This is a genomic window from Kribbella sp. NPDC023972 (assembly GCF_040639075.1).
GTDB lineage: Bacteria > Actinomycetota > Actinomycetes > Propionibacteriales > Kribbellaceae > Kribbella.
In genome coordinates, this window is the sequence record NZ_JBEZZH010000010.1 from 112,441 (window position 1) to 167,867 (window position 55,427).

59 protein-coding genes and 1 pseudogene (1 of these 60 running past the window's edge) are annotated in these 55,427 nt (G+C 66.5%); 21 read left to right on the plus strand and 39 right to left on the minus strand.

All coding sequences use genetic code 11. The annotated features are described in order from the left end of the window. Nucleotides 1–894 precede the first annotated feature (894 nt). Entirely contained in the window at nt 895–1,224 is a 330-nt protein-coding gene (locus AB0F43_RS31450; RefSeq protein WP_360485422.1) for a hypothetical protein, read from the plus strand. Here AB0F43_RS31450 and AB0F43_RS31455 read toward each other — a convergent pair. From AB0F43_RS31455 to AB0F43_RS31485, 7 genes are all read right to left on the minus strand, one after another. Beyond that, nucleotides 1,141–2,262, minus strand: coding sequence for a DUF4326 domain-containing protein (locus tag AB0F43_RS31455; protein WP_360485030.1), 1,122 nt, complete (start codon nt 2,260–2,262; stop codon nt 1,141–1,143). The genes AB0F43_RS31450 and AB0F43_RS31455 overlap by 84 nt on opposite strands. A gap of 31 nt (nt 2,263–2,293) precedes the next feature. Continuing rightward, nucleotides 2,294–3,040, minus strand: coding sequence for a Pycsar system effector family protein (locus AB0F43_RS31460; protein WP_360485033.1), 747 nt, complete (start codon nt 3,038–3,040; stop codon nt 2,294–2,296). 57 nt (nt 3,041–3,097) lie between these two features. Next, nucleotides 3,098–3,370 (minus strand): hypothetical protein, encoded by a 273-nt coding sequence (locus AB0F43_RS31465; RefSeq protein ID WP_360485036.1) that lies wholly within the window; start codon nt 3,368–3,370, stop codon nt 3,098–3,100. A gap of 183 nt (nt 3,371–3,553) precedes the next feature. After that, nucleotides 3,554–3,850 (minus strand): hypothetical protein, encoded by a 297-nt coding sequence (locus AB0F43_RS31470; protein ID WP_360485039.1) that lies wholly within the window; start codon nt 3,848–3,850, stop codon nt 3,554–3,556. A 2-nt stretch (nt 3,851–3,852) separates the two neighbouring features. Beyond that, a complete protein-coding gene (locus tag AB0F43_RS31475; protein WP_360485042.1) occupies nt 3,853–4,089 on the minus strand; it encodes a hypothetical protein in 237 nt (78 codons plus the stop codon). A gap of 245 nt (nt 4,090–4,334) precedes the next feature. Then, on the minus strand, nt 4,335–4,487 hold the full coding sequence (locus AB0F43_RS31480) for a hypothetical protein (RefSeq protein ID WP_360485045.1): 153 nt from the start codon (nt 4,485–4,487) through the stop codon (nt 4,335–4,337). A 38-nt stretch (nt 4,488–4,525) separates the two neighbouring features. Beyond that, the gene (locus AB0F43_RS31485) at nt 4,526–4,774 is read right to left on the minus strand and encodes a hypothetical protein (RefSeq protein ID WP_360485048.1); all 249 of its coding nucleotides are present in this window, start codon (nt 4,772–4,774) and stop codon (nt 4,526–4,528) included. 266 nt (nt 4,775–5,040) lie between these two features. Between AB0F43_RS31485 and AB0F43_RS31490 the strand changes: the two genes are divergently transcribed. The 7 genes from AB0F43_RS31490 to AB0F43_RS31520 all read left to right on the plus strand — a co-directional run bounded on the left by AB0F43_RS31490 (nt 5,041) and on the right by AB0F43_RS31520 (nt 9,756). Next, the gene (locus AB0F43_RS31490) at nt 5,041–5,586 is read left to right on the plus strand and encodes a hypothetical protein (RefSeq protein ID WP_360485051.1); all 546 of its coding nucleotides are present in this window, start codon (nt 5,041–5,043) and stop codon (nt 5,584–5,586) included. Further along, entirely contained in the window at nt 5,583–6,008 is a 426-nt protein-coding gene (locus tag AB0F43_RS31495) for a hypothetical protein (protein ID WP_360485053.1), read from the plus strand. Before AB0F43_RS31490 ends, AB0F43_RS31495 begins: the two co-directional genes overlap by 4 nt. Nucleotide 6,009: 1 nt before the next feature. Next, complete coding sequence (locus AB0F43_RS31500) at nt 6,010–6,915, plus strand: RAMP superfamily CRISPR-associated protein (protein WP_360485056.1); 906 nt, start codon at nt 6,010–6,012, stop codon at nt 6,913–6,915. Then, complete coding sequence (locus tag AB0F43_RS31505) at nt 6,912–7,664, plus strand: hypothetical protein (protein WP_360485058.1); 753 nt, start codon at nt 6,912–6,914, stop codon at nt 7,662–7,664. Before AB0F43_RS31500 ends, AB0F43_RS31505 begins: the two co-directional genes overlap by 4 nt. 1 nt (nt 7,665) lies before the next feature. Next, entirely contained in the window at nt 7,666–8,502 is an 837-nt protein-coding gene (locus tag AB0F43_RS31510) for a phosphoadenosine phosphosulfate reductase family protein (RefSeq protein WP_360485061.1), read from the plus strand. A gap of 186 nt (nt 8,503–8,688) precedes the next feature. After that, the gene (locus AB0F43_RS31515) at nt 8,689–9,582 is read left to right on the plus strand and encodes a hypothetical protein (RefSeq protein ID WP_360485064.1); all 894 of its coding nucleotides are present in this window, start codon (nt 8,689–8,691) and stop codon (nt 9,580–9,582) included. 18 nt (nt 9,583–9,600) lie between these two features. Further along, on the plus strand, nt 9,601–9,756 hold the full coding sequence (locus AB0F43_RS31520; protein ID WP_360485067.1) for a hypothetical protein: 156 nt from the start codon (nt 9,601–9,603) through the stop codon (nt 9,754–9,756). Nucleotides 9,757–9,922: 166 nt separating this feature from the next. Here AB0F43_RS31520 and AB0F43_RS31525 read toward each other — a convergent pair whose 3' ends face one another. Next, complete coding sequence (locus tag AB0F43_RS31525) at nt 9,923–10,816, minus strand: abortive infection family protein (protein ID WP_360485070.1); 894 nt, start codon at nt 10,814–10,816, stop codon at nt 9,923–9,925. Nucleotides 10,817–11,062: 246 nt separating this feature from the next. Then, the gene (locus tag AB0F43_RS31530; RefSeq protein ID WP_360485073.1) at nt 11,063–11,428 is read right to left on the minus strand and encodes a hypothetical protein; all 366 of its coding nucleotides are present in this window, start codon (nt 11,426–11,428) and stop codon (nt 11,063–11,065) included. A gap of 247 nt (nt 11,429–11,675) precedes the next feature. On the opposite strand from AB0F43_RS31530, the gene AB0F43_RS31535 reads away from it, so the two are divergent. The 3 genes from AB0F43_RS31535 (at nt 11,676) to AB0F43_RS31545 (ending at nt 13,095) form a co-directional block, all read left to right on the plus strand. Next, nucleotides 11,676–12,014, plus strand: a complete 339-nt coding sequence (locus tag AB0F43_RS31535) for a GntR family transcriptional regulator (protein ID WP_360485076.1) — start codon at nt 11,676–11,678, stop codon at nt 12,012–12,014. Nucleotides 12,015–12,242: 228 nt separating this feature from the next. Next, nucleotides 12,243–12,578: a divalent cation tolerance protein CutA gene (cutA, locus tag AB0F43_RS31540; RefSeq protein WP_360485079.1), complete on the plus strand. Its 336-nt coding sequence runs from the start codon at nt 12,243–12,245 to the stop codon at nt 12,576–12,578. 166 nt (nt 12,579–12,744) lie between these two features. Further along, nucleotides 12,745–13,095, plus strand: a complete 351-nt coding sequence (locus AB0F43_RS31545) for a hypothetical protein (protein WP_360485082.1) — start codon at nt 12,745–12,747, stop codon at nt 13,093–13,095. 1,013 nt (nt 13,096–14,108) lie between these two features. On the opposite strand, the gene AB0F43_RS31550 is transcribed toward AB0F43_RS31545, so the two are convergent. From AB0F43_RS31550 to AB0F43_RS31585, 8 genes are all read right to left on the minus strand, one after another. Continuing rightward, nucleotides 14,109–15,002 (minus strand): nucleotidyl transferase AbiEii/AbiGii toxin family protein, encoded by an 894-nt coding sequence (locus AB0F43_RS31550; RefSeq protein ID WP_360485085.1) that lies wholly within the window; start codon nt 15,000–15,002, stop codon nt 14,109–14,111. Continuing rightward, nucleotides 14,999–15,583 (minus strand): type IV toxin-antitoxin system AbiEi family antitoxin domain-containing protein, encoded by a 585-nt coding sequence (locus AB0F43_RS31555; RefSeq protein ID WP_360485088.1) that lies wholly within the window; start codon nt 15,581–15,583, stop codon nt 14,999–15,001. Before AB0F43_RS31555 ends, AB0F43_RS31550 begins: the two co-directional genes overlap by 4 nt. 53 nt (nt 15,584–15,636) lie before the next feature. Next, complete coding sequence (locus AB0F43_RS31560; RefSeq protein ID WP_360485091.1) at nt 15,637–16,227, minus strand: hypothetical protein; 591 nt, start codon at nt 16,225–16,227, stop codon at nt 15,637–15,639. 259 nt (nt 16,228–16,486) lie between these two features. Continuing rightward, a complete protein-coding gene (locus AB0F43_RS31565; protein ID WP_360485094.1) occupies nt 16,487–16,810 on the minus strand; it encodes a hypothetical protein in 324 nt (107 codons plus the stop codon). Nucleotides 16,811–16,853: 43 nt separating this feature from the next. Continuing rightward, a complete protein-coding gene (locus tag AB0F43_RS31570) occupies nt 16,854–17,702 on the minus strand; it encodes an alpha/beta fold hydrolase (protein WP_360485097.1) in 849 nt (282 codons plus the stop codon). Nucleotides 17,703–17,945: 243 nt separating this feature from the next. Then, nucleotides 17,946–18,191, minus strand: coding sequence for a hypothetical protein (locus tag AB0F43_RS31575; protein WP_360485100.1), 246 nt, complete (start codon nt 18,189–18,191; stop codon nt 17,946–17,948). 145 nt (nt 18,192–18,336) lie between these two features. Next, nucleotides 18,337–18,588, minus strand: coding sequence for a hypothetical protein (locus tag AB0F43_RS31580; protein WP_360485103.1), 252 nt, complete (start codon nt 18,586–18,588; stop codon nt 18,337–18,339). 76 nt (nt 18,589–18,664) lie between these two features. Further along, nucleotides 18,665–19,537, minus strand: coding sequence for an endonuclease domain-containing protein (locus tag AB0F43_RS31585; RefSeq protein ID WP_360485106.1), 873 nt, complete (start codon nt 19,535–19,537; stop codon nt 18,665–18,667). On the opposite strand from AB0F43_RS31585, the gene AB0F43_RS31590 reads away from it, so the two are divergent. Beyond that, nucleotides 19,448–21,172, plus strand: coding sequence for a hypothetical protein (locus AB0F43_RS31590; RefSeq protein WP_360485425.1), 1,725 nt, complete (start codon nt 19,448–19,450; stop codon nt 21,170–21,172). The two genes, AB0F43_RS31585 and AB0F43_RS31590, sit on opposite strands and share 90 nt — an antisense overlap. Nucleotides 21,173–21,204: 32 nt before the next feature. On the opposite strand, the gene AB0F43_RS31595 is transcribed toward AB0F43_RS31590, so the two are convergent. After that, nucleotides 21,205–22,002: a hypothetical protein gene (locus tag AB0F43_RS31595; protein WP_360485109.1), complete on the minus strand. Its 798-nt coding sequence runs from the start codon at nt 22,000–22,002 to the stop codon at nt 21,205–21,207. 333 nt (nt 22,003–22,335) lie between these two features. Here AB0F43_RS31595 and AB0F43_RS31600 point away from each other — a divergent pair. Together AB0F43_RS31600 and AB0F43_RS31605 are read left to right on the plus strand one after the other, a co-directional pair. Next, nucleotides 22,336–22,968 (plus strand): annotated as a pseudogene (locus tag AB0F43_RS31600) (serine/threonine-protein kinase); the annotation flags it as partial. Nucleotides 22,969–23,551: 583 nt separating this feature from the next. Continuing rightward, a complete protein-coding gene (locus AB0F43_RS31605; RefSeq protein ID WP_360485428.1) occupies nt 23,552–23,782 on the plus strand; it encodes a hypothetical protein in 231 nt (76 codons plus the stop codon). 546 nt (nt 23,783–24,328) lie between these two features. Here AB0F43_RS31605 and AB0F43_RS31610 read toward each other — a convergent pair. From AB0F43_RS31610 to dnaB, 4 genes are all read right to left on the minus strand, one after another. Then, nucleotides 24,329–24,868, minus strand: a complete 540-nt coding sequence (locus AB0F43_RS31610; RefSeq protein ID WP_360485112.1) for a hypothetical protein — start codon at nt 24,866–24,868, stop codon at nt 24,329–24,331. Next, on the minus strand, nt 24,865–26,334 hold the full coding sequence (locus tag AB0F43_RS31615; protein WP_360485115.1) for a UvrD-helicase domain-containing protein: 1,470 nt from the start codon (nt 26,332–26,334) through the stop codon (nt 24,865–24,867). The genes AB0F43_RS31610 and AB0F43_RS31615 overlap by 4 nt, the downstream gene beginning before the upstream one ends. 471 nt (nt 26,335–26,805) lie before the next feature. Continuing rightward, nucleotides 26,806–28,437, minus strand: coding sequence for a hypothetical protein (locus AB0F43_RS31620; protein WP_360485118.1), 1,632 nt, complete (start codon nt 28,435–28,437; stop codon nt 26,806–26,808). Beyond that, complete coding sequence (gene dnaB, locus AB0F43_RS31625; protein ID WP_360485121.1) at nt 28,434–31,298, minus strand: replicative DNA helicase; 2,865 nt, start codon at nt 31,296–31,298, stop codon at nt 28,434–28,436. Before dnaB ends, AB0F43_RS31620 begins: the two co-directional genes overlap by 4 nt. Nucleotides 31,299–31,741: 443 nt before the next feature. Between dnaB and AB0F43_RS31630 the strand changes: the two genes are divergently transcribed. After that, complete coding sequence (locus AB0F43_RS31630) at nt 31,742–32,101, plus strand: hypothetical protein (protein WP_360485124.1); 360 nt, start codon at nt 31,742–31,744, stop codon at nt 32,099–32,101. A 186-nt stretch (nt 32,102–32,287) separates the two neighbouring features. Here the strand turns inward: AB0F43_RS31630 and AB0F43_RS31635 are convergent, their stop codons facing one another. The 17 genes from AB0F43_RS31635 to AB0F43_RS31715 form a co-directional block, all read right to left on the minus strand. Further along, nucleotides 32,288–32,686 carry a hypothetical protein gene (locus AB0F43_RS31635; protein WP_360485127.1) on the minus strand — a complete coding sequence of 133 codons (399 nt, stop codon included), beginning with the start codon at nt 32,684–32,686 and terminating at the stop codon, nt 32,288–32,290. Nucleotides 32,687–32,773: 87 nt separating this feature from the next. Continuing rightward, complete coding sequence (locus tag AB0F43_RS31640; protein WP_360485130.1) at nt 32,774–33,688, minus strand: hypothetical protein; 915 nt, start codon at nt 33,686–33,688, stop codon at nt 32,774–32,776. After that, nucleotides 33,685–34,416 (minus strand): hypothetical protein, encoded by a 732-nt coding sequence (locus AB0F43_RS31645; RefSeq protein ID WP_360485133.1) that lies wholly within the window; start codon nt 34,414–34,416, stop codon nt 33,685–33,687. Before AB0F43_RS31645 ends, AB0F43_RS31640 begins: the two co-directional genes overlap by 4 nt. 38 nt (nt 34,417–34,454) lie before the next feature. Beyond that, complete coding sequence (locus tag AB0F43_RS31650; protein WP_360485136.1) at nt 34,455–37,688, minus strand: LysM peptidoglycan-binding domain-containing protein; 3,234 nt, start codon at nt 37,686–37,688, stop codon at nt 34,455–34,457. Nucleotides 37,689–37,728: 40 nt separating this feature from the next. After that, nucleotides 37,729–38,151 (minus strand): pilus assembly protein TadG-related protein, encoded by a 423-nt coding sequence (locus tag AB0F43_RS31655; protein WP_360485138.1) that lies wholly within the window; start codon nt 38,149–38,151, stop codon nt 37,729–37,731. Further along, nucleotides 38,148–38,591: a pilus assembly protein gene (locus AB0F43_RS31660; protein WP_360485141.1), complete on the minus strand. Its 444-nt coding sequence runs from the start codon at nt 38,589–38,591 to the stop codon at nt 38,148–38,150. The genes AB0F43_RS31655 and AB0F43_RS31660 overlap by 4 nt, the downstream gene beginning before the upstream one ends. Further along, complete coding sequence (locus AB0F43_RS31665; protein WP_360485144.1) at nt 38,591–38,989, minus strand: TadE family protein; 399 nt, start codon at nt 38,987–38,989, stop codon at nt 38,591–38,593. Before AB0F43_RS31665 ends, AB0F43_RS31660 begins: the two co-directional genes overlap by 1 nt. A 16-nt stretch (nt 38,990–39,005) precedes the next feature. After that, nucleotides 39,006–39,200 (minus strand): hypothetical protein, encoded by a 195-nt coding sequence (locus AB0F43_RS31670; RefSeq protein ID WP_360485146.1) that lies wholly within the window; start codon nt 39,198–39,200, stop codon nt 39,006–39,008. A 77-nt stretch (nt 39,201–39,277) separates the two neighbouring features. After that, nucleotides 39,278–40,183, minus strand: a complete 906-nt coding sequence (locus AB0F43_RS31675; RefSeq protein WP_360485149.1) for a type II secretion system F family protein — start codon at nt 40,181–40,183, stop codon at nt 39,278–39,280. After that, complete coding sequence (locus tag AB0F43_RS31680) at nt 40,180–41,064, minus strand: type II secretion system F family protein (protein WP_360485152.1); 885 nt, start codon at nt 41,062–41,064, stop codon at nt 40,180–40,182. Before AB0F43_RS31680 ends, AB0F43_RS31675 begins: the two co-directional genes overlap by 4 nt. Further along, on the minus strand, nt 41,061–42,509 hold the full coding sequence (locus AB0F43_RS31685) for an ATPase, T2SS/T4P/T4SS family (protein WP_360485155.1): 1,449 nt from the start codon (nt 42,507–42,509) through the stop codon (nt 41,061–41,063). Before AB0F43_RS31685 ends, AB0F43_RS31680 begins: the two co-directional genes overlap by 4 nt. Further along, complete coding sequence (locus AB0F43_RS31690; protein ID WP_360485158.1) at nt 42,506–43,291, minus strand: hypothetical protein; 786 nt, start codon at nt 43,289–43,291, stop codon at nt 42,506–42,508. The genes AB0F43_RS31685 and AB0F43_RS31690 overlap by 4 nt, the downstream gene beginning before the upstream one ends. Nucleotides 43,292–43,294: 3 nt before the next feature. Further along, a complete protein-coding gene (locus tag AB0F43_RS31695; protein ID WP_360485161.1) occupies nt 43,295–43,843 on the minus strand; it encodes an SAF domain-containing protein in 549 nt (182 codons plus the stop codon). 364 nt (nt 43,844–44,207) lie between these two features. Continuing rightward, the gene (locus AB0F43_RS31700; RefSeq protein WP_360485164.1) at nt 44,208–44,570 is read right to left on the minus strand and encodes a hypothetical protein; all 363 of its coding nucleotides are present in this window, start codon (nt 44,568–44,570) and stop codon (nt 44,208–44,210) included. 227 nt (nt 44,571–44,797) lie between these two features. After that, entirely contained in the window at nt 44,798–45,379 is a 582-nt protein-coding gene (locus AB0F43_RS31705) for a hypothetical protein (protein ID WP_360485167.1), read from the minus strand. Then, nucleotides 45,376–46,062 carry a ParA family protein gene (locus AB0F43_RS31710; protein WP_360485170.1) on the minus strand — a complete coding sequence of 229 codons (687 nt, stop codon included), beginning with the start codon at nt 46,060–46,062 and terminating at the stop codon, nt 45,376–45,378. Before AB0F43_RS31710 ends, AB0F43_RS31705 begins: the two co-directional genes overlap by 4 nt. A gap of 1,639 nt (nt 46,063–47,701) precedes the next feature. Further along, nucleotides 47,702–48,457: a hypothetical protein gene (locus AB0F43_RS31715; RefSeq protein WP_360485173.1), complete on the minus strand. Its 756-nt coding sequence runs from the start codon at nt 48,455–48,457 to the stop codon at nt 47,702–47,704. A 236-nt stretch (nt 48,458–48,693) separates the two neighbouring features. Between AB0F43_RS31715 and AB0F43_RS31720 the strand changes: the two genes are divergently transcribed. The 6 genes from AB0F43_RS31720 to AB0F43_RS31745 all read left to right on the plus strand — a co-directional run. Continuing rightward, the gene (locus AB0F43_RS31720) at nt 48,694–48,987 is read left to right on the plus strand and encodes a hypothetical protein (RefSeq protein ID WP_360485176.1); all 294 of its coding nucleotides are present in this window, start codon (nt 48,694–48,696) and stop codon (nt 48,985–48,987) included. 68 nt (nt 48,988–49,055) lie between these two features. After that, nucleotides 49,056–49,991, plus strand: coding sequence for a conjugal transfer protein (locus tag AB0F43_RS31725; RefSeq protein ID WP_360485179.1), 936 nt, complete (start codon nt 49,056–49,058; stop codon nt 49,989–49,991). A gap of 26 nt (nt 49,992–50,017) precedes the next feature. Beyond that, the gene (locus tag AB0F43_RS31730) at nt 50,018–50,344 is read left to right on the plus strand and encodes a hypothetical protein (RefSeq protein ID WP_360485182.1); all 327 of its coding nucleotides are present in this window, start codon (nt 50,018–50,020) and stop codon (nt 50,342–50,344) included. Between the two features lie 15 nt (nt 50,345–50,359). After that, nucleotides 50,360–50,920: a hypothetical protein gene (locus tag AB0F43_RS31735; protein WP_360485185.1), complete on the plus strand. Its 561-nt coding sequence runs from the start codon at nt 50,360–50,362 to the stop codon at nt 50,918–50,920. Further along, the gene (locus tag AB0F43_RS31740; protein ID WP_360485188.1) at nt 50,917–53,490 is read left to right on the plus strand and encodes an ATP-binding protein; all 2,574 of its coding nucleotides are present in this window, start codon (nt 50,917–50,919) and stop codon (nt 53,488–53,490) included. Before AB0F43_RS31735 ends, AB0F43_RS31740 begins: the two co-directional genes overlap by 4 nt. Continuing rightward, nucleotides 53,487–55,427, plus strand: partial view of a hypothetical protein gene (locus AB0F43_RS31745; protein WP_360485190.1) — the 5' portion only. The gene runs 171 nt beyond the window's last position; only the first 1,941 of its 2,112 coding nucleotides appear in the window; it begins with the start codon at nt 53,487–53,489; its stop codon lies beyond the right edge, outside the window. The genes AB0F43_RS31740 and AB0F43_RS31745 overlap by 4 nt, the downstream gene beginning before the upstream one ends.

The following is a 55,427-nucleotide window of genomic DNA, read 5'->3' on the forward strand; positions in this document are numbered from 1 at the left end:
AGACGCAGCGCGCCTGGCAGGCGTCTCCGCCTCGACGCTCAGCCGGATGGAGACCAAACCTGGCCGGGTGTGGGACGTGCGCGATCTGCGCCGCCTCGCGGAGGTGTTCGGGATCCCTGAGCACCTGTTCGGACTGTCGAGCCCGATCTCCGGCGTGAGCACCGCTAGCCTGAGTGCTGGTGTCGATGAGGATGGTGATCCATTGCGCCGACGCGAGCTGCTCGCGACGACCGCCGCGGTCGTGACCGGGGCGGCAGTACTGCCTCTGGGGCAGACGGCCGCCGCGCGCGGCATGGCTGACACCATCGAGGACGTGCTGTTCGGGCGAATCAAGGCCGTGCCCATTCCTGATCACCAACTGGCGGCGCAGATCGCTGCGGCGCGGGCCGACTTCCGCGCCACTCGCTACAGCCAACTGGCCCGCCGCCTGCCCAGGCTGCTCGCACAAGCAGTCGCCGGCCGCGATGCCGCCTCGACCAGCGATATGGGACAGTCGTCCACTCGGTCGGCGCAGGCCTACAGCCTGGCTACCGAACTGCTGGTCAAACTGCATGACGACGGGATGGCCTGGGCCACCGCGGACCGCGCAATTCAAGCCGCCCGGGCCGGCGACGACCCACTGACGTTGGCCGAGGCCCGACGCTTGGCGGCCACCGTAATGCGGCGAACCCACCACCGCGACGGCGCACAGCGGCTCATGCTCGACGCGGCAAGCCAACTACAGTCCGATACCGGCCTGACCGACACGGCACCGCCGCCACGTACGGCCAGTTACTTGCCGCCGCCTCCTATACAGCCGCGCTGCGCGACGACCGCGACAGCGCCTGGACGCTGCTCGGTGAGGCCGAGGCTGCCGCACGCCGGACGCGCCTCACCAAGAACGACCGCTTCAACATGCTTGAACTCGGCGTCTACAAAATCAGCGTCTCGCGGGTTCTCGGCGACTTCGGCACAGCCGTCGACTACGCCCGCCTGGTCGACCCCGCCGGCATCACCGCCCCAGAGCGCCGTGCCCGCTACTGGGAAGACACCGCCCTCGCCCTCCACGGCCGCGGCAACAGGCAAGCCGCATTCCAGGCCCTCGTCACCGCCGAACGAGACACCCCACAAGAAGTCCGGTTCCGTCCCTGGGCACAGCAACTAACCCGGGACCTGCTCTCCGGCGACCGCAGCAACAGCTTGCCCGGCGTACGGGACTTCGCCAACCGCATCGGCACGCTCTGAACATCGAGGCCACCTCGCTCGCATCTGGTGGTTTCGTGCTGCCGATCCTGACTCAGGCTCGCAACTGCTTTGCATCGAGCCGACCCCGATACCACATCCCGGCCAACATCGCTGCTGCCGCACCGAGGATCGCCGACCCCACCCCACCGGCCAACCGGACACCACCCGCTCCGACCCACGACGCGACCAGCGCCGCCGCGGCGAGACAGCACACACCGCGGCCGCTACCAGGAATCTGCGGCCAGGACCCGCCAGCGTCTGAATCCGCGAGCCCGGAGATCGCTGCACCAGCAAGCAATTCTCGTCCGAGTCGTCGGCATTTACCTGAAAACCAGCCTGCTCCAGCGCAGTCCGATACCGCGCAAGTACTGAAGCGTCGAACTCGCCACAGTACGCAACCGCGAACGGCTCCGCACCGTCCTCACTCGCGGACGCACCCTCAACAGCAAAGCCGTCAAGGTACCGCTCGCCGACATCGCGAAACCCAGCCCGGCGCAGCACTTGCCGGATCGCCTCCGCGTCACGATCCCGAGACGACCACAACGGCCGACCATCCATGCCGTACCCGAACTGCGGTTCTCCCATGACCGCCAACCGTACCCTCGCAGGATCCAGCGGATGCGGATGTCGACAGCGGTCGTGTCGGTGCACGTGTGACGTCGTCACCAACGACGGCCCAGCGGGATCCCGCCACCCTTCACCGATAGTGCAGAGAAGTTCGTCGACCGGCCACGGGCAGGCCAGGACGCGGCCAGTGAGCTGGCCGATCTGGTCGTTCACCAGGGGCTCGGAGACCCGCAGTCTGCTGGAGATGCGGTAGGTGTCCGGGCCTTCCCCGTCGAGCCATGCTTGGTGGCGCCGGACGGCGATCGCGCGGGCCTCGCCGTGGGTGGCGGCGTCGCCGGACGCGAGGATGCTTTCGATCGTGAAGGGGTTGCCCCAGCGGCTGGTGCGGCTGACAAGCACCGCGCCGGACGGTAGCCGCCGGCCGGCAGTGCGGCGGGCCTGGATCCCTGCCGTGGTCTGCACACGAGTCACCTTTCACTCGAGACGGTGGCAAGGCCCCGGTTCACACGCCGACCGCAGCGGCCAGGACGGTCAGCACCAGGCCGGCGGCGCCGGACGCCATGGCCCAGCGCAGGACGACGTACTTGGTGTGGACAATCTTGGCCAGGTCGACGGCCTCCGCGCTGGCTGCGACCAGCTCGTCGACCTCATGGAGCTTGGTCGACAGGTCCGTTGCTGTCAGGTGGCGGACCGAGCCGAAGTTCATGGACACCGCGGGGCGCGGTGCCGGCGTGCCGGGCCGCGGCATCCGTGGCAGGACAACCCAGATCGCTGCGAGTACGCCGGCCAGCAGGACCACCGTTGCCGACCAGCGCAGCACTGCATCGCTCGCGGCCGCTCCGCTGCCGCTGATCCACGCGAGCAGCGCCGCCTCGATGGTCACGACGAATCCTGCCTTGGCATCGGCCTTCGTGATCTCTGTGCTGCTCGATCCCGCGAGCCGCCACGCACGCGAGGTAGCCACCGCGTGCTGCTGAGCCCACTGGGCTCGCTCCTGATAGGTCGCCACTGCGGCGGAGCGAGCGGCCGCACAGGCCCGGTCGTCGCAAGCCTTCTTCTCCACGCGGTCGTCGAAGCTGCGGACCGCCTCGAAAGCCTCAGCATGGGTGCTGAAGTGCTGCACTTTCCAGGGGGTGTCGTACGGGTAGGTCTGCCAGTATTCGCCGTCGTTGAGGAGGGTAGCGATCGCGGCCGCGGTGAACGCATCCGGTTCGGTCGGCAGAAGGTCCGGCTGGGGTGAGATGGTCAATGCGGTCCTCTCAGTCGGTAGTGGACTCATGCCCGTTCACAGGCAGAGCGGCGTGGTTCATGTCAGGCGCCGGAGTGCGAGGTTGTAGAGACGGTCGTACTCGGCTTTGCCGATCCGGGTGACCAGGTCGTGAAGCGGCCCGCAGACGGCCAGGGCATGTCTGCCGGCAGCGATCGAATCCAGTGCGACCAGCTCGGGTGCGTCGACGTAGACGCAAGGGCCGTTCTGGATCGCAAAGGGAACGCCTCGGCGGTAGCAGAGCCAGGCGTAGGCGATCGCTGCGCTCCGGTCCAGGTCGGTCATCTCGTCCCAGCTGGGCAGGGCGGTCATGGTGCGGGTCTGGGGCGTTGTGAGCGCATGCGGAAGCTCCTCAGGGCGGGTGGTCGATCTCGGACCGGCGACATTCGCGAACAGCACGACCGGTCCAGCCGGCATGGGGTGCCGGTGCGCGTCGGGTGGGCAGCCGGGTGGTGGTCGCGGTTGCGGTCGCGCCCATCACCCGGCTGCGCTCGGTCAGGGCGCGGTCAGTTCCTTGCGCCGGAAGCACAGCGAGCAGGTGGGGTCGGGGTTGCACCGGGTGGAGTTGCAGCGAAGGCAAAGTGGTGCTTCGAGCGCCAGGGCCAGCCACTCGGCCTCCCACCGTGCCCGCACGTGATCCGCGAGGCCGTTCTCCGCGTTGGTCAGCGCCTGAGCATGGGCGAGGAGATCGACGCGGCCCGGATGGTCTGCCAGTGTCTGCCAGTCCCACAGGGCCGGGAGGGTGTCGGGGTCATGCTCGACGGCGAGGATGACGTACGTCGTGAGGCTCACCGTCAGCTCCTCTCGATGGTGCGGACGGTGAACGACAGGCCGACCCACCGTCCCGTCACGGTCTCACCGATGTGCACGACCTCGCCCGGCTTCGGCATCGGGATCGTGCCCTCGGGGGCGTGGACCGGGCTCAGGAGTCCGAGTTCGCGGCCTGTCACGGGATCGCGATAGACGCGGGTGTCGCTCGCGTCCTGACCGACTTCGGATACGGCAGTGGTGCTCTGAACTGCAATAGACATAGGGGAAACTCCCTCGTGGTGGGGTGGCTAGCCCCGGTGGTTGGTACTCCCTAAAGCTATCGCTGAGCACCGACGAAAACCCTGCTTCGCAGGTCGCCTGTTCACCTCCGAAGCACCCCGCATGGGGTCTTCGGAGGTGAACATTTGTCCCGTGTGGGTCGGGGCGGATGGGGTCGCGGGCAACAGATGGGCATATCGCCTGCCGTAGGTGGTTTCGTGCCGGCGTGGCGACCTAGTCGTTGCGGTCATGGCGTATCGGCCTTCGCGCCGACGATCACCCAGGCGACGACCGCTGTCATCTGGATCGGCAGGACGATCTGGAGCCAGCGCGGCAGATCGCCGTACTCCTGTGGTGCCCCGAGCAGGATCCAGATCGCGGTCAGGCCGGCGGTGATCATTGCTTGGATGATCGCGACGGTTCGCCAGGCCTGCTCGGTCAGGGTGAATCGTCCAGCACAGCGCTGACGAAACCGTCGCAGCCTGCTGGTGGGTGCTGGCGGGGTGGCAGTGTCTGGGGTCGATGTCTCCATACCTGGAGAAGGCCGGATTCCGAGGCGATCTGTGACAACAGATTTTCCGACCGCCTGCGGGCATCGTTTGGGGCCATGCGGCCGAGGCCGGCCAGCGTGAACCCCAAAGTGACCATGTCTGCCTCCTGAAGTTGCTCCAGGGTCTTGATCTCCACCTGCACAGCTTCGCGACCCTTGCCCGCCTGTGCCATCCCGGATCTGCAGACCCGCTGCGGGCGCTAGGCGGCGTGTGTGGAGAAAGTTCGCGATCAGGTGTCACAGACCGGCGAGTTTTCCGGCCTTCTCCATTCAGAAGGACTCTGGAGGAGGGACGAGCACGATGGTGGATGTTCTGACAGCGGGCTGGATGGGCGCCCGAGGGCCCCTTCCCCCCGATCTATCCGAGACCGGGCCGTGTGCCCGCTGCGGGGAGCCAGGACGATTGACCCGCAAGACGGCGGTGGTCTCGAAGAACTTCACCGCGTTCGACCGCTGGTCGCAGGCGACCGGCCGCGGTCTGTGTCCGGCCTGCACCTGGGGCTACCGCACTGAGGGCTTGCGGCAACATCCACACCTGATCGCGCACGCGCCGGCGAAGCTGCGCTGCCTCACGGTCCTGGAACTCGGTCAGGTTCTGACCCGGCCGCTCGATCGGCAATCGGCGCTCATAGTGCCGCTGCGCCGCGGCCGCAAGCATCTCGTCCCCGACGCGTCGTGGGGCCAGGTGACGGTCGACGGGGCATCGCTGCCGTGGACGCGTGCCGACGTCGGGCGGCTGGAGGTCATGCGCGAGCTGCGGAGCCTCGGGTTCGGCTCGCGAAGCTTCGCCGAGCCCGCACCCCCGATCGCTGTGCTGCGCCGACTTCCCAGTAAGGCGTGGCCCGATGTGATTATCAAGTGGGCCGAGCTGCAGCCGTGGCGGGAGCGCGATCTGTGGCTGAAGCTGGGTCTTGCGGCCACTGACGACACCGTGGCAGCCGCGGCATGAAGACTGCTCAGAAGTCGCCGACCGACCAGTGGCTGGCCGCCGCCGATCTGCCTGCTCTCGATGGCCCCAGCGATATCGCCGATCGGCTGTTGCTGCTCGTCCACTACGGCATCGACTGGCAGCAGGGCTGGCTGTCGGGCGCCCGGTACCGCACGACGTACTGGGACCCGATCCTGCCCGACCGCGTCATCTGCGCGACGTTTTGCGCCGACTCGCTGCGGCGCTGGTACGCCGAGGTCGCCGCCGAGCTGGTCTCGGCGCCAAGAAACGCCGATGAACGCGCGGAGCTGGAGCGGCTCATCCGCACCACCGACCGCGACCACGACGTGCTGCAGCTGCTGCGGACCGACACCCCGGGCTTCATCCTGCGTACCCGCATCACCGCCGACGCGGTCCGCGCCGCCCGGTCAAAGGAGGCCTGAGATGGCAACGACCCTGATGTGGACGGGCAGCGTGTCGGCGGTGTCCTCGATCTCGCACGGAGGCGAGACCCGAGGAACGACGACCATGTTGCGCCGCGAGCAGATCATTCAGCCCGACGGGCAGCCGAAACTGGTGCCGATCATCTCCGGCAACGCGTTCCGAGGCCGGCTTCGTCGCCTCGGCGAGGAGCTCATCCGTGACGCGCTGGGCTACGCCGGCGAGATCTCCCTGCCCGCCTTCCATGCACTGCGCTCCGGTGGCGCGCTCGCCAGCACCGGCCGCGAGCCGCTGTCCGGGCAGCGCCTGGCCGACCTGCGCCGGCTCGTGCCGCAGATCGGCGTCTTCGGGTGCGCCGGCGGCGGCCGCATCATCGACGGCTGCCTCCAGGTCGGCAAGGTCGTCCCGATCCTGCAGGAAACCGCGCACATCGTCCCGGCCAATCTCCTTCCCGCCGACCGCGCGACGATTCCTGCCTTCAACTCGACCCAGATCGAGACCGCGGTCCGGCTCGACGACGCCGAGCGGCACGGAGCGATCGATGTCGTCGCCGAGACCATCCCGGTCGGGCGTTCCGGACTACCGGAGCTCGGCGATCTGTCCGCGCCGGGGCACAGCACGACGATCCTCATGCAGTACCGCAACGAGACCTTCCCTGCAGGCACCAGGTTCGCGACCTGGTTGCGCCTCGAGCGGGCGACACCGGTCGAGGTGTCGTTCTTCGCTGAGATCCTGCAGCGCTTCCAGGCCGACGGCAGGCTCGGCGGCCGAGCAGCCACCGGGCACGGCCAGGTCGCCATGGATCTGACCCGGGCGGTGATCTGCGGCGCCGACGAACAGACCGACTGGCGCGACCACATCAACCAGAGCCGGCACGACGCTCTGCTCGCCCTCAAGGACCTCACATGATCAGCGACGTCACCGCCCTCGGCACACCAGCTGTCCCGTTGCGGATCCGTGCCCACCTCGCGTCCTCGAGCGCGTCGGCCGCACCCTGGGGAATCGCGCTCGACGGGCTCCTGGCCAGCGAGCTCTGGCACGACCGCAAGGCCCTGCTCGTCACACAGAACCTGCCGATCCCCTACCCGTCCGACACCGAGACCCCCGAGGACCTCGCGCTCCCCCTGGCCCGCTGCCCGGGCGCCGGCGGCGACAGCTGGCACTGGGCCTCGACCTGCGCCTTCCCCGAGGGCGACAGTGAGGTGGACGTCCACTACTGGACCAGCCGCCTTGACCACCGGGCCGCGGAACAGACCGTCGCAGCTCTGCCCAAGACAGTGTCGGACCGGCAAGGCCGCTACCAAGCTCGCCGCATGCCGGTGATCACCTCGCCCGCACCGTGCCTGGTGTGGTGGGCCGTTGGCGATCCGGACCGCATCCGCGCCGTCCTGTCACCGATCGTGGCCATCGGCAAGAAGCGCAGCCAGGGTGAGGGCCACGTCCTGCGTTGGGAGATCGACGAACTCACCGGGGTCGATCCCTGGGCGGCTGCGCATCTGCACCCCAACGGCACCCTGGGGCGGCCCACCCCACCCACCTGCCTCGAGGGCCACACAATCGCCGGTGACGGCGGCCCCGGCACCGCGGGTCTTCGACCGCCCTACATGCATCCCGCCCGCCAGCACGACCTGCGGCTGCCTGCCCTCCTGGAGAACTGACGTGACCGCGACCATGCCTGGCCTCGATCCGCACCTGTTGCGGGCCCGCCTTCGCCCGCCTGCAGGCTCGGACACGTTGCCGGCGCGCATCCGCGACCACCTGGACCGCCACGACGGGTACGTCGCGTTCAGCGGCGGCAAGGACTCTCTTGTTGTGCTCCACCTGGCCTTGCAGGTCGAGCCAAACATCGCGGTCGTCTTCTTCGACAGTGGCCTGGAATTCCCCGAGACTCACCACTACCTCGAGCAGCTGCGCGACCAGTTCAATCTGCAGCTGCACGTCGTGCCGGCCAGACCGAGCCTGCTCGACATCCTCCAGGCCTCGGGCGGCTGGGACCACCGCGCACCCGACCAGGCGGTGCCGAACCTCCACCACAGCTTGATCCTTGCCCCCGCTGCCGAAGCACACGCCGAGCTCGGACCCGGTGAGCTATGGGGCGTCCGGGCCGAGGAGTCCCGCGGCCGGGCCGCGATGTATGCCACCGCGCTGCGTCGCGAGATCGGAGCGCAGGGCTTCCCGGCCGGCCCGCCGCACAATCAGCTGCGCGCCCGGTTCGGCGGCATCGTGCGCCGCAACGACGGCACGACCGCGTTCGGGCCAATCTGGAACTGGAAGACCCAAGACGTCTGGGCCTACATCGCGCGTCACCAGCTCCCCGTCAATCCCGTGTACGAGCGGCTGCGCGCGATCGGAGCTCCGGAGTCGGCGCTGCGGCTGTCGCATGCTCTCGACGGCAACCACCTCGAGCGGGGCCGGGTGACGTGGCTTCGCCGCGGGTGGCCGAACCTGTACGAGCAGCTGCGGACGGTCCTGCCGCGGATTGCGGAGTTCGTATGACGGCCGCGGCGCGTCACCCCCGGATGATGGGCACCGGCGATACCATCGGCCCGTATGCTGGCCGTGATCGAATCTCGATCCCCAGGGCCCGCCGCCAGTGGTTGGTTACAGGCGGCCTCGCGTGGCTCGATCCTTGGCCCCAGCAGGGGTGGCCCCTCTCCTGGACCAAGGATCACGGGGACGATCATGAGTAAGCGCTACCTGCCCCGGCCGGACGAAACTGTCCTGGATCCCGACCGTGGGCCGTCGACGTCGTCGCGCAAGCATGCCAAGCTCATCCCGGTCAAGGAACACAAGGACCGCTCCAAGACCCGTGCCGGCGCCCGCGAGCTCGACGAGGCCGTGGAAGCCGCTCCTGGCCTCACCCGGCAGCGCCGCGACCGTGAACGGGCGATGCCACGCGATCTGACCTCGGATCCGCCGCACCCGGTGATGGACCGCCGGCTGCCCGAACCGGACGCCATCCGGACACCGCTGAGCTCGCGTCAACGCAAGGCCAGGTCGGTGACCAAACGCGCCACCCAGGACCGCCTCGCGCAGACCGAGTACGCCGCGGTTGCACACGCCATCACCGACCAAGACCACTGGACCCGCGTCAACAACGCCTTGTCCGATGCGATGGGTGACGCGCAGGAGCTGGATGACGACACCCGAACCGAAGTGCAACGGCTCGACCGCGCCATCCAGAAGTACGAGCGCCAAGGCAATCGCGGCCATGTCGTCTACGCCAACGTGGAGATGCCTCAGGCAATCAACTACACCAGCGTCGCGACCTTCGTCAGCAGCCGCCTCAGCCCCGGGGAAGAAGTCGCCCTGGACCGCTACACCGGCTCAGCACACACTCTGCACGAGATCGAACCCGACAACGATCGCGCCGGCCGCGTCGTCGCATTCGAGATCCAGACCCGTCGCGGCATGTACCTCGGCCGGTCCGACGGCGTCGACGACACCACCCACCTCCTCCCCCGCGGCCTCCAGCTCCGGGTCGTCGGCTCACACCACGCCCGCTACAAGCGCCCCGACGGCACCATCGGCACCCGGTACGTCGTACAGCTCACCGACACCGACCCCACCAACTGACGAAAGGAGGTGACTCGCATGACCTACACCGACGCTCAAGGCCGCCCCGAGCTCATCGCCGGCGACTTCCTGAAGAAGAGCTCCGGATCAGCCACCACGACCAAGGATCGCAGCGACGACACGCAAAAGGACTCCCCGGCCAAGAACGAGCGCAAGCCCGAGGCCGACCGCTAGACTGGCAGCACTGAGAACATGCAGGTTGTCCCGGAGGTGCCCAACACACGTTGGCACCTCCGAGTCATTTCTGGCGACGCCCCGACTCCAGACCCTTCTCGAGGTGCTCGAGCGAGTTGTACCGCCATCCCGCCTCCTGCGACCAGCGCCGGGTGCAGCGACCGGATCACTCGTCGGCTGACTGATCGTCTGCCCCGGCCGTTCGCAGCAGTTCACTGCACAGGTCGTCGAAAGCGTCTGCGTATCCGGCGGGGAGTCGTGTCCCCTCCTCGCGCAGCGCCGCCACGACGTTGACTGGCGTGACGTCCTTGGAACGGCGCCAGGTGCCGATCCACGGTGCGTCGATCACGTCCTGGCGGAGGTGTTCCAGAAGGTCAGTGGCGGCGGGCTCTGGAAGCGACGCCAGGAGCGAGACGAACCAGGGCGCGTACGAGTCGGTGAGTCCGATAGCGCCGCCGGCGGTCAGGAGCATCCCCTCCAGGAGTCCGAGACGGTAGTCGATCGGGTAGTCGTCGCGACCGCCTTCGACCGCCGGCTCCACGCCGACCTCGGTCGCATTCCCGAATCCGCCGGCTGACTGCTGGCCGAACACGACGCCGATTCGGCGCTGCACTTCAACGGGCTGCTGGGCGAGCGCTGCCGCGTCGAACTTCTTCTTGAGCGCGGTCCTTGATGTGCCTGTCTGGACTGCGGCGATCAGATCGTTCGGGTAGTCGGCGAGCAGGTGTCCCAGTCGCCTCAACGCCCATCTGCACCACACGAGAGCCGACTCCAGGCACAGTGTGGCCATCTCTTCGACGACGTCGGGGATCCGCGCCCGGCCGTGGCCTGTACCGTAGGCGTTTCGGATCGGCGCAAGGCTGGTAGCCAGGGTCTGGGCCGCCTGGGCCATGGCGCGAAGGTCCTGGTCTTGGGACAGGTCGCTGCCTGGCTGGCGTTTGAGGCTTTTCTGCGCCTCTTTCACCAGCGGTTTGAAGTCGATGGAATCGGCAACGGTCGCTCCTGTCGCGGCGGCCGCGACCTTGGCCACGGTCTCGACCAGTTCCTTCGACTTGCCCACCACCTCGGGGAGGTCCTCGAACTGCCAGGCCCGCTGCAGACGGTCGCGCGCCAGTTCGATCGCGTCCCAGGCGGGGTCGTCGATGTGGTCCGGTCGAGACAGCTGGAAGAGATCCACGTCGCCGACCCTAACCTCACCCCCATCTGGCTGCCGCTGGGATTTGGGCAGATCTCGACCCGAGCCTCGGGCAAAGGGTAAGGCCCTGCCGCAGGGTGGTCATCTGCGGCAGGGCCCCGGCACTGGGGGCTACTGCGGGAGGGTGACGGTGAAGGTCAGCGGCTTGAAAGCGAAGGTGCCGTTCTTCGGGAACACCTCGCCGGTGCCGAGGAAGGACAGGGTGCCCTTGAAGCCCATGCCGTTCTTGTTGGCGCTGAACGACCCGGTCGGGGCGTAGTTCACCCGCACAGAGCGAGTCGATTCCGGGATCTCGAGGCTGACGGTGCGCTCAGTCAGGTAGGAGTCCTGCAGGCACGGCAGATCCTTGTCACTGTAGGGGACCTTGGCGCCCTTGTCGTCGGTGAAGGTGATGCTCTTGGCGACGTTGACGACGGGCTCGTTGTAGCGCCAGTCGTCCTGGCCGGCCTTGTCGTAGTCGAAGTTTTCGCCACCCACGCGGCTATCTCGAGGGCCTGCGCGGACATGCCCTCACGCGGAGCGGCTGGGAGGCTGGCGCGTCCAGGCGGCTCGCCGTCGCAACCCCTGTCACATTTCGTGAATCGGTGGGCTTGATCGATGACAGGTACGGCGAGATGCCGGATGTGTTCGCATGTCGGTCACTTGCGGCCGGATCTGTCACAGTCGCAGGTGATTTGGGGCCTTCTCGTACTACCAGGGTCACTCCCGAACGAGAGGACACAGAATGCGGGTCGAGGTAGCTGAGGACAGTCCCGAGCCACCCGCGCTCGTGATCGCCAGAAGGTGGGTCGACCCCGCAGGGGCCGAGCCCATCCGGGCCACGATCAGGCAGCTCGCCGAGGCGATGGGCATCGACACCAGCGTGGTGCGGGAGGGACTGCGAGAGCTCGTCGCGGACGGCATCGTCGTTGTGCAGCGCCGCGCGTGCTGCGCTCCTCAGAGCGACCTGTGCGATCCCGCAATCCTTCTGGACAACGAGCACTTCGAGCTCACCCCAGGCTGGGCCTACCGCCGCGAGATCCGGACGCCCCGAGCTGTTCCTTCCATCGCGCCGACGGGTTGATGTCGTAGAACTTCGACAAACAACATTCGCGGGCGCGACGCCCTTCGCTGTCGCGCCGCGCTGTGGCCACCACGCTGCCGGCCGCCATACTTGATTCCCCTACCGCGTCTCCCACCGCCAGCACCTCGGCCCTGCGACAACCCGGCCCCTCGAGAGACGCAACCGCAGGGCAGGCGATCCAGAAGGTACGTCTGCACGCACCGACCTCATCCACACTCCGGAGCTGTGATGGCAAACGCTTGGCAGGTCACGACCACCACGGTCTCGCACGAGGACGCTGTGATACTGGCGAGCTCGGCTGTGCGGGAAGGACTCGCGGCCAGCGCCCAAATCCTCGGGCCGGCCACCACGATGATCTGGCTCGATGGTGAGTACGCCGAGATGCAGGAGTGGCAGCTGACCTTCATGACGCTCGACAGCCGCTTCGACGACCTCCACGACCATCTGCTCGATAAGCAGACCCGCGATCATGCTCAGGTCACGGCCGTGCCGATCGTCGCGATCGCGAGGGACTACGAGACCTGGCTCCACCGCAATCTCGATCTCAGCTCACATGGCGAGTGACACCGGATCGGTAGCCGATCCGGGCCGGAACGGCCTGGTCCGCCGGCTCATCGCCTCGACAGACCAAGTCGCTCGTGTGTCTGGCCGACGGCCCGATCGCGAATTTCTTCGGTGGATCAGCCGCGGGCGCCTGGGCCACCCCGCGGGCTGGCCGCAGGTGCCGCGGTTGGCGAGCCCGTGGCAGGACACGATCTCCGGTGAACGCCCCGGGTGGCGGCAGCGTGCGGCCAACGACGCGGATGACCTGGACGGCGACTTCGCGTTCGCCGTCGACTACCGGATCTGCCGCCGGTGCGCGGGGGGATGGGTCGAGAATCCGTACACCCGCGAGGATCTTCAGCGTGGCGGTCTCGCCGCCGCCGGCCTCGCCGCGTTGCGCGCCGAACATCCTGGGCTGACCTGGCACACCCTGGGTGGCCACTTCTCCGATTCTCAGCAGTTTTGGGCCGCGGCAGGAGCTGGTGTCCCCGGCGGCTACCAGCAGCGGAAGCTGTGCGGGCATCTCAGCCCAAGTTGAGCCGGCCGTCGTCGGCTGCCTGCTGGGCGTGTCGAGTTCGGGACGCCCGGGCGAACTCTGAACCCGTACAGCTCAGCGGTCAGTTGTATGAGCTGTACGGGTCATGTGCGGCGGACGGAGGTCCTTCTCCCGATGTGATTCACGCTCTTTGACAGGGGCTCGTCCCGGCTTGACCCGCCGTGCAGGCTGCGATGATCAATGCACGACCGGTGACTCAGAGTAGGCAGGTCGATGACTCGCGATCCACGCGGCAAGGCAGGAGCAGACGGTGATTCGGCCGCAGCTCCGGAACCGATCGATGACGCAAGCTCGCGGGGAGCTCGCAGAGCAGCAGGCGACCGTGGCGCGACTCCCTTAGTCGATCCGTGGCGGCATCGTCTCGCCGGAAGATCTCGGCCTGGCCGAGGCGCTACTCCTGCTCACCCTGACGTCGGGTGCCGATAACGCTGGCGTGATCGGTCCCACCCGCAACTGGAAGACCCCGCCCGCGAGGTTCCGTTTCGACCACCGGACGCACTCGGCGTGGGAAATGCTGTACCAGAAAGAGATCCTGCGGCCGCACAGATCCAGCCCGACAACCGCGTTCTCCTGGTCGGATACGGGCCAGCCGACCCCGCTCTGGCAGCTCACCCATTGGTACGTCGCCCGGGGCATGCCCGCTACGACCGCCGCTGAAAGCTGCGTGGCGACCCGCACGGCCCTCGAGGAAGCCTTCATGTCACCAATGGCCGGCTGGATGGATCGACGAGGCCGACGACCTCGCGCACACTCTGATCTGCGCGGAGGGTCTGGACTACTTCGCCTACAGCCTTCGCGCCAAGGGACTACCCGACCCCGCACCGCGCCGCGGCCGGCAGACCGCGGTAGATGCGATCAGCGACTGTCTCGCCGCGCCCGAGGGACGTCGACTTCTCAACAGGCATCAGGGTTCCTTCCGGCAGAGCGGTGGCCGAGGTGTCGCCTTGGGCGACCCCCATTGTCACGTGGCGCCGATGGCCATGGACCGGTGAGTTCTACTGCCATGCAGCAAGGTGCGGATCCCACACGAGGCCGTCGACGTCTCCCCGGAGGGGTTGCTCGGCGAATCGGAGCACGTCGACCAGGACCTCAGCGAACTGCTCGGGCAGGTGGTTCGAGGTGTTGCGCCGGCGCCATGCTGCCCATCTGGTCTGGGCGATCGCGGCGTATCCGTCCAGGACTTCTTCCAAGGGAGCCAGGGTCGCCTTGCGGCCGCGGGCGACTTCCTGGATGGCTCGTTGCAGGTCGGAGCCGTTGATCGGGTGGCGTCTGGACAGGGTGTAGATGTCGCCGAAGTCGCGCCAGCGGGTGTTCGCGGTGCCTCGCTGGACGGCGGTGACGATCTTCTCCGCGTGGACCATGTGGATCGGGTAGCCGGCGATCCGGATCGGGTCGCCGCCTCGGAGGCGGGGTACCTCGACGGGGCGAGGTTCGGGCCAGATCGGGTCGCCGACGTTGACGTCGACGTGGAAGGGCAGGCGGGCGCTGGCCAGCCGGGCGTCGACGTGTACGCGCACGCCGGAGTACTGGTCTTCGTCGCGGATCACGTCAGTGGTGGCTGTGTCGGGGAAGAACTCGATGCCGTCGTCGGCGTGTGCGACGCCGAGCACGGCCTGGACGAGCTCGAGGACTGCTTCGGTGGAGTTGGGCAGGTTGCGGCCGGCGAGGTCGACGTCTTTGGTGGCTCGGCGGGTGTCGAAGGCGGCGAGCAGGACGCCGCCTTTGAGGACGAAGTTGTCGCGGACCGGGCTGGCGGCCAGGCGTGCGAGGAAGCCTTCGAGTACGTAGAGCTGGAGGAGTTCCTGGGTGGTGCGGCCGGTTCGCTGTGCTTGGTTCTTGAGATCGAGGTAGGCGTCGCCGGCTGGTGTTCCTCGCGAGATGCGGTTCAAAGGAGGATCTCCAGCGTTCGGCGTAGCGGTGTCAGAGTGCGGGGGAACGTCTTGGCCAGCCGTAGGAGTTCCGATGGCTGTCCTCCCCCGCGCAGCCAGCGTTTGAGTGCTTCGTTGGCCAGGTCGGGGCCGTCGAGGTGGCGTAGCCGGAAGGCGTCGATGATGCTGCGTTGGGCCGAGTAGATGCCGATGGTCCGGCTGGCGCCGATGTCGAGGGGGCTTCGGCCGATGGCGAAGGTGGCTGGATCGAAGCTTCGCCATCTGACTGGCGCGGTGGTTTCGGGTGTCCAGGCGCCGCGCGGGATCGCGATGTCGATCTCGGCCGGGATGTCGTCGATCAGGTCATGACGGGCCAGCGCGGACCGCAGGCACAGAGTTGCCTGTGGTGATTTGGCCGCGATCTCGATGAGGTCTTCGTCGCCCAGCCAGTCGTTCTTGCGATAGAGCCCGCGAGACAGCGCGGTGATCTGGCCGTGAGCGATGAGGTTGCGCAGCTGGCGTTCGCTGATCCGTTGGATGGCCTCGGAGTAGCGGAAGGTCTCAGGTAGCTCGTCGAGTAGCAGTTCGTCGTTCGTTGGCACCACACACCTCCTCCGGCGGTAATCCTCTACATCAACATGCCTACTGTAGAGGTTTACCTACCTGATGGGCCGAGTCTCGCGACGGGCGATTCACGATCTTTGACAGGGGTACGGCCGCCGGCAGTACCAGCGGCCCGCTCAGATGTCGCTGGGTAGAGCATCTCGAGCCCGGTCATCAGATTCGTCAGCTCGTTCACATCGGCGGACCGGTCCCCCAACTGGGGAAGGAATCTCATCGCGCTCGCGATCTGCGTCGCGTCCTTCTCGTCGGCCTGGTCGTGGATACGCCAAGCGAGGCCGTCCTGGGCCGGGTCCATGGCTGTCATCTGTTCCAGCAGCGCGGCGGACTCCTGGTACTTGCTGGCGCGCATGGCCTTCACAAGAGTGTTGCGGTACCGCGAGGCCAGCTCGTCGAACTCGCGAGCAGTTTCGGCTGTTTCGATACGAACCTCGGCCAAGGGCCGGACGACGTTGGCTTCGTCCTTGTTGTCGGGGGTGATGACTTTCTCTGCCGCGTCGATCACGACGCACCGGTCGGTCGCGGGGTCCGCGATCGCCTCAATCATCTCGGGAGTGGCGACGCCCGTGAAGACGCGCTGGCCTCTCCGCATGGCGTAGTACCGGCGGCAAACGGTGACGCGCATGCGATCGATCCTCCGTAGGTAATCCTCTACATCAACATACCTAGTGTAGAGGATTACCTACGCGTTCGGGCAACTCTCACGGTTAGGCAGTTCACGATTTTTGATCGGGGTTCCTCACTCAAGGCCCAGCCGTCGACGAGCTTCAGCGTGCGGAACGGTGACCGCTTGCCCTGCCGCTTTGAGCGCGTCCCACCCCGGGCGGTCACCTATCCGGCTCACGGCCATTCTGGGCTACGGCAGGATCCGGGGTCCCCGGTGGCTACAGGCCGCGAGAGATGTGCTCCCATCTCAGTGCAGGCTGAGGGCGTGATGTCGTCGCGCCCGGCTGCTTCGATCGTGTATTGCTCGGCGAGACGCCGCAGGAGGCCGGCCAGGCGTGGCCAGCGGTCGGCGACAACGGTCGCCTGCGTTCCTTGTGCCCGTCCTCATCCCATCCGCGCCCGACCACTCCTCTGCGGCTCATCAGCTCCCGCAGTACGCCGTCCTCGACGTCAATCAACGCCTCGCCGCAATCAAGGAGGTCGAGCAGGCAGGCCTCGACCGCGTACGGGCGATCGCGGCGGCTGCTCCGTTCAACGCTCACCTGATCGGGAAGACCCTGGCCGAGACGACTACCGAAAGCCGCTTCAGATATCGCGTCGGCCGGTTGAGTCCCATTCGGTGAAGGTCCCGCCCTTCGCGTCGATGCGCACCGTTCCGCCGCTTCTCACCAGGGCTTCCTGGTCCAGCCGGACCGGGCGTCCCGCGGCGGCGGCCTCGACGACGGCCTGCGTTGCGAGGGCGACCAGATCGGGGGCTTCTTCGTGGACGCGGTGGCCCGCAGTGTGCGGAACGACCAGGTGGCCGGCCCACCGCTTCGCGAGGTCTAGCTGGTGGCGATGCCAGTGCTGATCAGCCTCGAGAAGGGTCAGCGGCAGGTACGGCGCTGGGTCATCGACGCGAAGCCAGCGCCAGATCGCACTGCCGATCACGACGGTCTCGACGGGGTTGTCCGGGCCGGGATTGAAGCCTTCCAGGGTGGCCGGCATGGAGATTCGCCAGCCCTCGCCGTCGCGGCCGTCGACCAGGATCGGCCTTGGCGAGTCGATGCGTGTGTCGAACGCGGGATCGCTGGTATCGATGAGGACCATGCCTGCCACCTGCTCTGTCCGGCAACGTGCCAGGGAGTCGGCGATCAGGCCGCCGATGGAGTGTCCGACGAGGACCCACGGGCCAGGCACGCCCACCGTGTCGAGCAGCATCAGCAGCTGCTCCGCGCCCCACTGCACCGGCCGGGCCTCATCGTCACCACCGGCAGGAACGGGACCGGAGTGTCCACACCCGGCCCGGTCGTAGGTGAAGGTCGAAGTGCGGGCAGGCAGCCGGTCGATCACCGGGGCCCACACGGCGCCTGGCTCCCCCAGTCCAGAGATGAACACCACGCACGTGCCATCACCAGGCATATGTCGATACGCGAGCTCCACGTCGGCGATCACGCAGCTCCGCTGCTCGCTCAAACCCCACCCCAATCACTCGACCGGCCGTCCCACCTGAGCGTACGCAGCACCGGAGGGCGTCGGCTCGCGACAACGCTACGAGGTCGCCTCCAAGGAGCGCGTTTCCGCACAAGTTCGCGGGGCCATGCCGCCGTTGCCGGCTGACGTTGATGGACTTCGCGCACCTCTCTCCAGGATCCGATCGGACCCGCGGGCTTCCAGGCCTGCTGGTTCTCAGGTGGGTCAGTCGAGACCGAGTCGTCGGCGAGCTTCCTCGTGGGGCACTGTGACAGCCTCGCCAGATGCTTTGAGGGCGTCCCACTCACGCATCGCGGCGGCGTCCTCCGCATCTTCAGCGGAGTCGTCAGTGTCGGCTTCGGCCTCGATCTGGTTCATCAGAGCGTTGGCCTCTTCTTGCGGGACCCACACGGGCCCACGGGCTCGGATCTGTTCGATGATGGCCAGGTCGTCTTCGTCCTCGCTGCTCATGACGTCCAGGATGCCGGGTCCGCCATGTCCCGCCTGCGCAGCCACTCCCGAAGGCCGTGCCCATTCCCCACTCGTCGGACCGCCGTGCAGGATCGCGTTCTCGCCGGTCGAGCAACCGGGCCTCTCCCCACTTCGTAGAGGGTGGTCACGTCGCATCGTGCGTGGTCGCCTCGATGGATGGCGGTTCGGCTTGTTCGGCGATGTAGTGAATCAGGTCGTCGTAGGTCTCGTAGACGCCAAGCCTTTCTGTCTCCGCAGCGAGGTAGCGGAGCGTGGCCGCCACGTGGTTGCGGACGAGCTGCCCATTGATGCAGGGCCGGGCAGCGGGGTCGGGGAACATCAGGACGTAGTTCGTGGCTGCGTCGGTCACCTGCTGGACTTCCTCATCGGTCACCATGTGGCTGATGGTGCTGGTGCGGCCCCAGGTGTGGCGGGCCAGAATGCGACGAGCCCTGTCCAAAATGCGAACCCGCCTACAGCTGTGTTGCGAGCGCGGCCGAGTATCGGTCGCCCCTCGACATGCGCGCGAGCGCGGCCCGGTGAATGCGGCAGGGTGAATCACGATCCATGACAGGGGTCACCTCGCGACCTGTCGTTGTCAAACGAATGGGTTCAGGCCGGACAGTGCGATGCGTTGCTGTGCCTTGTGCCGGGCGGCGTGTGTGAGGGGGTAGTAGATAGCCAAGGGCCATGCTGGCGGGTGGTTGAGCCCCACGGACAGCCCCGATATGGACGCACTTTCCCAGGGCGGTGTTGCAGTGCCTGCACACGAGCCCTCTGACCAGTCCGCTGAGGTGGTCGTGGTCAATGATCTGTCCCGGCCGGAGATCGCAGGCATGACAGCCCGCCAGCTTGGTTGGCAATCCGCTAACTAACCTGACAATCGACAGCTCCCGGCGCAGCCGCGCTGAGCGCCCGATGCTCGGGACTGCTGCACCCGCCGCACCAAACGGCTGCGCGTCTCCCCTGGGGCGGGAGGTTCTCCGATAGCCGAGATCCGCGGCGGCCGGTCGCTCTGCGTCAGTTGCTCGTGGTTCGTCGTAGCTCGGCCGTGCTGTCGCGTTCGGCTGCGTCGACCTCGTAGTTTGGCCGCGGCCGAGGCAGCAGCGACTCAACTCGCCCAACCACGCCTCCTCGTCCACGCCACGGCGGAATTCGGTTGGAAACCAGCTCGCCGCGCCCACATCATGGGTGGGCGCTTCACCGCCGTCCACCCATCGGCGGCAGCTCTCGAATGAACAGATTGGCCCGTGGTCATGAGCAGCACCCCTCCCCGGCCCGACGGACGGGTCGAGTCGCCGCAACTGTCGGACCTGCGTGACGTCACCCGCGCGCTCCGCTTTCACCTGGACACACTCCCGGTCGAATACAAGCTGGCTGCTCCCCCGCACCAATTCCTTGCGGGTCTGGCGTTCATGCTCGCGCGGCAGCGCTTCGCGTGCGCCGACTCGATGCTCGGTGCCGGCTTCGGCGGCTCGGTGGTCGGCACACTCGCCCGGAGCTTGTTCGCCGAAGGCCTGCGCTGGCTGTGGATCGGCGAGGACCGGAATCGCTGCCGACGGATCCTCGGCGACCTCATCGAGGAGCGGAACCGGATCTGCCTCACCTTCGAGCAGACCGACGTCAGCAGCGACAGTCTGACGCGGTGGCTGATGCCGATCCCGGACGTCGCCGACCTGGCCGGCCACTCACACACCTGGGCCGACGTCGAGGCGCTGCCCACGGAGGCAGAGCTCCTGAACGACTTCCTCACGCACCAGCTCGGTACCGCTGGCCACGATCGCGTCCGCGCGCTCCTCGACATGGAAGGGCTGCAGGGCGCCGTCAAGATCCTGGAGCACGCCGGGCACGGCAACTATCTGGGCTTGATGAGCAGCCTCACCCTCGACGGGGCGATCGCGCACGACCTCCGAGCCGATCACGAGGCTTTGTTCATGCAGGTGGCCGCCGCCGGTGTCGCAATCACCCTGGTCGGGTCCGCGGCCGCCGTACCGGAGCTATGGCCGGCCGAGGTGGACCGGGAAGCGTTCACTGACAAGGCAGTGGCGCTGGCCGAGAGGGTATGTGACACCGCCGCGAAGATTCACGGATTGCGCCGGGTCCGGAAGACCGAGGCACAGGTCAGCAAGCGGCCCCGCAACACCCGGGCCCCGCGGGGTCTCTTGCGGCCGATGGCCGCGGTGATCCCGCAAGAGGAGCTGCTGCCCGACGTCAACACGGTCGACCAGGTCGCCGCCGCGGCCGAGGCCTACTGGGAGGTCGCGAGAAACTTCATGGTGAACCCGTGGAAAGACGGCCGCACCTCGCTGAACATCACCCTGATGTACGCCGGCGGCTGGTCACTTCTTGAGACCGTCATGGTCAACTACACGCAGCCGGGAGCGGCCCCGACCGCGGTAAGCGCAGCCCGGATGCTCCTCGAGGAGGCTGCACGGGCCACCTGGCGGTACTCGGTAGCACCTGACAAGGCTGAGGCCAGGTTCGTCCAGTATTTCGACGAGTACCGCGCGATGCGCCGGAACACGATCAACACCCTGACCGGCAGTGGGATTTCCAGGAAGACTGCCGAGCAGATCTTCGCCATGCCCGGCAACGTGCAGTTGACGAAGCCGCTGGACCAGGTGACCAAGGGCAGGGAGCCACTGCCCACGATCACCAGCATGCTTCGGGACCTTGGCAGGCCGTATCCCGAGCCTGGGTGGCTCGAGCTCGCCTACACGCTGTTGAGCCAGATGACTCACAGCACGCCGGTCGCCTACCTGCACACCTTGCGCGCCGGGGATCCGTGGACCAACCACATGAGCCCCGAGATGCTGGCCCTCGCGCTGGACGTAGCGTGCCTGGGCAGCGCGCGGTTGATCGGGTTGGGCGCCTGGCTACTGAGCGACCTGAGCGAGGATGCCAACGATTACCGCAAACGGCTCGCCAGAGCGGCCGCTGAGGTACACAACGCTGCGCGGAGCGTGCACTTCCTCGACTGACTCTGCAATAAGTCTGCTCGGTCTCGCTGAGGTCAGGACACCTTCTCGACGAACGCGAGGGCAGCCTTCTTGGCTTGCTCGCGCATCGCCTGCGAGAGCGCGTTCGCTCCCACCCAGCCGAGTTTCATCTCTATCTGGACCGTTCCGTCAGCCTGGATCTGCCGAGGGTTGCCCTGCTGCTCGATGTCCTTCAGGTCGGTGCTCATCGGGACCAGGATTGCGAGGTCCTGGAATGCATTGACCATCCTGGCGAGCGCGTCTTCCAGGAGGGGGAGGTTCACGTGTGTGTCGGCTCCGGCCCACGGGTCGACGCTGCGATCGAGAGATGCATGGCTGGCCCACTTGTTCCGCAGGTGGCGCACGTATTTCAGCGACAACACTGTGTCGGCGTTGGTCGTCGAGCGGATGTGGTCGAGAAGGCTGAGGGCGGCCTCTGCCTCGTCGTCGGGATTCTGTGCGATTTTGCGCTTCAGGTCCTCGCCGAGGGCATCGAGCGCGTGAGGGATCGACGCCGTTCGCCCAGTCAGGTCGATAGTGGTCGCGACCCCGATGACCGCGCTGCGGAGCAAGCTCTGCGTCACTGTCTCGGAACCTCTGCGCAGATGCCCTTCCTGGGTCTCGGCGAGGGCTTCCAGAGCGGGACATGCCTGCTTGGCGAAGTAGTAGGTGTAGACGGCATCGGTGAGCAGGTTGAGTAGAGATCGTTCGACGCGATGAGCCGTCCCCAGAGCCTCAACCCCCGCCTTGAGGGGCTCGTTGATCATCGGGTCGCCGACGATGGTCGGCAGTTCTGCTGGGTCGAACTCCGAGGCGAAATCGCTCAGCTTCATGCCGAACAGACTAGAGAGATCCTGCCTCCGCCCGCTCGCGCGATGAGAGCGCTGACTCTGCATATCCATCGGACCGAAGCCCGCGCAACGCAGCCCTCCTCCGGTCAACCCCAACAGGCGAACCCGATATGGCCCACGTATAGATCAGCTCAGCAAGGTGAACCCGACGCGCTTCCACGCGTATCGAGAGCGCGGCACCGGTGGCAACATCATCAAAGCAATCTCAGATTGGCTACCAAGATCTGAGATCGAGAAGATCTCGACAGTTCCCTCCACCGATGAGGCCTGCACAGTACGATGCGGCGAGAGTCCAAGGGAGGGGCCCGGGCGATGATGCAGCGGCTCACCAATGAGGATCCGGCGGAGATCGGTCCTTACCGGCTTATCGCCCGGATCGGGCAAGGCGGAATGGGCGTCGTCTATCTCGCCGAATCGGACGGCGGCGAGAACGTCACGGTGAAGGTCCTACGGCCCGACCTGGAACGAGATCCAGCATTCTTGACCAGGTTTCGCCGAGAGGTCGAGATCTATCAGCGGGTCGGCGGGGTGTGCTGCGCTCACTATCTCGACGCCGACGCGGACGCCTCGCCGCCATGGCTGGCAACCGAATACGTGGCTGGACCGACCCTGGCTGAGCACGTCGGCACCCGCGGTGCGATCTCCGGTCCCATGCTGACCGGGCTCGCCGCGGGTATCGCCGAAGGACTCGCCGCAATCCACAGCACCGGCCTGGTCCACAGGGATCTCAAACCGGCGAACGTCATCCTTAGCCCCGAAGGTCCGCGCCTCATCGACTTCGGGATCGCCTACCACCCCGACACAACATCCCTGACTGCGCCGGGCACCGTAGTCGGGTCCCCCGGCTGGATGGCACCCGAGCAACTGTGCGGCGCCGACATCGGGCCGGCCGCGGACGTGTGGGCCTGGGGAGCAACCGTCGCCTACGCCGCTACCGGGCGGCCGCCGTCGGTACAGGGCCGGCACCTGAGATCGCCCAGCGAATCCTGTCCGGCTTACCTGATCTTGTCGACGTCCCCGTGTCAGTTGCCGAACGCGTACGAGCGGCACTCAATCCAGACCCGCACGCACGCCCAGCGGCGGCTGACCTTCTTGCCGCTGCCACGAACTCCACGGCCCCGGACGCGATCACCGCAGTCCTCGCTGACACATGCACCGCCAGAACAAAACCCTCATCCTCCCACCACCCAGGAAATCCCGGCGCCGACGCTGGCTACTCACCGCCGGCGCGGCAGCAGCGGTCGTTGCCCTGGTCGTAGTGGTCGCCAGCCTGCGTCCCGCCGGCGGTACGCCGACGTCGCGACCGACCGCCACACCCACAACAACTGTGCCCCAGACCGCCACGGGCGCAGCCACATCCCGGCCACCAAGCTCGCCGGCACCGACACCATCAACAGACCAGTGGTCGATGACGAACTTCCGGCCGTCGACCGCCGAGCCCTCGATCTCCGACACCTTCCGGGCATTTTCCGAACAGCCCAACTACATACCGGAATTCCCGCTCACAATGAACGGGTGCTCGACTCGGGCCATGCGAACGCACTGGCGCAGCCTCGGCCAGGAGGTAATCATCGGCACGATGGACTACTCCGACACGCCAGAGACCGCCACCCAGTCAGACGCGACGGAACTGACCACGGCGACGAGCGGCTGGATCGACACCGGCGGCTGTGAGCAACCGGTCTTCTTCGTCCCCGCGAACGCCACCAGCACCCTCGTCGACATCACCATCGAAACCCGGATCTTCGACGCTGCTCCCTAGCCATGGTCCTGCGGTGGTCACCCGGCGCGGCGTGACTGGTCCAGCAACAGACCCGGGCTCGGCCAGCCAGACAGCATCTCCGCGACGAAGTTCGTAGGTTCCTCAACCTCTACACGGACGCAATCTCCCTGAAAGAAGCGGCGGTGTTAAGCGGAGCAGCTGAGCTCGCGCCCAGAGATCCTGCGCTCGTGCCCAACAAGCGCCAACACGAGTTCAAGTCTAAGGACGACTCCGACTATCGAGCTCAGATCAAGGAGGCTGAACAGGTACGCCACCCGTTCTCACTCTGGCCAGGCTTGGCAAGTGGGCGGCAGGTCGCGGCCTAGACCCGAACACCAACGTTCATCCTCGCGATTTGGTGCTCCAACGTGCGGACCGTGACCTCTTGGTCGAGGCAAAAGTCTTCCCCGCCAGGCAGGCCCAAGGACGCCCTGCGCGCATGTATCGGACAGCTCTTCGAGTATCGCCACGTCTACGACGACAACAATCCCGGCCTGGCGGCGGCCCTGTCCGAGCACTCAGGGCACACCTACATCGACCTCCTCACTAACTTGGGCATCGCAGTCGTCTGGCCCCACGGTGCGAGCATCTGGCAAGGCAGTGAGCTCGCTCGCCATTTCCTGCTGGTCGACTGACCCCTCGCCAACGGGGGTGATCCTTCCTGCGGCCAACTACCGTGATCCGGTCAACCTGCAGGCTCGCGCCGGTCAGCATGTTGCGGATCCGGATCTCGCGCCGGGCCCAGTTCGTCACGCCGGCGCCTAAGCCGATGAAGCCGGCGACACCGTCGCCTTCGCAGGCGTCGACGTAGCGCAGGGTGAAACCGGCGCTGCGGATGTCGGCCTCTACGCGGGCGATCCGTTCGGCGTACGGGGCGTTGAGGCGCGCCGCGTCGGCATCGAGCATCCGGCGGCAGGCCCGGCAGGTGACCGGCTGGTCCTGGCCTGTGGCCGGGCCGACGGTCACACCGCAGCGGGACAGCACGGGTGCGTCGAAGGCATCGTTGCGGATCGCGTGGACGCGGAAGCCGTTGCGGGAGTGAGCTCGGCGCCCGTACATGAGTTCGGCCTCGGCGAGCGCGATCATCGGCGGCCGGTGTAGTCGTCGATCCACTCCAGACCGGCTCGGTCGAGTCCGAGTTTGGCGCGGGTGATCGCGACGTAGGCCAACATCGCCTCCTCGGGTGCCGGTGCGACCTGGCGGCCCTGCTCGTCGGGGCTCGGCTTGTGGAAATCGGTCGCGATCTGGACGGTGTTCCACTCGCGGCCCTTGGCTTTGTGGGCGGTCGACAACACGATGCGCGCTCGGTTCTCCGGGACCGACCGGTCGATGGCGGCCATGATCTCTTCGGCGCCGTAGGTGTCGATCAGCTTCACCGCGATGGCCAGGTCGCCGCCGCCGTGATCGTTCTCGACGTAGTCCTGGACCATCCCCCAGGAGGTGAACGCGCACAGTTCGGGGTGGCTGGTGCGTCCCTTGGTCTGCAGTTCGATCGCTGCTTCGGCCAGCCGGCGGACGTCGTTGCCGCCGCCGACGATCGCAGCGGGCACGCGGGCCTCGTGGAACTTCATCAGCCGGGTGACCGCCTCGGCGTTGCTGCGGCACAAAACGGCGTCCGGCCGGCTGATCGGGTGCAGTTTCGATGCGATCGCCGGTGTGCCGGTCAGACGGAGCTTGGCTGCGAGCAGCTCGAGCCACTTGTTCGCCTCGTCGGCGATCGCCGGACCGAACCGGAAGCTCTGGGTCAGGAACAGGCGGTGGTCGACGCGCATGCCGGCCATCGCGTCCTTCGCGCCGCGCCACCCGTAAATGGCCTGGCACGAGTCGCCAACGGCGACCTTCTGGGCGCCGGTCTGCCGGTTGAATACCTTGGCCACGACCGGGGCGGAGTCCTGGGCCTCGTCCAGCAGAACATAGTCCCCAGGCAGCACGGGGTCGGTCAGCGCCCACATCTTGAGGTAGCAGTCGTGGGTGAATCGCAGCTCTCCGCTCGGGCGCGACAGATCGGCCCAGGCCTTGCGGGCCAGCGGCAGCACCACCTTGACCAGCGCGTCGCGGTCGGCCTTGTCTTCTGCGCCGTTGACTCGCGGCACATGCCAGTGCCCGATCTCGGCGTCCGCCGAGGTGCAGTATCTGCCGGCGGTCTCCATGGCGATCCGGGCCAGCTGGTACGACGTGATCATCCGGTCCGGGCCGAGTTTCAGTACCTCGTTCACGCCGAGAATCCGTGCGGTCTGGTACGCCGGCACGCGGGGTCCTTTGAGCCTCGCCTGCAGGGCGCGATACCCCCACTGGTCTGCCATCCACCGGTGGGCGAACCCGTGCGCGGTGCGGCAATCGACCGTCGCCGGGAACGACGCCTTCGCGTCCTTGGCGATCGCCGCGTTGTAGGCCACGTAGATCCCACGCAGTTTCGGCCGGGCTGCAGCCATCAGTTTCAGGGTCGAGGTCTTGCCTGAGCCTGCGCCGGCCTCGAGCACCATGTCGCTTCCCAGCGCGAAGGCCTCGACCGCGGCGAGCTGCTCGGCGGTCGCGCGGAACGATGTCGTCATCGCGGCGTCTCCGGGCTCTCGGGTGTGCGGTTCTTCAGCCACTCGGCGAACTCGCGGACCACTTCGAGATCGCCGGCTCCCGGGCTCCGGGGCCCACACATGATGCCCGCCGGGGCCGCCACTTCCTGATCGGCGGGGCGGGGTTCCCCGCGGGTGTCGCCACCCTCACGGTCGGGCGGGCTCGGGTCGGGTGTCATGATGTGGGCCCCTTCGTGTCCATGTCGCGTGGCTCGTGGGTTCTCGACGGCCGTCCCGGCTGCAATCCGGGCGGCCGTCTTTGCGTGTCAGCCGATCGTGCGGTTCAGGTGTTCTTCGATCTCGTCGAGGCTCTTGCCGTAGCCGCCCTCGGCTGCGAACACGACAGCGCCGTCCAGATCCACGAGCTGGTACGTCCCGTACCGGGTGGCTCGTCGATCGCGGACCCGCGCCTTCTGCAGCTCGAGGTCTTGCCGCTTGGCGGCACGGCTCGTCTTAGCTGTCCGGAGGGCCGCGCAGATGCGAGCAGCGCCCAGCGGGGGCGCCCTGATGCCAACGCGGAGCCGTCGTGCGGTGCGACGACCGGCGCCGATGCCGGCAGGACTGCGATGGTCGCTGATTGCGCGTTCCTGCGCCGGGCCGACCAGGGTGCTTCTCGCCGGCTCCCCCACTCCCGGACATCACGGCAGCGGTGCCGTGGGACGACGGCTCGTCGGTTCGGATCTCGTCGACGAGATCGGATTGGGGATCGAGGTCCTGCGCCGCCTGACCGAGAGTCGTCCAGCAGCCGTCGCAGACCACGATCGGCATCGGCAGTTCGTTTCGCCGAACGCCGCCCGGCCTCCCGCAGCTCACGCACGTCTCGCGCTGGGTCACCTCCTCGAACCATGTGGCCGGCGCGTGCTCGCAGTCCGGGTGATGCCCGAAGTCGTCCGCATCGCGGCCACAGCCGCGGCAGGCACCGAGCCGCACGTCGACGGCCAGCGTCGCCAGCGCGGTCCGGAAGGCGTCGTTGTGGTTGCCGTCGATCACGTCGACAGTCAGCTCGTTGGCCGCGCGAACCAGCGCTTCGGGCCCGTATCCCGCCTCGATGAACAGCGCTGTCCGGCGAATGATCCCCCGCCGGTAGTGCGCCTCGCACCGCACGAGCTCGGCCCGGAACCGCGGTAGCAACCGACCCGCAGCCGCCAGCGCCGACGGCGATGCCTGCCGACGCCCCTGGGTCACATCCCGCGAATCCGGCTTCTGGCTCGGCGAAGCCGTCGTCGCCGTCTCGCGCGTTACCTCCTGGACGTCCGCTACCGCGGAAGCCAGGAGAGATACGCCTTTAGGTACCCCAGTAGGTACAGAGGGTCCTGATTCCTGACAGGGGCGGCTCACGCTTTTTAATGGGGGCGGTTCATGATTCTTGAGCGGGGTCGAATCGGGGGATTCCGAGCTGCCGGAGGACGCCAGTGAGGGATCCAGGGCGGTGATCGACGCCTCCCCGTCGGAGGGGATTTCGGTCAGTACGCCGGCCTTCAGCAAGGCGCCACGGTGCCGGCGGGCAGTGGCTACGGACACGCCCCACTTCTTGGCCCACTCAGGCACAGACTTTGTCGTCGACGAGGCAGACCCCATGACGGCACGCCACCGCAACCACGCCAAGAAGCCGTGCTTGTCGATCACGCCATCTCGAACCATGTCGAACAGCTCCACCGGCGCCACGACGTACTCGACGGCGTTCTCGATCGACGGACGCCCCCACAACCGGTAGCGGGCCATGGTGCGCCGCCGCCGGGCGTCGTAATTGTGCTGAACGTCCAGCCAAGAGGTGCTCGCCGCGCCGCGGACCCATCCCGACAGCCGGTTCGCCACGACAGGAGACGCATCGCAGTCGCGCTCAATCCATCCCAGCTCGTAGGCAAGGTGGGCCTGCAGCACGCCCTCCACCACTCCCCCGGACGAAGCCCTAAGCCTCCGGGCGAGCATCGAGACGACCAGGACCGTCTCGGCCTTCTCCTTCAGCATCTCGACCGGGACCTGGACATAGCCGCGCCCCGGCTCGCGATACCGCATGGGAAGGGACTGAGCGACCTCGGCCACCGGCAGCTCGGTGCTCTCCACGCTGGACTGGAGTGCCGTCATGCGCTCTGCGCCATGTCGACGAACCGCGAGTAGTGACCCTGAAACGCGACAACGACATCAGCCGTCGGGCCGTTGCGATGCTTGGCAACAATCAGGTCTGCCTCGCCCGGCCGGGTCGATTCCCGCTCGTACGCATCCTCGCGGTGAACCAGGATGACGACGTCACTATCCTGCTCCAGGCTGCCCGATTCGCGAAGGTCAGAAGCCATGGGGCGCTTATCGGCACGTTGCTCCGAGCCACGATTCAGCTGGCAGATCGCAACAACAGGGATCTCCAGTTCCTTGGCCAGCAGCTTGATCGAGCGGGAGAACTCCGAGACCTCGAGCTGGCGCGACTCGACCTTCTTGCCCGACGTCATCAGCTGCAGATAGTCGATGACGATCAGGCGCAGGTCGTGGCGCTGCTTGAGGCGGCGGGCCTTGGCCCGGATCTCCATCATCGTCAGGTTCGGCGAGTCGTCGATGAACAACGGCGCCTCAGACACATCGCCCACTTTGCGGGCCAGCCGGGCCCAGTCCTCATCGGTCATCCGGCCGCTGCGCATGTGGTGCAGCGGCACCTTCGCCTCCGCCGACAGCAGTCGCATCGTGATCTCGTTGCGACTCATCTCCAGCGAGAAGATGCACGAGGTCAGACCGTGCTTAATGGATGCGGAGCGGGCGAAGTCTAGGCCCAGGGTGGAGTTGTGCGTGGGGATCATCGTCTTGCCGGCCAGGTACAGGTGGTCGGCGTTGTCCACCTCGACACAACGCACGGGGACTGATGGGATGGGACGCACGGCGACGACCATGCGCTGCCTCGCTTTGGGTCCACAAGGGTGGGCCCTCCCCGCCTTGCGTGCAAGGTGGAAGACCTGGTCGCTGGTCGCGAACCCGATCGTGTAGCAGGTCGATGATGCAGTCGTGCGACCTCGAACCTGCTTGATCCGCATCGTTGGCTTGTAGCCCAGGCTGCAAACAAGTTCGAAGACGTCCCGTGCGAGCCTCTCGTTGGTGTTGGCGAACTCAACGCGATCGCTGGATGCGTGACCGTCCGTATCAAGCAGGCCAGCCAGCAGCTTCCGCCGTTGCTGCTCGCTCGCGCGAAGGTAGAGCACGGGGATGTGCTTGTTATTCAGGACCCCCAGCGAGCGAAGCCTCCCCTTGAACGTCTGAGCATCTGAGCAACGCCTACAGAGAGGTACCCGCTGTGAGTACGCGGGGCTGCCGCACTCAGAGCAGACGGGCACCGGCATCGTGCCCCGACCGGAGCACCTACGGCTGCAGAGCACGGAAGCGTGTGTGGAGGGAACGAATGCGCGTCCACAGACCGCGCAAGTGCGCTCTGGCAACTGATCCGGCACCGGCAGGCGCAGGCTGAACAGCAGGTCGCCGGCGGTCTTGGTCACGATTACGCCATCGGACTTGATACGTGCAACAACCTCTGAGTCGGCCGAAGTCAGCCTTGCGCCGGCGGAGTGGCCATCACCAAGCCATGCGCCGAAGGTGTACGGCGGAAGCGGGAGCTCTCGATCAGGAAGCTGCAGCGCCGCGCAGGTGTTGATCGCGTGGTTGAGACGGCTCTCGGTGGCGGACTCATGCCTAAGCGAGGCCGCGATCTGGGCCGTTGTGACCACTCGCGAATGTGAGTGCGGGTTCCAGCTGCCGACCGGACGACTGACATGCTCGGCCAACGCTTTCAGGAGCAAGTGACGCGAGTAGACCGGTGTGGCCCAGGTGTACTTTGTGCCGGAAGCTCTCTCGAACTGTCGTGGCAGGCGGGTCACCATCGGGACTTGTCGAAGTATCACCGATCGAAGAACGTGCCGGAACCTCAGGCCGGCCTCATCGATAAGCTCGCTGGCGCTCACGAGCTGGTCCGGCCCTTGCGCTGCAGAGGCAGCAAGCGTAGTTACTCGCTCAACGTCGCACAGTGGAAAGTGGAGCCTGGATGGCCGACGCTCGCTGGCGGCCCGCCGGGAGGCGCGAGTCGTCGTAATCCACTGATGCTCAGCGTCAGCGACGATCGAGCTGCCATCCGAGAACTCCACGGAATAGCAGGGACGATCGTGCAGAACCTCCGTGGCAGCGACGACCTGAGTCGGATGACCGTCTGCTCCTAGAAGCTGGTCGCCGACCGCGACCTCGCCCATCGTGGTCCAGCCGGTCGGCGTCGGCAGCGGCGTGTCGAGCGCCAGCGCCTTTCCCATCGCGGGACGGCCGGCGACGATGATCATCTGGCCGGGATGCAGACCGTTGGTCAGCTCGTCGAGGTCGGCGAACCCTGTCGGTATGCCGATCATCTGGCCGCCACGGCCCGCGATCGCCTCGATCTCGTCCATCGTCGACTCAAGCAACGAGCCGACCGGCGCGTAGTCCTCGGTGGTGCGCTTCTCGGTGACCTGGTAGATCTCCGCCTGCGCCTCGTCGACGACGTCGTCGACCTCGCCCTCACCGGCGTACCCGAGCTGGACGATCTTGGTTCCCGCCTCGACCAGGCGGCGCAGGATCGCCTTCTCCCGGACGATGTGGGCGTAGTAGCTGGCGTTCGCGGCGAGCGGGACGGAGGCGACCAGGGTGTGCACGTACGGCGCGCCGCCGATCCGGCTCATCTCGCCGCGCTTGGTCAGCTCGGCCGCGACGGTGATCGCGTCGGCGGGCTCACCGCGGGCGTACAGGTCGGTGATCGCGTCGAAGACGATCTCGTGCGCCGGCCGGTAGAAGTCGGTGCCGCGCAGCGTCTCGATGACGTCGGCGATCGCGTCCTTGCTGAGCATCAGCGCGCCGAGCACGCACTGCTCGGCGGCCAGATCCTGGGGTGGAGCCTTCGTAGCAGGCAGGTGGTCGTACCCGTAGTCGGGTCCTATCGGCTGTGCGGACATCTCACCTCCCGACGAAGGGGGTGGTCCGCGGCGCCGCCGATGAGGCGTGCTGCGTGGTCAACGGTGGTCTCCTTGGCGTGACACAGAAGGTGTGATCACAACCTGTGACGATGGCGTCACGAGGCGACGAGGCACCGACACGCTGACCAGAGTCTGCTTTCTGTCCAACGCGGATCGGTGTTACCGTTGAGAGACAAAAGAATGGTTTGAGATCTACTGGGTCTGGCGATTCGCACTCGTCCAAACTCTGTATTGCGATCTCGGTTCTTCTCAACGGCGCCGGCTCCCTCGTGGGGCCGGCTTCGTGTTTAGTTGTGGTCTTGCGGGTCGCTGGTGGCGACTCCTCTCCCCTAGCTGCCGGTTGCGGCGAACTCGGGTAGTGGCTCGGGCGTGAAAGCTGGCTGGAACGGTCGTGGGGTGACGCGCCGAGGCACGTCGAATCCATGGGCTTGAGCGACGAGGGCAGCAAGGTACGGAGCGCGCTCCATGCCCTGCCGACGCGCGACATCGTCGATGTGCTCGGCAAGGTTGCGAACCAGGCGGCAGCGCAGCTTCGAGGTTGTTCCGGTGTGCGGTACCGGACTAGCCGGGACAATGTCGAAGGTGCCGACCTGGTCGACCTCACTGCGGGGGAAGCCGTGGAGGTCTTCAAGCAGCGTGCACAGATAGGCGTTCTGTGTGAGGCCTTGCGACTCCGCGACGTGAACGACGTGGTCAACCAGCCCCTTGGGGGCACGAGCAGGCACGAAGACGCGGTCACCCTTGTAAGGGCGGCCGCCGCGAGATTGCTCAGCTCGGACTGACATAGGACGCTCCCGTTGGTTTCAGAAACCACTTGCCATGTAGGAACCCTGCCAGACCAGGTTTCTGAAACCATGCACCGACACGCCGTGTCTCTCAGCAGCTCCATATCTGGAGAAGGCCGCTTTTCAGGCCGATCTGTGACAGCGATGTCTGAACTTTTTGTCCACGCACCTGCTGAGGAACGCTCAGGGGCTGTTGCGAGGACCTCCGGCCCGCTGCGTCCGCGCTTCTTGGAGCACTCGTTGCTGCAGGTCCGGATCGGACATCCACAGGTCAATCAACGCACGGATGATCGGAGCTGCATCCGTTCCGTCTGATTGTTTTGCTGAGAGCAGCGCATCATGACTGGAGTCATCCAGTACCAGGGTGAGCCGGACCGTGTAACGGCGATGTCCACTTCGGACATCGATCGTCGCGCTGTCCTTCAGTGCGATCTCCCGTGCGGCCCTCCGCAACTGTGCGTCCTGTCGCCAGACGGCGATCAGCGCTCGAAGTCGTTGCTGCGCCGCGACTCCGTCACCGGCCCTACCGGCCTTGAGCGCATCGCTCTGGGCCGGCGTTAGTTCCGGCGTCATCCGGCCCATCGTTCACTCCGAGGCTCGTACCAGCAGGCGTCGCCAGAGGTTACCCCCGGGCCCCCTTCAAACGCAGCCCTGCGCACCGCCGCCGGGTCAGTTGTCCGAAACAACTACCTGGATCTCTCCGACGCTCAGGGTCGTGTTTTGAGTGAAGTCGAGCGGGATGGTGCCAGTTTGTCCGCCAGCCGCCCAGTCGAGCTCCCAGTACGAGGTTGCAGTGATCCGGTACTTGCCGCCTGGCTCGGACTTGGAGATCTTCGTGTACTTGTACCCGCAGGTCGGAGACTCCGCTACTCCGTACGAGGACGAGTACGGGGTTCCTGGTCCACAGCTTGTGGTGTGACCGTCTCCAAGGTTCCAAACAATCTTCGTCATTTTGGCGTCGATCGTGACGCCGATGCCCTGATAAGTCTTCGAGACGTGCTGGGGTCCAACGGTGACTCCGCTCGGATCCTTCGCCCACAACCAGACCGGGACGCCGACATATCCAACGCCGGCCGGTCCGGACATCTTCTGTGAGATGCCGATTTTGATGGCCTCGAAGGTCATCGAGGCGGCGACAGCTCGGGCGGCTTCCTCCGGGGTGATCGTCGGAAGATCTCCAGGAAGCCAGATGACAGTGTCATCGAACGTGGCCACCCGGGGATCCATATCTGTTGCGCCAGTCACATATGCGCAGGTGTAAGGCTTGTAGTTGGGGCCAGGCCGGGGCCCTCCGGGATCGGCGGCGGGCTTCACGTAGCACTCCTGAGGTGCGTAGTAGGTCCCGATGCCGGGGATCGAGCACGGGATGGGAATCCCGTTCCAACTCGCCTTGCATTGCCCCGCCTGGTGGTTGCTGCCTTCATCGCCGGGATCATTGCTGCCCGGCTGGCCTGGGTCACCAACTTCGATGACACAGTTGCCGAAAACGTCCGTGGTCTCGCAAGTCGTCGCGGCAGCATGCTGGCCGGTGGCAACGAGCAGGCCAAAGAGCAGCCCAAGGGCGATGAGTGTCCTCTTGATCATGCGCAGCTCCTCCCTGGCTTGTTGCTGAACTCTTTGACTTTCCAGGTGCCGCCGATGAGGGACATGGCGACAGTGTCATTGAGATATGGCAGCCGATTCGGGCTCACGAGTGACTTCCCAGTCTTGTCGACGCCGGCGGCCTTGCGCACGTCCTCACACACAGCGAGCGTGATGCTTGTGATTACCCCGCTGGCATTGGGGACACCAACAGAGGTGGGCTTGATCGACAAGATGGTCGACGGGGTGATAAGCCGCCGACCCTTCTGCTTGTAGTAGACGTTGGCCATCCACTGGTCTTGGGTGAGCTGAGATCCCGTTGCAACTGACGCGAGTTTGGCTGGTGTCGCGCTGGCACCGCTCGACTTTCCGACCTCGTTCTGAACTGCTACCCACCGTTTGTAGCCATCAGTCGCGCCCGCAATCGCCACCTGGTCGGGTGAGGCTGAGGGTGTCGGTGACGGGGAACTCGGGGTACTGGTCGTGTTGCTTATCGGCGTCGAGGACGGAGCAGGTGTCGGAGTTGCCTTGTCACCGTTGCATCCCACGAGGACGATGCTGGCGAGTGCGAGGGTCAGAACGCCGCCAGTTCCCACGGCTATGCCGCTCCAACTGTGGAGACCGCGCAGAGCAGTCCCGCCGCCGCGGTTGTGCAGTGACATCCGGTTACCTTCAGTAGTTGAAGCGTCACCGTTCATCAGGCCTTGAGGCGGTGTCGGCTTGTCCAGCATGTTGTTCGGCTCCTGCTGCTCGTGGTCTGTTGGTTGGGTTATGCGTGGTTGCGCCGGCGGGTCTGTTCGATTTCGGTCATGAGTTCGAGCGTTTCGGGGTCGAGGTCGATATCGAGGTCACGGACGGTCTGGTTGAGCCGGTCGACGACGGCGCGTATGCCGTCTGTGTTGCCTGCGGCCCGTTCGACTCGCAGCTCTGCCCGGGCGAGGTATTCGTCGTGCTGGAGGCCGGCCTGGTAGGCGGTGGTGATCGCCCATCGCGCTTGGCTGATGTCGTGAGTTTCGAGCGATCGTTCGGCGGCGAGCAGGGCTGTGTCGCGGATCTTCGCGGAGATCTGGTCGGAGTGGTAGGACGCCCAGGAGTAGAGCTGCGGGGTGCCGCTGGACATCGGGCGTCCCTTGACGAGCTTCAGCGCCTCGACGAGGTTGCGGGTCGGTGAGGTGTTGATGCCGCCCTTGGTGAGTTCGTTGAAGTGGTCCCAGTCGGAGCGGAAGTCGGGGTGGAGGCGGTACTTCTTGCCGACGGCGGCCGGCAGGTAGTCATCGCCGTCTGGTGCCTCTCCGAGCCAGGAGCGGAGCCGGGACAGGACGCTGAGGCGGTAGGAAGAGGTGATGACGAGGGTGTCGTCGATGACTGTGCCCGGCGTTCCGTTGGGGTGCAGGGCGAGGAAGACTGCCAGGCGGCGGCAGACCTCGCTGCGTTTCTGTTCGATGTTGCCGGTGGCACCGTGGATCTCGACTGGTCCGAGCATCTGCAGCCAGGGCCCGGTCGGAGGGAACTGAGGAACGTCCAGCGGTGCGTGGAGGTGAGTGACCTCGGCGTCCTGACGCTCTTGCTCCGCTGCCTTGTCGGCGGTAACGATGGGCGACGGTGAGATGGAGACGACTTCTGCGGACGGCTCCGGTTGGGCCGGGGCGGTGTCCTCGTCGAGGTCGTGGTCCCACCAGTCTGCGGGCTCGGTGTCTGTCCGGGCGGCCGCGCGGAGAAGCTTGATGACGGAGTCGTACTCGGGTCCGCCGAGCATCTGCGGCTGCAAGTCGAGACCGATCGGATCCAAGGTCGCCTGCTTGGGGTCGGTGATGCGCAGGTTCCACTCGGTCAGCGGGTCGCCGGTGGCGGTCACGGCTGCGACGGCGACTCTGGGGAGGCTGGTGACGAGCCCGGTGAGCCGAGCACGCTCGTCGTCGGTGAGATCGGTGGCGATCAGGACGACCTCGGGCGTCAGGGCATCCGCGCTGTCTGGGTCGAGCCGGGCATCTCCGAGCGAGGCCTGGCCGGCCTCGACAAGGTGGTCGCGGTGGCGGTCAGCGCGTCGCTGCAGAGCTGCTAGGAGGTTCGTTGCGCCATCGATGTACCGGATCCGTCCCGCGCCGAGAGCATTGGCGAGGTCTTCCAGATCGCCGACGATGGTGACGCGAAGGTCGTCTGCCCAGGTGGAGGTGGCGAGCTCGACGCTGATGGCCGCCAGGACGGCGCGGGCGACGTCGGGATTGGGCGTGGTGATTGCGAGGGCCGCGGTCTGCTCGAGGTCGACCAGGACGTGGGCGCTCTGCTTGTCGTGGCCGATCGTGACGAGGGTTGGCCACGGTGCCGGCATGGTTTCGAGCACTTCGGTGCTCTGCAGGAGCTGGTCGACGTCGTCGATGCTGATGACCCAGCTGCCCGCCCCCAACCCGACGCTGAAAGGTGCGGGTGGATTGTGGTCCGGGGCTCGCAGGCGGAGCTCGATGGAGCTGTCGGACATGTGGACGCTGACCAGCTGCGGCAGCGAGCGATCGGCGTCGTCAAGGGCACTGGCCAGCGCCCGGAGTACCAGGTTGAGCCGGTCAGCCGTGAGGGGCTCGGCCACTGTCCGGAGCTGAGCTTCGGTCGTGCGGGTCTCGGCAGGAGGCGCCGGAATTGCCTGACCAGGTCGCCGGTGAAGAAGCTGCAGCGTTTTGCGGGCGGTGAGCAACGCGACCAGTCCGGCTGCAAGGAGCACGCCGGCGCCACCTGCGGTGCGGATGGGGAAACCGGCTTGGGCGACCTGTGGCTCCGTCTCGGCCGACACCAGCGTCGGCTGGATTACCTGCGGCGGGCTCTCGCTGCGATCCGTGGCCTGCGGCGTGACCGTGGCGGGGGGCTGACTCTGCTGAGCGCTGGGTGTTGCCGTCGCCTCCGGGGTCACCTCGGTCTGAGTTGGCTGGGTGGGCTGTGCGGTGGCGGTCGGCTCGGCGGTCGGGCGCGCTGTGGGCTGCTGCGTAGGTGTGGCCGGCTTGGGCGGCTTCTCGCTGGCCGGCGGCGTGACCTTCTTGCCCTGCTCAACCTTCTTCGGCTCGCTGGGCTGGACCTGCTGCTTGGTCTCGTGCTCAGTCGGCTTCGCGTTGGCTGCGGGCAAGGTCAGATGCCAGCCCGGCTGGATGAGGTCGGGATCGGTGAGATGCCCGCCGTCGGGCTGGGGCTGTCCCTGATTCGCTTTGGCGATCGCCGGCCACGCGTGGGCATTGCCGAGCTGGTCCTCGGCGATCTCCGACAGCGTGTCGCCCTTCTTGACGGTGTAGTCCCCGGCCGGTGCGGCTGGCTTGGCCGTGGGGGCGATGGGCAACTGAATGACCTGGCCGGGTTCGATGTCGTGGATGTCGGTGATGTGCGGGTTCGCGGCTGCGATGCTTCGGTACTTGAGGCCGTCGCCATACTCGCGCTCGGCGATCCCCCACAACGTGTCGTCGGCCTTCACGGTGTACGGCGTGGTGGTGGGATGGGCTGGGGCCGAGTGCCTGACCGGTGCGGCCGCGGACGCGGCTTGCGACCCCGCCGGCGGTTGTGAAGCGAGGGGCTCGGAGTTCTGCGGTGCGGAGGTCTGGGTGCTACCAGGGTGGGCAGAGGCGATCGTCGTCGGCGGAGGGGCAGGGCTGTGATCGACGGCGGCCGACGCGGTGGTCGCGAAGGTAGGCGCGACGAAGAGCGCGATCACCGCGGTCACGAGGCCTGCGGTGACTCGCTGACCTCCACCGAAGACGGGCACTCGCCATGGGCGACGGGTCAGTTGCGCGGCGAGCTCGACAAGCATCGACACGGTGAAATAGGCCCAGGCGATCCATGCAACCCACAGCAGGAACCCGAGAAAGAGCTGGCCGGTGTCCTGGGAGGTTAGGAGGTCGGCCAGTTCACCGAAGCCTGGCCACTGATCTGGCAGCGGGTTGCCCCCGATGGTGATCAGGAACAACGGGACGCCGGCCACGATGACTGCCAGGCCGACGAGGGCCACGAGTCCCTTCAGGACGCGGGTCATGCGTGAATTCCTTCCTGCGCCTGCTGCTGGGTGAAGTGCATCAGAACCCTCCCTGCGCCAGGCGTGCGGTTGCGTGGCCGTGCACGGTGAACTCTGTGATGCCGACCATGCTGAGGAAGGCAGTGGACTGCCGGGTGGTGGTTGACACCGTCAACGTTGTGCCGTTGACCGAAACGCTGCCTTCGACTCCGGCCGCGGCCAGGCTGCCCCGGGCCGCGGACGCGGCTCTGCCGCTGTCGACGGACAGTTCGGATTGGCCGGTCAAGGCAGAACTGCTGATGGCCTGGCCTCCGGCCCGGGCGGCATCTTCGGCCGCGGCATCGGCGTGGCGCTGGGCGCTGACTTGGCGCGATCCGTCGACGACCAGACCGATGGCGGCGAAGAGGCCGACGACCACGACTATGAAGAACAGTGACAGGGAGCCGCGTTCGTCGCGCCGCTTGGGTAGGAGGCGGTCGGTCATCGTCTCTCCCGGTACTGGTCGATTGCGCTGCGTCCGTCAGCTGTGAAGGTCATCGACTTGTGCAATCCGGGAACGAGGAGATCTGCCAGGTCGACGGTGCATTCGACGTGTGTGGTGACGGAGGCTGGCACGCCGATTGGGGCAGAGAATCCGCTGGTGTTGATGTCGACGACGCGCGATGAGCATTGGACGTTTTGCCCGCGCAGCGTCGAGTCGGCCACGGCGTTGGCCTCGTCGCGCGCTGATTCTGCTGTGCGGGCGATCGAGGCAGCCCGGGCGGCCGCGTTGGCTGCGTCTTCGACTGACGTCTGGGCCAGCGCGATACGCCCTGCTGCGACTAGGAGCCCGACGATCGCGACCAGTCCGGTTCCGAGTATTGCCAGTTCGAGTGAGAGGGATCCTCGCTCGTCGGTGCGGCGCTGACGCGGCTTGATGGTCATCAGTTGTCCTCCGGTGAGGTGATTCGTTCCCGGGGGCTGGTGACTGTTTGGCTGATGTTGAAGATGCGCCAGTTCGTGAGGATGACTGCGGCCTTGCCGGTGACCGTGACGGTGACGGTTTCGGCGTCTCTGGAGACCGAGACGTTGCTGTCGCGCAGCACGTCGGAGTTGCGTGACAGGACGGTCTGGGCGGCTGCACTTCCCTGGCCGGTGCTTGCGTTCTCAGCCCGTGCCGCCGCCGCGGCTTCGTTCGCGGCCGCAGTGGCGACCGTGCGTGCGTGGTACCAGACCGCACCTTGGACGACGCCGAACACGATCAGCAAGACCATGGGCATGAGGATGGCCACCTCGAGCGAGGCGGACCCACGGTCGGATCTACTGCGTGCTGGCTTCGTCATGAGCAGATGTGGTCTCTCAGAGCTTTCCGGTGTACTTGGCAACCGCGACACCGATGGCCGCAACGACAGCCAGTCCCAGCGCGGCGAGCCCGGCGGCCACCAGGGCCTGCTCGAGAGACAGCGAGCCGCGCTCGTCTCGCTTGCTGGCCTGGTGGGCGTGGACGACGCGCGCGACCAGTTTGGTGTATCGGGCAACGATCAGATCTGACATCTCGGTGTTTCCTCCCGTAATTGGTGTTCAGGTATCAGTGTGCGACGAACCGGGGACCTTATGCGTTGATTAAGGATTCATCCACCGAGGAAGACCCTCATCATCGGTGGGGTGATGAGCAGCAGGCAGAAGACGATGGCGAGCAAGGACTGCGGCCCGGTCATCCGTTCGGTCGCGGCCTCGGCCTTGGCCTGCTCTCGTGAGAGCTGAGCGTTCCTCAGGTCCTGGGCGCGGGCCTGCAGGGTGTCTGCCACCGCTACGCCGTCCTCCCCCGCCGACGTCATGATCTCGGCAAGATCGGCCAGCTCCGGCAGTTGGAGTTCGTCGGACAGTGTCCGAAGCGCAGTCCAGGCCGAGACCTGATTGAACTCGGCACGCTGCAGCTCTTCCGACAGCCGGCGAAAGATCCTGCTGTTGCCGATCTGGGCCGCCTCTTTCAGTGCTCGCGCCGCATCAAGTCCTGCAAGCTTTTCCAGGTGGACGAGCTCGATGTAGGTCGTCACCGCGATGCCGTACTCGTCGCGGGCCTCCTGGGCCTTGCCGTTCACCTCGAGGTCAGGAACGAACCAGAAGAACACCGCGAAGGCGAGGCCGACCACGACGGGGATCCCGAGCGGCAGGGGCACTCCGATCAGCACCAGCGTGGCGGACAAGAGGCTCGGCAGGGCCAGACCGAACGCGGCCGCGAAGATCTTGCGTCCGACGAACCAGCCGCTGGTCTTCTCCAGCAGGCGCAGGTCCGCGGCGGGGATCTTGAAGCCGGGCAGGTTGCGGAGGTGGTCCTGGCTGCGGTTGCCCAAGCGCTCGAGGAACGGCGTCGCCTCGGCGTCGACATTTGCCATGTAGTGAGCGCGCTGGGGGGTCATCCGGTCTACGGCGTCGCCGAGGTGCGGCAGGCCCGGAGGAACGAAGGCGTAGACGAGCCCGGTCAGGCCCAGCCCGCCGATCAGACCGAGCAGGATTCCCAGCGTGAGGGTGGTCATGGCTGCTCCTGGGCGTCGTAGGCCGTCAGAACCCTGGGGATGGGCGGTGTCGCGGCGATACTGCGCATCCAGATGAGGCAGGCGACGTAGCTGGTCAGCAGGATCGCCAGGATGATCTGGCCCAGCGGCGTGCGGTACGGGGCGACGTAGGAGTCGTTGAACAAGGCACCGAACGCGATCACGCCTGTGGTGATGAGCGTGATGTATCGCGCTGTCGCGCGAGGCTTCGCCCGGGCTGCTTCGCGGCTGCGTCGGGCCTTCACGTCGTCGCTGATGGTGTTGGCGAGCCCCTCGAGAACCCCGGCCAGGCCGGCACCTCGCTGCTGTGCCCCTATGATGAGTGCGGCCGCGAGCAGGTCGCCGGTGGAGTCATTGAGATCGTCGGCGAAGCGAAGCAGCGCGTCGCGGGTGGAAAAGCGTGCGCTGAGCCTGCTGACCAGGTCGCGTACCTCTGTGCGGATGGCGTCCGGGGCCGAGCCCAGAGAGGTCGCGATCGCGGTCTCCAAGCTGTTGCCGGCAGACAGCAACCCCTTGAGATTTCGGGTCCACTGTTCCATCGCGGTGAGCCTGTCGAGGACTCCCGTGTCGGGACTGCGCAGAAGCCACGGCAGGCCGAAGATCGCCGCCGGAGCGATCACCAGCGCAAGGATCCAGCCGGTGACCAGCCACAGCACCAAGCCGACCAGGACGCTCGCGAGCAGCAGCTGGTCGCGTCGACGACCGGCACGTCCGCCGGGGCGCCGCGTCAGCCGCGCCCAACGGGCCTTGAGCGGGCGCCGCGGCCGCACGGGGCGTGCCTCGCTTCGACGGAGGCCGGCGATGAGCATGACGATGCCCAGGGCAAGACCAATGCCCGCGATCGCGCCAAGCAGGCCGTTCACAGGCGCTCAGCCCCTCGGGGGCGGAACCCGATCCGCTCAAGGTCGGTGAGCATGTCCTCAGTCGGATGGGCCACCTGCAGCGCAGGGCTGTCGTCGTCGGGTGACATATAGAGAGGCCGAGTGATCGCCGGGTGGTCGGCCTCGCCCCTGAGGAGCTGGTGGACCTCGGTGACACGTCGCTGGATTGTTCCGCCCTTCCAGCGGTTGTCGACCTGGGCGCAGAACACGATCAGATCGATGTTGTCTGCGACGCGGTGCGATGCGGCCGTGTGGTCGTCACCGCGGTCGGTCGCGAGGCTCACCAGCCGGCCGAGGGCATGCCGGCCAGATTTGGCATGCACTGTCGACAGCGAGCCGTTGCTGGCCGTCATGGCGTGCAGCATCGAAATCAGCTCGACGTCCTGCTTGACCTCACCAACCAGGATCCGGTCGAGGTTCATCGTGAACGCCTCGACCAGCAGGTCCGGCACAGTCTTGGATCCGGCGTCGCCGGCCTCCCCTCCCCCAGCCCGTGCCTGCATCGCGGCGACGTTCGGGTACTGCTCTGGCAGCTCGTGCAGAAGAAGTTCGAACGCGGTCTCGATCGTTCCGATGCGTTCGTGCTTGGGGATGGCATCCGCCAGGGCGCGAAGCATCGTCGTCTTTCCGCTGCCTTGTGCGCCGGCGATCACTACGCTCTTGTGCGCCCGCACAGCGTGAGCGAGAAAGTCGGCGACCTCGTCGGTCAGCATGCCCAGCTTGACCATGCTGTCGAGGGTCACGTCGATGTGCTTGTGCTGGCGGATGGTGACCGTCGGCCGCGGCGTGAGGTTGTAGGCCATTGCATGCAGCCGGTGCCGCGATCCCAGGAGCATGGTCACAGTCGGATGGGGGTAGCTGAACGGTCGCGCACCAGATTCGGCGTGCGTAGCGATCAGCCGGATCATCTCCAGCAGCTCGGCATCTGAGTCGGCGACCGGTGCGACCTTCACTCGGCGCCCGTCGCCGTAGACCACGCTCACGTTGTCGTAGCCGTTCATCTCGATGTTCTCGGCCTCGGGGTCGTCGAGCAGCGGCTGCAGGCGGCCGGCCCCGAAGATCGAGTCGAAAACGGCCTTGCGGTACTCCCGCTCGAGGGCGTTGGACCAGATCTGCTCGTTCCCTGCCATGGCGTCCCGCGAGTGCTCGCGCAGGACCTGAACGATGATCTCCATCCCCCGTGCCCGCTCGTCGGCCGGTGACCTGGTTCCTGGATCCTGGTCACTGAGCCGAGCCGACACGGTCCCTCGGAAAGTCTTGACTAGTTCCCAGTCGACACCGTCAAAGACGCTCGGTGCCCGCTCGGGTTCGCCGGTCTGCACTGGCTGGGGAGCAGGTGGAGACGGCGCCCAATAGTCGTCCTGCGTGGTGGCGAAGATCGGGATCTGCGCGAGGTTCCGCTCACCAGTCTGGTTGGGATGGGTCATCGCTCAATCCTTTGCGTCAACCTGGTGCGGCGAGCGCCGATGCGTCGGGTGATCTGCTCGGCCCCGGTCACCATGGAACGGGCGAAGGCACTGCCCTCGAAGCGCTTGGTCGGCTTGTCTCCGTCGGAGTACACCGAGGCATGCTCGGGATCCCAGGCGATCTCGAGCCAGACCGGAACCCTGATGGCACCTTCGATGTTTGCCGAGCTGTACGGACGCTTCGGTCCGACGATCGCCAGGCCGACCGTGTCGGCATTGCCTGCCGACTCTCGCTCCGCGAGGAATCTGCCGGCCAGAGACTTGGCGCCGATGATGGAGACCATTGAGGACCTGATGGCGATGATGAGCGCCTCAGCATTGGTGATCAGTGGAGTTGGCTCGTTCGCCGAGCCGGCACGGCCGGCGTCGACGATCACATCCATGCCCGCGCCTTCGAGATCCTGAGCGGCTTCGGCGAGGGGACCCCAGAAGCCGGCGAGGTTGCGCCCTTGAGTCGGGGGATCTGTGTAGCCCAGAAGACACTGGACACGTCCGGTGTTGTCCAACTGGACGGTGTGATTCGGCAGATCGTTGAGCAACTGGCCGTACCGTTGCGCCGCGGCAGCCTGAATGACCGTTCGCCTCGGAAGCTTCTCCCCTCTGAAGAACCCGGGCAGAAGCGCGGACCCAGTTGCGGCGGCTTCGACGAGAAGAACCGGCCGCGGCCACGCCATCGCCAGTCCAACGGCCGTGGTGCTGACGCCGGGCGCGCCCGTGGCGCTGACCAAGGTGATGAGAGCCATTGCCTAGCGCTCCCGCGAGTCGAGAACCAGCGCGACCCGTCCAGTGGCTGCACTGACTGACAGAGCCGCAGCTACGTCACTCGGTACCTCCACGTCGACCCGGGTGCTCTGGCCGTCCGGGCCATCCTCCGAGCCGATGACTATGGCGGCGATCGGCAGTGCGGAAGAGCCGGGGCGTGACGAAGAGGCCTGATCTCCCGGAAGCGTGACCAGCCGCACGGTGTCGCCATTCTGCAACGTTGTGGCCGGCAACTGTGATGGCTTGAGTTGCAGACCGACCAGGGTCCGGCCGCGGTGCGGTACCAGCTCAGTTGTAGCCGCGTTGGCGGGCAGGAGCGTGCCCGCCGGCAGATCTGTTGCCGCTCGCTTGCCGACGATGGACGCAAGCTGATCACCATCAACCGTCTGCAGGCTCGGGTCGCCACCGACGTCGACGATGCGCAGATCATCGCGCTTGATGACCTCGCCCCGCGTCACGGTGCTCGCAACTGCGACAACGGGATGAGTGTTGCCGGCGTTCAGTACAAGCACTCCCCCACCGAGGCCGGCCACGGCGATCAGCACGACCGCCCCGGCAACGAGAGTTGGTCGCCGCTGGCGTCGCACCGCAGGTGCGAGTCCAGGTGAAGCTGTCGCGCGCTTGATAGGCGCGGCGGCCTGCGGCGGCTGCGTTGGTGTCGATGTACTCACGTCATCCCCAGTGATCGTCGGTTGGCAATAACAGCATGACAGAAAAAAGCAGATATAGACAGTGGTAGGCAGATATGGGAGCGGTTGAAGGAGAGGCTTGCCGCGCCAGCAGGTAGCGCTCGAGGTCGGTCGCGACGTTGCGGCTCCGCGACCGGGCTCCAGCCTCCATCCATAGCGTGTCGACCCGTGCTGTGTCTGCTGTCAATAGCTGCAAATTGAGTAGCGGCTACGGCGCACCTCCGGATGAGTCAGGTTGCAGGTAGAGCCGCAGCGCCGTTGCCAGGTAATGGTTCCGGTTACGCGCGCCCGCCTCCTTCCACATCTGGTCGAGGATGTCGATGTCGGAGCTGAGCAACTGCAGATTGATGGTGACTTCGTTCTCGCGGCGTGAGCCGCGCTGATTGTGGTAGGCGGTGCGCGCGAAGATCTTCCCCGGCCGTTGGGTCGGCGCCTCGGCTTCGAACACCTTGGGTAGCTGTGTGGCTAGATCCTCCACGGCATCCAAGGCGAGGTCTGTGAAGGTGATGCGGGTCGCCGCGTTGCGGTCGCGCATGAGTTCACGGATCTCCCGTGGCACCGAGACGATCACCCCTCGGCGCCTGTCAGCCGGCCGCTCTTCATCGTCTGGCTCATCTGGCACTGCTCCACCGCCCTAGACAGTCCGCTGCTATACCTGCTATATGGCTAGGCTAGCGATAGGACTAGGCTAGAGCTAGCGCTTCGGCACTCTCGCCCGGTGTGAAAATGGGAAAGGGGCCGATCCGGCTGCTGGAAGCAGCGGATCGGCCCCTCAGGCCGGCCGCGCGAGCGACGGTGTCACTTCATCAGTGACTTGCGGAGCTCCTCTTCCGTGCTGCCCGCAAGCTTGTCGCTTTGAGCGAGGAGCAGATCCACCGCAACCCGGATAAGTGTGTTGTCGGTGATTCGTTCCTCTCCCCCGCGGGCAGCACGGCTGAGTTTGCGGGCCAACATGCTGAGGTTGTCGACCTGGTCCTCGCGAAGGCGGGCTTCTTTGCGGGCAAGCGTCATGTACTTGGGCTGCGCCGGCTCGGATGCCCGCTGGGCCTGCTGGCCGGTCGCCCGCGAGGCCCGCTTAGTGCGCGTGAAGGTCTTAGCCTGCGGAACCACTGCGGGCGCCGGGTCCGCGAGCGAAGATTCCGTCGTCACCTCTGCACTCACGGCTTTAGCCTGCGAGTCGTCCGCCTCTTCGTCACTGGAGGCGGTCTTCGTTGCCTCTGGCGCCTGGTACGGGACTGCAGCCAGCCGTTGCTGAGCCTGGTGAGCCGGCGGAGGGGTCTCCTCGACCTCGCGGGATGCGGCGGCCGCTGCAGCAGCGATGTCCGCAGATGAAGAGGTGCTCGGGAGCATGTCTGAGAGCGATTTTCTTGCCAAGGTCATTCACCAACCGCTGAGAGATTCGGACGTGTTTCGGGTGCTGTGTCGCGTGCCCAGTCAGTGAGGAGTTCGACGGCTATCCGGCGGTAGTCGTCGACAGCCTTCGACTGGGATGGGTGCTTCACCTGCAGCATCGTCGTGTTCTCGATGACTGCGAGGCTGTGTGCCTTGAGTGTCCGCGCGAAGGCCCGGAAGATCGGGTGTTCGAGCTTGGTCATGAGCGTCCGGACCTCGTCGACATCACCGAGAGCCTTTGAGTCGACGCGGGTGAGGAGCACTCGGTACGGCACGCCGGCGGGCTGAACCAGCTGAGTGATTGTGTTGTGTGTCGGGTTGACGCTCATCGCGGCCGGCTCCATCGGAAGGATGGCGTAGTCGCTAACTGCAAGCATCGCCTCGAGAACCTTGGTCGCCTCACCGTTCTTATTGCCTGGGGCATCGACAAAGACGATGTCGTAGTCGCGCAGCTCACGCAGCCGCGAGAGAACCTTGGGGTCGGTGTCCGTGACGTAGTCGAAGTTGAAGCCAGCCCCGGGATCTCCCCCGCTCTCAGCCCACCATGTGAGCGACTGCTGCGGGTCAGCGTCGACGGCCATGACCTTCTGACCGGCCTCGGCCATCGCCGCGGCGATGGCGACGGTGCTTGTGGTCTTGGCGACCCCTCCCTTTTCGTTGATGAGAGACACGATGCGAGTGCGTGCCATGTGACTAGGTCCCTTCAGCGGCGAGCGGGCGCATCTGCAAACAGACTCTGTAAGTACCGGAGTATGGAAGTTTGCAAGCTACGTGGATCGGGAGTTACAGAGACGCGCAGTACCGTACTCCGGGCGACCGATGGCTCGCGACCTGCCACTCCGGAAGTCTGAGAGTTTGTTCCTCCCGAGGTTCGTAGCAACCGGAGTCACGTAGGTCGTGACCTCGGCAGAGCCGGAGGACCGAACTCCGGAACAACGGGTGTGCCGAACACACGGGGTACGTGAGGCTGGCACCACGGAACTACCGAAGAGCCGGAGTCTGGGAGTACGGGTCGAGCGAACTCTGTCAGTGCGGAAGTGGCAAAGGTCGGGAGTCTGGAACCCCGGTACTGCCGGAGCGCCAAACCACGCGACTCCGGAAGAACCGAAGTGCCGGACTACCAGAGAGCCGGAAACCCGTACTACCGAAGTACGGTAGTACGGAAGCCTTGGACTAACGAAGTCACGTTAGTTCGGAACTGCCGAAGTTGCGAAGAAACAGAGCCCGGTAGATACGGAGATCCGGAGTCCGAGAGTACGGACCTGCGTGAGTACGGAATATCCAAAGGTCGAAAAGACCAGAGGTCCGAAGTTCGGAAGATGCGAAGTCACGAGGTAACAGGGTGCGGCAGTACGGGAGTGCCGAACTCACGGCCTACGAAAGCATGGGACTCACGAACTAACAGAGTGCGTGAGTCTCGGAGTTCCAGGGCGCCGAAGATCGGAGCTACCAAAGCTACGGAGTCGCGGAGTACGGCAAAACCGAAGTACCGAAGTCACGATGTTGCGAACCCTGTCAGTGCGGAGTTTACAGAGATCCAGGGGTGCGGAGTTCGTAACGCCCGGACTCCCGAGCCGGCCGAAACGGTGCGTCCAGAGTCCGGATGAGCCGAAGTCCGGCACTACCGCACCTCGTAGCTCCGAAACTACCGAAGTCCCGAAGCGCGGGCGCTGAAATGCCGGCCGAACCAGCGCCTGGACAATCGCCGATCTGACGAGATGAAGAGCACGGGGGTCACAGAGGTATGCAAAACCCTGCCAAAACCCGCCAGAGGCCCCTTCTGGGCTGTCGCAGAACAGCTCCGGCCCAGATCCGCGACCTCCTCCAGCAAGATCGCCCGGCCGGTACATACAACAGAGCTAGGCTAGCAATATACAAGCGATAGTCCGCGATCGGCGAAGAAGCACCGGGTTGGTTCGCAGGGAGCCCGTCTGGTCACCACCAACGCGCGCACGTCGAGGGGCGACCTCTGCACTGCAACACCGCCGGGAACGAAGGGGAACCACATGTGGGGTGTGGGATCAGCCAAGAGCGTCGACGCCGCCCGCGACAACCTCATCCCCAACACACTGGCCTCGGAGACGGTGGCTCATCGCGCCGCGATGGCTAGCAGGCACATCCCCCGGCGCATAGAAGGACCAAACCGTGGCACCGGGACCGAGCGACGTTCAGCGGCTGCCGGTTGGCGGCGCCTGGCGCAAGCGATCAGACCCAGCCCGCCGACAAGGGGCCTCGACAGTTCCGCAGAAACCGCCCCCGACTAGCGCGGCGCCGGCCCTTCCAGAAACGACCGACACTCAGCAACCGCAGTCAGGCGGCAAGAACGTCAGCGTTGGCGCGCAGCCGTAGCGTCAGGCGGCTGCAGCGCTTGCGGAGATCGGTGCGTGACATCTGGAGTTCCTGGGCTACTGCCGCTCCGGCGCGGTAGTCGGACTCGATGTAGACCTTGGCGAGCAGGCGGGCATCTGCCTTCGTGATGACGCCGCGGGCCGTCGCGCGGGCAAGAACGCCCAGTAGCTCGATCCCTGCCGGGACCTCTTCGTCGTGGACACGGTCCTGGGCGAGCAGTTCGTCATCTACGCCGAGTTGGCTGGCGTTGTCGCGGGCAACGCCTTCGGTGACGTGCTTGAGGCTGTCGAGCGCGAGGTTGGATGCGATGCGGCGGGGACGGGCGGCGAGTGGGTAGCACATGATCTGCTCCCACATCGCGGCGACGACCCGGCTGGCGGCGTCTTCGAAGGGAATCAGGCAGCGTCGCTGCGACCGCGCCATGAGGACGATCTTGGGCAGCATCAATTGCACGACCGCTCGGCCGGCGAGACCCGACCCACTCTGAGCGAGCCGGATCAGGGCACCGAGAACACCGTCGGCATCGCGCCGGGTGGCTTCGGGGAGGTCCTCGAGCCCGTCCACGGATGACAGGGCGGGCTCGGTGTGATGCCAGGACGCGAGTTCACTCAAGGCCTGCGCTGAGGTGCAGAGCTGGCTCCACTCGTTGTTGAGCGAGCCGACGAGGCTCGGCTCGCCGAGGGATGCGGGGTGAAGACCGGCAGTGGTGGTCGACATCGGTGGCTCCTTCTAAGGGGTCGCCACCACCGTCGAAAAAGACCCTTGCCACAACCCTTGCCAACGAGAGCGCTGACCCTTGCCACTTCTCGGCGCCCACGACGGCCACGGCAAAACCGCAGGTCAGAGCCACGTCCGAAACCCCGAGCGAAGAAAGTTCGCGCCGGCTTGTCACAGACCGGCCCACGAATCGGCCTTCTCCGGTTGAAGCCCCTCTCAGCCGCAAGGAGCCGTACATGTGCCACCAGCACCCCGTCGCCGAGCCGATCGACACTCTCGAAGACGCCGCGTTCGACGCGGCCGCCTACGGCGCTGACCGGCGTCTGATGCTGGACCTGCTCATGAGGGTGCTGCTCGACCTCGACAGCCCCGAGGCCGTCGCCGAGCTCCGCTCCTACCTCAACACCCGAGCGCCCGCGGTCAGCGCGACCCGCAATGAACTTCTTGCTGAGCTGCCGGGATCAGTTCCGGCGCCGGGTGCGGACGTACTCCAGCCCCCGGCCGGTCCCGGACGGGGGCAGGTCCGATGAAGCCGTCACGACGACCGCAGGACGCGCCACAGGACCAGGAGCCGCCGCGGGCGAGATTGATGCGGCGTGTGCGGACAAAGAAGGACGCCGCAGAGGTATCGGGCGATCTCGACATCACCCACGTGGCGGGACAGCGCCTCGCCACCAAGCTCGCCAACATCGGCCTTGCAGCGGTCGTGATGTGCGGCCCGGTCAGCTTGTTCGTGGCGTCGTCGATGGCAACGCGGCCGGTCACCACGGCCAGGTCGTCGAAGCCGGAAGGCGTGATGGCTCAGGATGCGGCCCGGGCCGGCGAATTCGCGCAGCGGGTTGTGCGGGCGTGGCTGTCGGCAACGCGCAACAAGCTCGGCGACCTCGGCGACCTGTACGAGGACGCTTCAGGCTTCGCGCTGCCGGACAAGCCGATCCGGGTGGACAGCACCGAAACGGCGAATGTGACACCGACTTCGGTGACCGGGATCTTCCAGGTGACCGTCGCGGCGGGGGTGGAGGGCACCCAGCGGTACTACACAGTGCCGGTCCAGGTCTCAGCCGACTCATTGTCGGCACTCACCTTGCCGGCGCCGACGCCTGCGCCGGTGACGAAGCCCGATCGCGACCGGGCCTACCGCATCACGTTGCCTTCGACTGGGCCGACGGCCACCGCGGTGCTGGCGTTCCTGCGTGCGCTGCTGACCGGCCAGGGCGACGTGACCCGCTACATCTCGCCGGGGGCCCCGATCGTCGCGGTCACACCGGCGCCCTACAAGAGCGTCGATCTGCGCACCGTGACCGGCCTGTCCGACGAGGCGGAGCCGACCGAGGGCGAGATCGCACACGTGCTGGCGACAGCGATCGGCACGGACGCCGCCAAACGACCGGCCACTACCCAGTACGCCCTGACCCTCAAGGCCCGCGGCGGCCGTTGGGAGGTCTCGGGCATCGACCTGGCCCCAGCGATCACCAAGCCGAAGACGACGACGGCTCCCACCCAGACGCCCACCAGCCCCACTACTCCGCGCTAAACGCATCACAACCGGAAGGAACAACCATGCACAACCTGCTCACGGCGGCGGCCATGCTGCCCCTCGGAATCGACGACGGAGAGGGAATCCTCGGCACGGCGAACCGCATTGTCGGCGAACTCGGAACCCTCGCAAAGGTGGCAGCCACCGTGGTCGGCCTGCTGATCGTGGTCGGCATCGCGATCATCAAGCGGACAATCACCGCCATCATGTCCGCGGCCGTGACCGGCTTCGTGATCATCTGGCTGGTCAACGGCGGTCTCGAATGGGGCGGCAAGAAGGTCGGCGAGGACCTGGAGAAGGGCGCGCCGGCCGTAGTCACCGTCCACGTCGACCCGCGCCCCGGAATCTGATCCGGAGCACCCGACATGGCCAAGGAAGTCCGGGGAGTCCGCTGGTTCACCGCGGCGCGCCACGTCCCGTTGCTGATCGGCCGTACCCACGACGGAACCAGGATCAAGGGCGGGCCCTACACCCTCGTCCAGGCGTTCGTCGTGCCGATCACCGCGGGCGTGATGTGGGGCACGCGTGGACTGTGGGACACCGGCAGCTGGGTTCTGAACATCGGCTTCACGCTGCTCACAGCCGTCGGCATCGGCTGGGTATCGGGGCGCTTGCCCGACGACCGCAACCCGCTGCTGTGGGTTGCCGGGTTGTTCATCGCCACGACCCAGCCGCGGTGGGGTAAGTCGAACGGGCGTCGAGTGACCGTCCCGAAACCCGTGCGCATCCGCAGCCATGTGGTCGTGCAGTGCCGCGAACTCAGCACCATCCAGACCGAGCCCACGCCGGCCGCCGAGGAACAGCAGCTGCCGGCTGTCGACGTCGAGCCCGCCGTTCAACAGCCAATGGTCTGGCCTGCGGTCGCCGTACGCCACACGGGTGTCGAGGCGTTGTTGGCCTCGATCAAGCAAGGGGAGCAGCGATGACACGCGCACCGATCATGAATCTCGTCGACCAGCTGGCGTTCTGCCGTGACGGCACGGTCTGGGCCACTTGGCGTCTGAGGCCATTGCCGTACGGCTACCAGTCGCTGGGAGACAAGCTGGCGGTGCGCGATCATCACACCCAGCTGTTCCGGGCGCTGCGGGGCGAGTTTCTCCTTCAGGGAGTGCTGGCCCCGAAGGACCCCACGCAGGTTGTGGACGCGATGCTGCACGGTGTCGATCTCGAAAGCTGCCCGGCCTGGGCAGAGGAGTGCTACGAGACCCTCGAGCGGCTGGCCGAGAACCCGATCGAGCAGCGTCTGTTCTATCTGTCCGTCCCGTTGCGTGTCGGTGGTGCAGCCGGTCTTGTCCAGGCTTCTGGACGGGTGGCCTGGAACGGCCTGATCGACGCTCTTGGCCTGCCGCGCGACGGCGTCGGGCGGAGCACCGCGCGCCGGTATCTCGCCCGGGCCGAGGAGATCCGCGCTCAGCTCCCGCCGGCGTTCTTTGCGACGTCGGCAACCGCGGCAGAGCAGATCTGGCTGCACCGCAGGGCCCAGATCAGGGGAGTGTTCGACGGTTTCCCGTCGCCGATCGACGACCGTCAGATCACCGAGGAGCTGCTGACGCACGGCGCCGGCGCGCTGGGTTCCCCGGTTCTCGATGAGGGTGCGCACAGTGACCTCAAGCCGCGGGCCCTGTTCAACCCGATGGCACGCCGGTACCTGAAGGTCACCGCCGACACAGAGGAGGTGGCCTACCAGTCGCTGCTGACGTTGGCTGACACGCCGCCGCACGGCGTGGCCGAGATCGGCAGCGAGTTCCTCGGGCGCATCGATGAGTCCGGCGTCGACGTCGACTGGGCGATCCGCGGCCGGGTGCGGACCCAGCAGGAGGTTCTGCGGCGCAACAAGCGCGCGAAGAACACCCTCGAGGACCAGGTCGGGCAGCGGGCACAGGACACGACGTCGTCGGGGAAGCTTCACCGCTCGCTGATGGCGATGCAGGACTACGAGGACCTGATGCTGGCCAACGACCAGGAGGTGGAGGTCGATTCGGCGACGGTACTGGTCTGCTCGGGCGCCACGGCGGAGGAAGCCAACGAGGCCGCGGTCGCGGTCCAGACCTACTTCCGCGACAACGGCTTCAAGGTCGTTCGCCCGCCCGGCGGCCAGACGCAGCAGTGGCAGGCGACGATGCCGGGCTACTCGCTCGCGCAGCTGCCGTTGGTCAGGGAGAAGCAGCTGATCGCGCCGGCAGCCTCGGTGTCGGTGGCGATGCCGGTGATCTCGGCAGAGATCGGTGACAAGCACGGCGCGATGTTCGCGCTCAACATCACCACCCCCCGACCGACCCCGGTGCTGTTCGACATCACCGGCAACTCCGAGCGCGACATCTCCGGTTCGATCGCGATCTGCGGCGAGCTCGGATCCGGCAAATCGGTGGCGATGAAGAAGATCACCGGCGATGTCGTCGATCGCGGCGGCCGATTCGTTGCCACCGACGGCACCCGCACGGGGGAATGGGCCACGTTCGCGTCCTCGGTGTCCGGGGCAACGATCGTCAACGTCCGCAACCCCACGGTCGGTCTTGATCCGCTGAGGCTGTTCGGCCCGATCGACGGCATCCCGATCGTGAAGTCGTTCCTGGCGATGCTGCTCAACATCGAACTCCTCGGGCCCGAGGGCCTGCTGCTGTCTCACCTGCTCAAGCCCACCTACCTCGCCAGCCACAGCATCGAGTCCCTCGGTGGACTCCTGGCGCACCTGACCTCGGACTGCGACCTGGCCGGCGCCAAAGAGCTGGCGAGCCGGATGGACGTGTTCGCCGATCTCGACACCCCAGAGGCGGGCGTGGCCAGGATCGTGTTCGACCCGACCCTGGAGCCGCTCGACCTGGACTCGCGCGCGATCGTGTTCTGGACCCACGGCACCAAACAGCCGACCCGCGACGAACTGCTGAACGCTCACCTAACCCGCAACCTCGGCCTCGACAAGCTCTTTGGCCGCGCGCTGTTCGGCCTGATCGCCAAGATCGCCGAACAGATCTGCTGCAGCGACCCGACCGATCCCGCGCTGTTCGCGGTCGACGAGACTCACGCCATTACCGCTTCGACGGAAGGCGAAGAGGTCCTGAAGGACTTCGTCCGTCAAGGCCGCCGGCAGGCCGCCGGGCTAGTGCTGGGCAGCCACAACCCCGACGAGGACTTCGGGCAGCGCACCGACAAATCCCAAGACCTCGAGAACGACATGGGCGGAAGCACCTTGGCGGCGCTGATCCCGGTCCGGATCGTTCTGCGCCATCGCGACGTCGGCCTGGCAAAGAAGGCCCTGCGCTGGCTCGGCCTCGATCCGACCGACCCCGACCTGGTCAAGCTGATCACCGAGGAGACCTCGCCGGTCGAGGACGAGAACGAGTACAGCAACTCCAACGGGGGAGTGCGCCCCGAGCGCCGCGGTGAAGGCATCATGCGCGACTCACTCAACCGATTCGCCCGCATCAAGGTCATGCTGCCGCTCAACGAGAAGCGCCGCGAGACCATCCTGACCACCCCGAAGCGGGCGCTGCGATGAACCTCAACCTGCCCCGCGGCGTACGGACGGCCGCGATGATCGCCACTACAGCGGCACTCCTGCTGATCGTGACCGCCGGCACGGCCAGCGCCGACCCGGGCGCACCGGGCAGCGCGCCGGGACTGTCGCCGTTCGACCTCACCGACACCCACGGCATCAAGATCAGCCAGTACGAGCTGAACATCGATCAGGGTGGATGGACGGATCCCGGCAAGTCCGGATGGTCGTTCCTGATCGTCATCGCCTGGGAGATCTACCGCTGGTTCATCGGGATGATCGCCTGGCTGCTGAACTGGACGGTCTCCTTCAGCTGGATGGACCTGCTCACCAAGCCCCTGGCCGCGATCGGCGACTCCATCGAGTCCCACATCATCGGGCCCTCGAACCTACTGACCACCGCAGTCATTCTCGGTGCCTTCGGTGTCGGCATCTTCATCGCACGTGGCCACTACGGCCGCGCCGGCGTCGAGTTCGGGATCGCGGCAGCGATCCTCGCCCTGGCCACCACCGGCCTGGCCCACCCGGTCACCTGGGTCACGTCCCCCAACGGCCCGCTGAACAGCGCCCGCAAAGCCGGCATCGAGATCGCCAACGTCGTCACCAGCAACGGCGCCACCAGCAGCAGCGACTCCGCGTCACTGAAGCAGAACACCTCCGGCGTCTTGATCGACACGTTCATTCGCCAGCCACACCAGCTCCTGAACTACGGCGCCAACATCGACAGCGACACCAAGTGCGTCGACATCTACGACAAGGTCCTCAAAGCCGGTCCCTACGGCCGCGACTCCGCCGGCCGCGACCAGATCGGCAAGTGCAACGAGGCCTACAAGAAGTACGCCGAAAGCCCCGGGCCCGACCAGCTCGCCACCCAGGGCTTCCTGATCCCGTCTGGCGGGCTGCTCGCACTCGTCGTCGGTCTGCTGGCGTTACTGATGATGGCCAGCGTCGCCCTGACCGGATGGGCGGCACTCAAGCTGATCTGGCACACCATCGTGGGGCTGATCCCCGGGACATCTCGCCGAGGCCTGGCCAAGAGCCTGGCCGACGTCTTGGTCCACCTGATCTTGATCCCGATCCTGCTGGTGTTCTTGTGCAGCTACCTCTACATCCTCAAGTCCGTCATGGCTGCCAACGCCAACATCGCCCTGATCGCGCGGTTCATCGTCGCGGACCTGCTCCTGCTCGTCAGCCTGGTCGTGCTGTGGCGCTTGTGGCGCAACCACCAGCAGGTCTCGGCCCGGTTCGCCGAGATGTTCAACCGGGCCTCGGAGGCCGCACGCAACGTCAACGTCGGCGAAACGGCCCGGTTGATGAACACCTTGACCAAGTCATCGACCAACCCATCGGTGCGCAACTGGTCCGCGCCGCCGAAGATCCGGCCGGCGACCCCGACCGGATCACACGGCGACCAGACCAGGGATGCGCCCGCGGCTTCAGGCGGCGGTGCACAGATGAAAGGTCTGGCCGGCAAGGCCCGCGGCAAGATGGAGCAGAGCGCGGTCGGCCGCGAAGTCCTCGGGATCGGCCGAGACACCGTGGCCACTGGCAAGGGCATCGGCAAGGCGGGCCGGACCGCGGCGAAGTACACCATCGGCGCGCCAGTCAGCTATCCGGCCGCCGCGGCATCGATGGCCGGCAAATGGTCCGCGGCCAGCAGCAAACGCCGCGAGGCAATGAAGACCAAGCTCGCGGCGGCCAAGGACTACGCGGCCACCTACCGCGACAACACCAAGGCCGCCGGCCGTGGAGTGGCGAAGGCCGGATCGAAGGTCGGATCGAAACCGGTCAAGTTCGCCGCGAAGACCGCGGCCAAGGCCGGCACGGCGGCACTGAAGAAGAGCCACCCGGCGATCGCGGCCGCAGGCCTGCTGGCCACGACCGTCCAGGCCCGCAAGACCGCCGCGCCCACCTCGGTACGGCGACCGCACAACCCGGAC

What these genes read in the sequence shown, in the direction of transcription:
- AB0F43_RS31450 (WP_360485422.1), top strand. Translation starts at nt 895, where the DNA reads ATGCTTGAACTCGGCGTCTACAAAATCAGCGTCTCGCGGGTTCTCGGC.
- AB0F43_RS31465 (WP_360485036.1), bottom strand. Translation starts at nt 3,370, where the DNA reads ATGACCGCCCTGCCCAGCTGGGACGAGATGACCGACCTGGACCGGAGC.
- AB0F43_RS31475 (WP_360485042.1), bottom strand. Translation starts at nt 4,089, where the DNA reads ATGTCTATTGCAGTTCAGAGCACCACTGCCGTATCCGAAGTCGGTCAG.
- AB0F43_RS31480 (WP_360485045.1), bottom strand. Translation starts at nt 4,487, where the DNA reads ATGATCACCGCCGGCCTGACCGCGATCTGGATCCTGCTCGGGGCACCA.
- AB0F43_RS31495 (WP_360485053.1), top strand. Translation starts at nt 5,583, where the DNA reads ATGAAGACTGCTCAGAAGTCGCCGACCGACCAGTGGCTGGCCGCCGCC.
- AB0F43_RS31500 (WP_360485056.1), top strand. Translation starts at nt 6,010, where the DNA reads ATGGCAACGACCCTGATGTGGACGGGCAGCGTGTCGGCGGTGTCCTCG.
- AB0F43_RS31505 (WP_360485058.1), top strand. Translation starts at nt 6,912, where the DNA reads ATGATCAGCGACGTCACCGCCCTCGGCACACCAGCTGTCCCGTTGCGG.
- AB0F43_RS31515 (WP_360485064.1), top strand. Translation starts at nt 8,689, where the DNA reads ATGAGTAAGCGCTACCTGCCCCGGCCGGACGAAACTGTCCTGGATCCC.
- AB0F43_RS31520 (WP_360485067.1), top strand. Translation starts at nt 9,601, where the DNA reads ATGACCTACACCGACGCTCAAGGCCGCCCCGAGCTCATCGCCGGCGAC.
- AB0F43_RS31535 (WP_360485076.1), top strand. Translation starts at nt 11,676, where the DNA reads ATGCGGGTCGAGGTAGCTGAGGACAGTCCCGAGCCACCCGCGCTCGTG.
- cutA (WP_360485079.1), top strand. Translation starts at nt 12,243, where the DNA reads ATGGCAAACGCTTGGCAGGTCACGACCACCACGGTCTCGCACGAGGAC.
- AB0F43_RS31560 (WP_360485091.1), bottom strand. Translation starts at nt 16,227, where the DNA reads ATGCGCGTCACCGTTTGCCGCCGGTACTACGCCATGCGGAGAGGCCAG.
- AB0F43_RS31575 (WP_360485100.1), bottom strand. Translation starts at nt 18,191, where the DNA reads ATGAGCAGCGAGGACGAAGACGACCTGGCCATCATCGAACAGATCCGA.
- AB0F43_RS31580 (WP_360485103.1), bottom strand. Translation starts at nt 18,588, where the DNA reads ATGGTGACCGATGAGGAAGTCCAGCAGGTGACCGACGCAGCCACGAAC.
- AB0F43_RS31590 (WP_360485425.1), top strand. Translation starts at nt 19,448, where the DNA reads ATGAGCAGCACCCCTCCCCGGCCCGACGGACGGGTCGAGTCGCCGCAA.
- AB0F43_RS31595 (WP_360485109.1), bottom strand. Translation starts at nt 22,002, where the DNA reads ATGAAGCTGAGCGATTTCGCCTCGGAGTTCGACCCAGCAGAACTGCCG.
- AB0F43_RS31605 (WP_360485428.1), top strand. Translation starts at nt 23,552, where the DNA reads ATGCGAACGCACTGGCGCAGCCTCGGCCAGGAGGTAATCATCGGCACG.
- AB0F43_RS31610 (WP_360485112.1), bottom strand. Translation starts at nt 24,868, where the DNA reads ATGATCGCGCTCGCCGAGGCCGAACTCATGTACGGGCGCCGAGCTCAC.
- AB0F43_RS31615 (WP_360485115.1), bottom strand. Translation starts at nt 26,334, where the DNA reads ATGACGACATCGTTCCGCGCGACCGCCGAGCAGCTCGCCGCGGTCGAG.
- AB0F43_RS31620 (WP_360485118.1), bottom strand. Translation starts at nt 28,437, where the DNA reads ATGACGGCACTCCAGTCCAGCGTGGAGAGCACCGAGCTGCCGGTGGCC.
- dnaB (WP_360485121.1), bottom strand. Translation starts at nt 31,298, where the DNA reads ATGTCCGCACAGCCGATAGGACCCGACTACGGGTACGACCACCTGCCT.
- AB0F43_RS31630 (WP_360485124.1), top strand. Translation starts at nt 31,742, where the DNA reads ATGGGCTTGAGCGACGAGGGCAGCAAGGTACGGAGCGCGCTCCATGCC.
- AB0F43_RS31635 (WP_360485127.1), bottom strand. Translation starts at nt 32,686, where the DNA reads ATGGGCCGGATGACGCCGGAACTAACGCCGGCCCAGAGCGATGCGCTC.
- AB0F43_RS31640 (WP_360485130.1), bottom strand. Translation starts at nt 33,688, where the DNA reads ATGATCAAGAGGACACTCATCGCCCTTGGGCTGCTCTTTGGCCTGCTC.
- AB0F43_RS31645 (WP_360485133.1), bottom strand. Translation starts at nt 34,416, where the DNA reads ATGCTGGACAAGCCGACACCGCCTCAAGGCCTGATGAACGGTGACGCT.
- AB0F43_RS31650 (WP_360485136.1), bottom strand. Translation starts at nt 37,688, where the DNA reads ATGACCCGCGTCCTGAAGGGACTCGTGGCCCTCGTCGGCCTGGCAGTC.
- AB0F43_RS31655 (WP_360485138.1), bottom strand. Translation starts at nt 38,151, where the DNA reads ATGACCGACCGCCTCCTACCCAAGCGGCGCGACGAACGCGGCTCCCTG.
- AB0F43_RS31660 (WP_360485141.1), bottom strand. Translation starts at nt 38,591, where the DNA reads ATGACCATCAAGCCGCGTCAGCGCCGCACCGACGAGCGAGGATCCCTC.
- AB0F43_RS31665 (WP_360485144.1), bottom strand. Translation starts at nt 38,989, where the DNA reads ATGACGAAGCCAGCACGCAGTAGATCCGACCGTGGGTCCGCCTCGCTC.
- AB0F43_RS31670 (WP_360485146.1), bottom strand. Translation starts at nt 39,200, where the DNA reads ATGTCAGATCTGATCGTTGCCCGATACACCAAACTGGTCGCGCGCGTC.
- AB0F43_RS31675 (WP_360485149.1), bottom strand. Translation starts at nt 40,183, where the DNA reads ATGACCACCCTCACGCTGGGAATCCTGCTCGGTCTGATCGGCGGGCTG.
- AB0F43_RS31685 (WP_360485155.1), bottom strand. Translation starts at nt 42,509, where the DNA reads ATGACCCATCCCAACCAGACTGGTGAGCGGAACCTCGCGCAGATCCCG.
- AB0F43_RS31690 (WP_360485158.1), bottom strand. Translation starts at nt 43,291, where the DNA reads ATGGCTCTCATCACCTTGGTCAGCGCCACGGGCGCGCCCGGCGTCAGC.
- AB0F43_RS31705 (WP_360485167.1), bottom strand. Translation starts at nt 45,379, where the DNA reads ATGACCTTGGCAAGAAAATCGCTCTCAGACATGCTCCCGAGCACCTCT.
- AB0F43_RS31715 (WP_360485173.1), bottom strand. Translation starts at nt 48,457, where the DNA reads ATGTCGACCACCACTGCCGGTCTTCACCCCGCATCCCTCGGCGAGCCG.
- AB0F43_RS31720 (WP_360485176.1), top strand. Translation starts at nt 48,694, where the DNA reads ATGTGCCACCAGCACCCCGTCGCCGAGCCGATCGACACTCTCGAAGAC.
- AB0F43_RS31730 (WP_360485182.1), top strand. Translation starts at nt 50,018, where the DNA reads ATGCACAACCTGCTCACGGCGGCGGCCATGCTGCCCCTCGGAATCGAC.
- AB0F43_RS31735 (WP_360485185.1), top strand. Translation starts at nt 50,360, where the DNA reads ATGGCCAAGGAAGTCCGGGGAGTCCGCTGGTTCACCGCGGCGCGCCAC.
- AB0F43_RS31740 (WP_360485188.1), top strand. Translation starts at nt 50,917, where the DNA reads ATGACACGCGCACCGATCATGAATCTCGTCGACCAGCTGGCGTTCTGC.